We start from the raw sequence: 57,671 nt of genomic DNA, 5'->3' as shown, positions 1-57,671 counted from the left end.
AATGCAACTTTAAAATACAAACCAAAATCAGATAAAGATTTGGCAGGAATTGTTTGCTATCAGAATGAGAAATTCCATTATGTTTTCGGGGTAACCAAAAAAGCAAACGATTTTTATATCGTATTGGAAAGAACAGAAAGTGACCATTCAAAAGTTATCGCAAGCGAAAAAATTAGCCTAGGAAAGGACGTTCAGTTTAAAGTGGAAGCCAAAGGAGATGCCTATTCTTTCAGCTATTCGCTTGACGGAAAAAGTTTTAAAAATCTTGGCGGAACAGTTTCTGGAGATATCCTTTCTACCGATGTTGCAAAAGGTTTTACAGGAAGCATGATTGGCTTGTACAGCACATCTGGAAATGATATTCAGCCATAATTTTGATTAGACTTTCGTCAAAAAGAATCCAAAAAAGATAAAAATGATAAGAAAAATTGCTTTTCTGTATGCTGTAGTAGCTTTTTTCAACTGCGGAAATAATTTTCAGTTGAAGGCTCAATCTGTGTCAAATGAAACTACACCCTACACCAATCCTGTGATTTGGGCAGATCTTCCCGATTTGTCCATCACACGATCGGGAAGCGATTTTTATCTCATCAGTACCACCATGCATTTGATGCCTGGAGCTCCCGTCATGAAGTCGAAAGATTTGGTGCATTGGGAAACTGTAAGTTATGTTTTCGACCGTTTGACAGACAATTCAAAATATGATTTGCTCGACGGAACGGTTTACGGTCGTGGCCAATGGGCTTCGTCTATCCGATATCATAACGGGAAATATTACGTATTGTTTTCGCCAAATGATGAGCCTTTCAAATCCTATATTTTTTCTACAGATGATCCTTCTGGAAAATGGAAATTGGTTTCAAGAACCGATCATTTTCATGATGCATCACTTTTTTTTGATGATGATGGAAAAGTATATGTTTTCTATGAATCAGGTATGATTAGAGAATTGAAAAGCGATTTATCAGGTCCAAAAGAAGGTGGAATAGCCATGAAATTATTCGAACGAGATGCCGAAGAAACGGGTTTGCTCGAAGGAAGTCAAGTCGTAAAACACAACGGAGAATATTATTTGTTGATGATTTCTTGGCCCAAAAACGGTAGACGAAGACAATTGTGTTACAGGGCCGACAACATAACCGGACCTTATGAAAAGAAAGTGATTCTGGACGATAATTTTGCTGGATTTTCAAACGTTGCCCAAGGTTGCATTATCGATGATGAAAACGGAAATTGGTACGGATTGGTTTTTCAAGATAGAGGAGGAGTGGGTCGTGTTCCAACACTAATGCCTTGTCGATGGGTTGACGGTTGGCCAATGCTTGGCGATGAAAATGGTCGCGTTCCAGCCGAAGGCAAAATTCCGCTTAAAGCGTATGACAACCAAAACGGAATTATCTCAAGCGATGATTTTTCAAACGAAAAATTAAATATCAATTGGCAATGGAACCATAATCCTGTTAATGAAGCTTGGTCTTTAACAAATAGAAAAGGTTATTTACGACTAAAAACAAGCCGGGTTGTGGATAATATTTATTTGGCTCCAAACACAATCACGCAAAGGATGTATGGTCCAAAATGTTCAGGAACCGTAAGTTTGGATGTTTCGGGAATGAAAGATGGCGATGTTTCAGGTTTTAGTGCTTTTAATGGCGATTCAGGACTTCTTTCTGTGATGGCAATTGGAGATAAAAAATACATCACGATGTCTACAAATGTTGTTCAATTACACGAAAAGACAAAAGCTGTTTTGTCGGTTGAGGTAAAAGAAATGGCTCGAATTCCTTTAAAAGGCGATAAGGTTTTTTTCAGAATTACTGCTGATTTTAATCTTAAGAAAGATATAGCACAATTTTATTACAGCACCGATAATGTGACTTGGAAACCAATTGGACAAGAATTCAAGATGATTTTCGATTACAGAAGATTTTTTATGGGAACTAAGTTTGCCATTTTTAATTATGCTACAAAAAATATTGGGGGTTTTGTAGATGTTGATTTTTTCGAAATTAACGACACTTCAAAAGAAAAATATTAAGGAGCTATAAATTCTCAAACAAAAAAATAATATGAAAAATTCAATTGTATTTGTTCTATGTTTTTTTTCTATACTATTTGTTGGTGCCCAAACTATTGAAAAGCAAGCTCCACAAGGTTTTGATGTGGAAAAAAAAGAAATTTCACACGGCAAGATTGACACGATTCAATATAATTCATCAACAGTCGGAACTAACAGAAAAGCTTTGGTTTACACACCTCCAGGTTTCAAAAAGAGCGAAAAATATCCCGTTTTGTACCTGCTTCACGGCATTGGCGGAGATGAAAAAGAATGGTTTAAAAACGGAACACCTCATATCATTTTAGACAATCTTTATGCTCAAGGAAAGCTCAAGCCAATGATTGTCGTCTTGCCGAACGGAAGAGCTATGAAAGATGATCGGGCAACCGGAGATATTTGGGAAAAAGATAAGGTGGAAGCTTTTACAACTTTCGAAAAAGATTTATTGAATGACCTTATTCCTTTTATCGAAAAAAAATATCCGGCTAAAAAAGATAGAGAAAACCGAGCGATTGCCGGACTGTCAATGGGTGGCGGACAAACCCTGAATTTCGGATTAGGAAATATCGACAAATTCGCATGGGTTGGCGGTTTCTCTTCCGCTCCAAATACCAAAGAACCTCAAGAATTGCTTCCAAATCCTGCCAAAGCAAAAGAATTAAAACTGCTGTGGATTTCGTGTGGAGATCAGGATCGATTGATGCCTTTCAGCAAAAGAACAAGCGATTATCTCACAGAAAATAACATCCCACATATTTTTTATGTCGAGCCGGGCGGTCACGATTTCAAAGTATGGAAAAATGATTTATACCTGTTTTCCCAACTACTTTTCAAGCCTATAAATCAACAGGAAGTCAATGATTCATTACAATCAGAATAATTATGATTCTAAACATCCATCAAATAAAAATATCCGTTCTGTTGTGTTTATTTACTAGCGGAATTGCATTTGCCCAGCAAACATCTGGAATTACAGAAAATATCATTTCAAATGATAGCGGTTTTCCTATTGTTTCATCAGATGGAAATGCTACAAACATATTTTACGACCCATCAGAAAATATTGCCGTTATTCGAGCTGTAAAAGATTTGCAGTCGGATATTCAAAAAGTGACAGGGAAATTACCCAATCTTTCAACCACAGAAAATTCAAGCGATTTTGAAATCATCATCGGAACTTTAGGCATAAATAAATTTATTGACAAACTTATTTCATCCAAAAAAATCAATGCTAAAGATTTAAAAGGAAAATGGGAAAGTTTCGTGATTACCACGGTTGAAAATCCAAAATCCAAAACCAAAAAACAGCTCATCATCGCTGGAAGCGACAGAAGAGGAACCATCTACGGAATCTATGAATTATCAAAACAATTAGGCGTTTCTCCGTGGTATTACTGGAATGATGTTCCTGTAAAAAAACGTTCTTCGGCATACGTAATTCCGGGATATTTTGCTTCTGGCGAGCCAAAAGTAAAATACCGTGGGATTTTCATTAATGATGAAGAACCGGCTTTTGGAACTTGGGCAAGAACCAAATTCGGTGGCATCAACAGCAAAATGTATTCGCATATGTTTGAGCTTCTGCTTCGTCTCAGAGCCAATTATTTTTGGCCTGCAATGTGGGGAAAAGCCTTCAACGAAGATGATCCGCTCAATCCGAAAGTAGCAGATGAATACGGAATTGTGATGGGAACTTCGCACCACGAACCGATGATGAGAGCCCAGAAAGAATGGGGAAATCATCGGAAAGAATATGGAAACGGAGAATGGAATTACCACACCAACAAAGAAGGTCTTCTAAAATTTTGGGAAGATGGCTTTAGCCGAAATAAAAATTACGACAATCTCGTAACGATGGGAATGCGTGGCGACGGCGACGAACCGATGAGCGATTTGGGAAGTGCCGAAGCCAATTTTAAATTGTTGGAGAAAATTATGCAGGATCAGCGAAAAATAATTGAGAAAGTTACCAAAAAACCTGCAAAGGAAACACCTCAGCTTTGGGCTTTGTACAGTGAAGTTTTGGATTATTACGACCAGGGAATGAAAGTTCCGGATGATATGACGATTCTGTTGTGTGACGACAATTGGGGAAATGTCCGCCGATTGCCTTACCTCGATGGCAAAAAACATCCGGGCGGTTACGGAATGTATTACCACGTAGATTTGCACGGTGCACCGAGAGCCTATCAATGGCTGAACATGACGCAGATTCCGCATATGTGGGAACAGTTGCAGTTGACGTATAGTTACGGAGTTGATAAAATCTGGATTCTCAACGTTGGCGACTTGAAACCCAACGAATATCCAATGGATTTCTTCCTGAATATGGCTTGGAATCCAACTTCTTTTACCCAAGATAATCTTGAAAATTACACTGTAAAATTTGCGGAAGAACATTTTGGAAATCACAACGCGAAGGAAATTGCAGAAATCATCAATCTGTATTGTAAATATAACTCAAGGGTTTCTGCAGAAATGATGAATCATAAGACTTACAATCTTCAAAGCGGAGAATTTCTGCAAGTGAGAGATTCGTATTTAGCTTTGGAAACAAGAGCTTTGAGACAGTTTTTGACTTTAGATGAAACTTACAAAGACACTTATAAGCAAATTGTTTTGCATCCCGTTCGTGCAATGGCAAATCTGTATGATCTGTATTATGCAGTTGCAATGAACCACACATTGGCTGAAGAAAAAGATCCGAAAGCCAATTATTGGGCAGATTATGCCGATGAATGTTTCGCCAGAGATGCCGAATACACCAAAGATTACAACCTGAATATCTCCGGTGGAAAATGGAATCATATGATGGACCAAACACACATCGGTTACAAATCCTGGGACGAACCGAAAGAAGGGAATATCAAACCAATGGTTTACAGGATCACTTCTGAAGAAGCAAAAACAGGCGGTTATATTTTCGAAGAAAAGAATGGCGTGGTTGCTATGGAAGCCGAACATTTCTTTGAAACTAAAAATCAAAAAAATACAAAATGGACGGTCATTCCTGATTTGGGAAGAACGCTTTCTGGAATTGCCCTGATGCCTTACACCGAGAAAACGGACGGAGCTTCAATAGCTTATCAATTCAAATTAAAAAATAATCCTTCTACTGTAAAAGTCCATTTTTTCTTTGATTCTACGCTTCCGTTCAAAAAAGATGGTCACAGTGTAAAAGCTTTTTTTGATGAGAATAATCCTAAAACCATCGGGATCAATCAAGAATTGACTTGGGCAAATAATTATACCAAAATGTATCCGACATCTGCATCAAGATTGATTGAAAAAACGGAAACATTTACCCTTCCTGCAAATCAAAACGGATTGTATAATTTGATAATTGAACCATTAGATCCGGGAATTGTCTTGTATAAAATTGTAATTGATAACGGAGGTTACGAAGAAACCTATCTGAAAATGCCCGAAAGTCCTAAAAACCGATAAAACCAAATCCTATGAATATTTCTAAATTATTTTTAACGTTATTTTTACTCATTTCTGCAACGAATTTGAGTTTTTCACAGAATAAAAAAGACAAGGTTTCTGCCCAGAAAGAATTTCGCTATACCAACCCAATTACACGTGATTCTACTATTTCTATGCGGGATCATTTCATCATCAAAGTAGATGATTTGTGGTATTGTGTAGGAACCTCCAACCCGGTTTGGACAGGTCCGAATCCAGGAGTTCGAATGTTGGTTTCTAAAGATATGATCAATTGGAAACAGCATTCTTTTATCATCGATGCCAAAAAACTTCCTAAAGATACCCCTTACAACGGAAGATTCTGGGCTCCCGAAATTCATTTTATTCAAGGAAAATATTGGCTTACCGTAAACAGCGGAAAAGTTACCAAAGAGGATCCGAAAGGAATGAGCACCCATAGCATTTGGTTGTTTTCAGCAGATAAAGTGACAGGTCCGTATAAATTGGTCAATGGGCCTTTGACGCCACAATATAATAATGATTCAACTTTGTTTGAAGACGAAGACGGACAGGTTTATTTGTATTGCAGTGGCAACGGACTTTTTCAGGCGAAAATCGATTTGAAGACCGGAAAATTAACGACTCCAATAGAAAAATTTCTCGATAAAAAACAACCCGGCTGGCCCGAATGGATGGTTGGCGGAATCGAAGGACCTTTCGTGATTAAAAAAGAAGGAACCTATTTTATGTTTTTCTCCACTTGGACAAGAGGTTACGAAGTAGGTTTATTAAAATCAAAATCGCCTTTGGGACCTTGGGAATTGGCTTCTCCTGAACCGATTTTTGGAACTCGAAAAAAAGGATACAGAACAGAAATGGCAAAAGAAAACGGCTACGATAAACTGTTTTTTACCGATACCGAAGATCCTTATCAGGAAACCGGTCACAACGCTTTGTTCATCGGTCCGGACGGAAATCTCTGGAATTCCTGCCATTATTTTATGTATGAAAAAAGACCGTATCCGTACAGCCAGACCTTTGAACCTTGGGAATCAGGTCCGCAAATGGGAATCGAGCCGGTACATTACAAAGACGGAATGTTTTACATCATAGGACCTACTTGGACAGAGCAAATCATTAAATATTAATTCAAAAAAATTAATTATGATTAAAATAACAGTTTTAAAATATACTTTACATATAGGTTTGATGCTGACAGGTTTATCGCTGTCTGCTCAAAATCCAATCATTCAGACCAAATTCACGGCTGATCCTGCACCAATGGTTTACAAGGACACGGTTTTTTTGTACACCAGTCACGACGAAGATGATGCGTTCGGATTTAAAATGAAAGACTGGCTTTTGTACACTTCAACCGATATGGTCAATTGGACAGATCATGGCGTTGTGGCTTCCTTAAAGGATTTCAAATGGACAGACCCGGAAAACGGAGCGTGGGCTCCTCAGGTTATCGAAAGAGATGGTAAATTTTATATGTATTGCCCGATGCCCGGACAAAGAGGAATCGGTGTTTTGGTGGCAGACAGTCCGTATGGACCTTTTAAAGACCCTATCGGCAAACCACTTGTGAAAAATTCGAGTGATGATATTGATCCTACTGTTCTCATTGATGATGACGGACAAGCTTATTTATATTGGGGAAATCCCAATTTATGGTATGTAAAGCTGAATAAAGATATGATTTCTGTGGATGGACCAGTCGTAAAAGACCCTTCGATTGCCAAAGTGAAAGGTTCGCCAGACCCATTTCATTATCAGGAAGGACCTTGGGCGTGGAAACGCAATGGGAATTATTATATGGCGTATGCCTCAACGTGCTGTCCGGAAGGAATTGGCTATGCAATGGGCAAATCGGCAACCGGTCCGTGGGAATATAAAGGAATGATTATGGACAGCGACAAACGTTCGAACGGAAATCATCCCGGAATCATTGATTATAAAGGAAAATCTTATGTTTTCGGTTTCAATTACAATCTCGGAAAACAAACGATAAGCAAGCATTACGAACGCCGTTCAATCTGTGTGAGCGAGCTGAATTATAATGCTGATGGCACCATTCAAAAGTTACCTTTTTGGAATCCTGAAGGCGTGAAAAGAATAGCAACGCTCAATCCCTATGAAAAAGTAGAAGCGGAAACTATTGCTTATAGTGAAGGCTTAAAAACAGAAAAAATGACCGAGTGGGAAAGAAATAATCCGTATGACACCGGCAAAAAAATTACCGATCGTCTTGTGGTTTCATCAATTAACAATGGCGATTACCTCAAAGTTCAGGGCGTTGATTTTTCCAGAGGAACAAAATTTATCGAATTATCAGTTGCCTCGATGAACGGCGGAACTATAGAAATCCATACCGATGCGGTTGACGGACCGATATTAGGAACTGTTCAGGTAACCGGAAAAGGGGAAGGAGATATTTTTAAAACCATCAAAACTCCCGTGAAAAATAGTAAAGGTGTTCACGATTTATATTTTGTATTTAAAGGAAGTAAAGATCTTTTCTACTTTGATTGGTGGAAATTTAGTTCAAATTAAAAATTGAATTCAAACTAAAGATAATTTAATATCACTGAAAATTTTGTAATAAATTTTGGTTTACCCTTCTGAAATTGATGACAACCTAAACAATTAAAATTATGGTCAGTTCAAAGTTAAAATATATCATCGTTTCCCTGCTGTTCATCTGTGTTGAGAATTTAGTAGCACAGAATCCTATTATCCAAACCGCCTACACCGCCGATCCCGCTCCAATGGTTTTCAATGACCGTTTGTACGTTTACACCAGCCACGACGAAGACGATTCTACGTGGTTTACAATGAACGACTGGAAATTGTTTTCTACAAACGATATGGTCAACTGGACAGATCACGGTGTTGTTTTATCGTATAATGATTTTGATTGGGCAAAACGTGATGCTTGGGCTCCACAATGTATAGAACGGAACGGTAAATTTTTTATGTATGTTCCAATGTGGTCTAAGACCAATAACAAAGGAGCAATTGGCGTTGCGGTTGCCGATAGTCCGTTCGGGCCATTTCACGACCCGTTGGGAAAACCGCTTGTTCAAAGCGAATGGGGCGATATCGACCCGACGGTTTTCATTGATGATGACGGTCAAGCTCACATGTATTGGGGAAATCCAAAGCTTAAATATGTAAAGTTGAATGAAGATATGATTTCCTATTCCGGCGATATTGTTGAAGTTCCAATGACCGAAGAATCTTTCGGAAAGCGGGAAGGCAATCCCGAAAGACCGACAAAATACGAAGAAGGCCCGTGGCTCTACAAACGTAAAGAACTGTATTATTTGTTTTGGCCAGGAGGTCCGCTTCCTGAGTTTATCGGCTATTCGACAAGCAAAAATGCTCAAGGACCATGGAAATACGGTGGAATTATTATGCCTGCCGAAGGAAAATCCTTTACCAATCATCCCGGCGTGATTGATTTCAGAGGGAAAACCTACTTTTTCTATCACAATGGTGCTTTGCCGGGAGGAAGTGGATTCACACGTTCGGTAAGTGTGCAGGAATTAGAATTTAATAAAGATGGCTCTATTTCCCCTTTCAAAATGACCAGTGGTATTACGAAAGCCATTGCAACCGTTAATCCTTACGCATTCAACCAGGCGGAGATGATTTCTTGGTCGGAAAATGTAAAATCTTATCAAAACAAAGTCGCCGGAGTTTTCATCAAAGCAAAGAAAAGTGGAGCGTATTCAAGTGTGAAAAATGTTGATTTTGGAAAAGAAGGAGCTCAATCGTTTTCCACAAGGATAGGAACAACCCATAACGGCGATGTGACGATGGATGTGCGTTTAGATAGCTTAGACGGACCAATCGTTGGAACAATTAAAGTTCCATTGACTGGTGGAGACGACCGTTTTGAAACAGTTAAAATCAATTTATCAAATAAAATCACAGGAGTCCACAATCTTTATTTCGTGTTTAATGGCAAAGCAGAAAAAGATATTATGTTTTTCGATTATTGGATGTTTTCAAAATAATTTAAAATGAAAAAAATTACGCTCATATTTTTTGTGTTAATAAGCTTCTGTCTTTTATCGGAAGTGAAAGCACAGGTTGCCGAAATTTCAAGTCCGGACGGAAAACTGAAACTGAATGTATTTTCAGAAGATGGAAAAGCATTGTATTCCGTGACTTTTCAGGGGAAAATAATGCTTGAAAAATCTCCATTAGGTTTAATTACTAATGAATCTGATTTTTCTAAAAATTTAGAATTCATCAACAGCAAAAAAGATGTTGTTTCTAAAAAATACAGCAACGAGAAAATCAAAAAATCTGAAGTTGAGTACAAAGCCAACACTTTGACGGTCAATTTTATCAATGTAAATGAACATAGTATTGGGATTGAATTTCAGGTAAGTGATAACAATATTGCATTTAGATATGAAATTTTGCCAATGAAAGACCGTTTTAGTTGTTTGGTTTTGTCGGAAGTAACAGGTTTTAAGTTTCCATCGCAAACAACCACTTTTCTATCGCCCATGATGAAGCCGATGACAGGATTTGCACGAACAGCACCAAGCTACGAAAGTGGCTACAAAGCCGATGCAGAATTAGGAACAAAAGCCGATTATGGTTACGTTTTTCCAGGACTTTTTCATATCGGAAATGAAGGCTGGGTTTTGCTTTCAGAAACTGGAGTCAGCAGTTTGTATTGTGCTTCACACCTCAATACGACTAAAGAAAATAATCTTTATCAAATTGCTTATCCGAATATGGAAGAGAACAATGGTTTCGGAAGTTCGGGATCAGCACTTTCCCTTCCAGGAAAAACACCTTGGAGAACAATCACCATAGGAAACTCTTTAAAACCAATTGTAGAAACCACCATTCCTTTTGATGTCGTAGAGCCACTTTACGAGCCTTCACAAAAATATCAGTTCGGAAAATCTACCTGGAGCTGGATTCTCTGGCAGGACAACAGTATGAATTATGATGACCAAACTCTCTTTATTGATTTGGCATCAAAACTCGGTTATGAATTCATTTTGATGGATGCTCTTTGGGATAAAAATATCGGAAAAGAGAGAATGAAAGAACTCGTTCAATACGCAAAATCTAAAAATGTTGGAGTGGTGCTTTGGTACAATTCAAACGGAACTGCTAACGACGCTCCAATGGGACCGAGAAACAAAATGAGCAGTTCTGTAGAACGAAAAAAAGAAATGAAATGGCTGAAAGAAGTCGGAGTAAAAGGTCTTAAAGTCGATTTCTTCGGAGGAGATAAACAAGAAACGATGCGTTTGTATGAAGATATTTTGTCCGATGCCAATGATTTTGGTCTGATGATTATTTTCCACGGAGCCACTTTGCCAAGAGGTTGGGAAATAATGTATCCAAATTTTGCTGGAAGCGAAGCCGTTTTGGCTTCTGAAATGCTTTATTTTTCTGAAGATGTCCGTAAGCAGGAAGCCTTTTTTGCGACTTTACATCCTTTCATCAGAAATACGGTGGGAAGTATGGAATTTGGTGGAACTTTTCTCAATAAATTTTTAACGAAATCCAATAAAGACAAAAATAAAAGACATACCACAGATGGTTTTCAGTTGGCGACAGCTGTTTTGTTTCAAAATCCAATTCAGATGTTTGCGGTAATGCCAAATAACCTGACAGATGCTCCAAAATTCCAATTGGATTTTATGAAAGAAGTTCCAACCCTTTGGGACGAAACGGTTTTCATCGATGGCTATCCCGGGAAATATTCGGTTATTGCGAGAAGACATCATGATAAATGGTATGTAGTAGGCGTGAATGCTGAAAAAACTTCTAAAAAACTTACACTTAATCTCCCGATGTTTGTCGGAAAAAATGTGCAATTCATCAATGATGATAAAAACGGAAACACTTTTACAAAACCAGTTTCCATCAATAAAAAAGGAGAGTTCGAAATTGAAATTCAGCCGAATGGAGGATTTGTGTTGAGGAATTAATTGATATAAAAAAAAGATTTTACTTGACACCCATAAATTTAAACGTAAAACCTTCGGCTACTTTTGCCTTATATTTTACTTCGTCAAAGGTGTAAAGGAATGATCCTTTTCTCGACGAACTTCTGTCTTTTTCTTCAATTTTAATTAAGATGTCCAAAGCATTTATTTTATTGATGAAATTTCGCTTGTCGAGTTCTTCACCTAGAATAACTTCATAAACCGATTGAAGTTGTTTCATCGTAAACTTTTCAGGCAATAATTCAAAGCCAATGGGTTTTGTAGAAACACTGTATCGAAGCCAGCTGATTGCATCCAAAACCATTTGGTTATGATCAAAAATCAGCGAAGGAGCTTCATTTATAGTAAACCATTTAGCCGAAAAATCTTCATTGATTTTTGTCTTTTCCGTAAGATTAATTAAAGCAAAATAGGAAACCGAAACCGTTCTTTCAACAGGATCACGGTCCAAAGCACTATAGGTTTGCAATTGTTCCAAATACACATTTTCCAAGCCTGTTAGGTGATGTAAAACGCGATTGGCCGCTTCGTCCAGATTTTCATTTTTCTTTAAAAAACCGCCCATCAACGACCAATTGCCTCTTTCAGGTTCAAAATCTCTTTTGATGAGTAATATTTTCAAATCTTGTTTGTCAAATCCAAAAATAATACAGTCAACTGCTAATAAAAATTTATCCTGTTCTGTGTAGTTTTCCATAATTGCAAAAAAGCAAATATACTAAAGTAGTTTGTAAATGAAAGGCAATTTGAATACGGAATTAAGTTGTATTAAATATTTAAGTGTATAAAATACATTTATTAAAAAAGTACCTTATATTTGTTGTATTAACATCGATTTCTCAACAGAAATCTTTTTAGAAATTAAAGATTAAAAACGATAGCACATGAAAAAATACGTAATAGGGTTGGATTATGGAACCGATTCTGTCAGGGCCGTTTTGATTGATACCGATAACGGCTCGGAAATAGCATCGGAAGTACATTTTTATAAAAGATGGAAAGTCAATCTGTTTTGCAATCCATCAAAAAACCAATTCAGGCAGCATCCTTTGGATCACATCGAAGGATTGGAACATACCATAAAAACGGTAGTTTCAAGTAGCGGAGTAGCTCCCGAAAGTGTAGTTGGAATCTGTATTGATACGACAGGTTCATCCCCAATTCCGATGACAGAAAACGGAATTCCATTGGCTTTGGCCAAAGGATTTGAAGAAAATCCAAACGCGATGATGGTACTTTGGAAAGATCATACGGCGATAAAAGAAGCAACGGAAATCAACAACTTGGCTTTAAATTGGGGAGGAGAAGATTTTACCAAATTTGAAGGAGGCATTTATTCTTCCGAATGGTTTTGGGCGAAAATACTGCATATTATAAGAGAAGACGAAGCGGTTAAAAAAGCCACCCACACTTGGATGGAACATTGCGATTGGATGACCTTCTTGCTGATTGAAAACAAGGATTTAAAAACATTCAAACGAAGCCGTTGTGCAGCTGGTCATAAAGCCATGTGGCACGAAAACTGGAACGGACTTCCGCCCGAAGAATTTCTTTCAAAACTTGATCTTTATTTGGCAGATTTGAGACAAAATTTATATCAAGAAACTTTTACTTCTGATACTGTAGCGGGAAATTTAAGTGCAGAATGGGCTGAAAAGTTAGGTTTGACAACGAATACAGTTGTGGCTGTTGGAACTTTCGATGCCCATGCAGGAGCGGTTGGAGCCAAAATCGACGAGCATGTTTTGGTTCGGATTATGGGAACTTCAACGTGTGATATCATGATTTCTTCACCTGATGCTATTGGCTCCCATACCGTAAAAGGAATTTGTGGTCAAGTTGACGGTTCAGTTGTTCCTGGATTGATTGGTTTGGAAGCCGGACAATCAGCTTTTGGCGATGTCTTGGCGTGGTTCAAGGATTTGCTTTCTTGGCCAATAGATCATTTGGTGATGCAATCTGACGTTATTTCGGATGAACAAAAACTGTTGCTTCAAGCAGAAATCGAAGCCAATTTTATAAAAACCTTGACTGCTCAAGCTGAAAATATTCCTTTGACAGAAGCCATTCCGATTGCCTTGGATTGGATCAACGGCAGGAGGACTCCAGATGCCAATCAGGAATTGAAAAGTGCCATTTCAGGTTTGTCATTGGGAACAAAAGCACCACATATTTTCAAGGCTTTGGTCAATGCGATTTGTTTTGGCTCCAAAATGATTGTTGAACGTTTTGAATCTGAAGGAATCAAAATCGATACTGTCATCGGAATTGGAGGTGTTGCTAGAAAATCGCCCTTTATTATGCAAACCCTTGCCAATGTTTTAAATAAACCCATAAAAGTGGCACAATCGGATCAGGCTCCAGCTTTGGGAGCTGCCATTTATGCCGCTGTTGCCGCTGGAGTTTATGAAAACGTAATCCAAGCGAGTCAAAAAATGGGAAGCGATTTTGAAGCCATTTATTATCCTCAAAAAGAGCAAGTCGAACTTTACGAAGCATCATTAGAATCCTATAAAGTTCTTGGTGGTTTTATCGAAACACTAACCAAATCCGAAAATTATGAACTCCATTTATAAAGATTTAAAACAGGAATGTTATGAGGCCAATATGCAATTGGATGCCTTGAAACTCGTAATTTACACCTTCGGAAATGTAAGTGCCGTTGACCGTTCGAAAGGTCTTTTTGCAATAAAGCCAAGCGGTGTTCCGTATGAAATTCTCCAGCCTGAAGATATAGTGATTGTTGATTTTGACAACACTATTGTCGAAGGGACGATGAGACCATCATCCGATACAAAAACGCATGCCTATCTCTATAAACATTGGGAAAATATTGGAGGAATCGCCCACACTCATGCTACTTTTTCGGTGGCTTGGGCTCAAGCACAACGCGATATTCCGATTTTTGGAACCACTCATGCCGATCATCTCACGACCGATATTCCATGTGCTCCACCAATGTCGGACGAACTGATTCAAGGAAATTATGAACACAATACGGGAATTCAAATCTTGGATTGTTTCAAGGAAAAAAAACTTTCCTATGAAGAAGTGGAGATGGTTTTAATTGGCAACCATGGACCCTTCACTTGGGGGAAAAATGCCGCAAAAGCCGTTTACAACAGCAAAGTTTTGGAAGCTGTCGCCGAAATGGCTCATCTGACGTTGCAAATCAACCCGAATGCCCCAAGATTAAAAGACGCATTAATTCAAAAACACTACGATCGTAAGCATGGAAAAGATGCCTATTATGGTCAATAATTCAATATAAAATGATAGATATTACCGCAAAAGAAGTTTGGTTTGTAACGGGAAGCCAACATTTATATGGCGAAGAAACCTTAAAACAGGTAGCCATAAATTCAGAAGAAATAGTAAAAAACCTTGATGCTTCAAGCCATATTCCAGTGAAAATGGTTTACAAAGGTGTTTTAAAAAGTTCAGACGAAGTGGAACAATTGATGCAGGAAGCCAATTTCGAAAAAAACTGCATTGGAATTGTAGCTTGGATGCATACTTTTTCGCCTGCCAAAATGTGGATCCGAGGTTTAAGCTTATTGAAGAAACCTTTGTGCCATTTGCATACACAATTCAACGCCGAAATTCCGTGGCAAACCATCAATATGGATTTTATGAACCTGAACCAATCGGCTCATGGCGATAGGGAATTTGGCTTTATGATGAGTAGGATGCGAAAAAAACGCAAGGTAGTTGTCGGACATTGGAAGGCTGACAAAGTGCAGCAAAAACTCGGAATCTGGACGCGTGTGGCTTTGGCTTGGGACGATCTGCAAGGAGCAAAATTTGCCCGAATTGGCGATAATATGCGTGAAGTTGCCGTAACCGAAGGCGATAAGGTAGAAGCCCAAATGCGTTTTGGATTTTCCGTAAACGGTTATGATTCTTCGGATGTTGTAAAACACATCAAGCAAGTTTCGGACCAGCAGGTTCAGGATTTGATGGCGGTTTATGAAGCGTCTTACAACTTAACTTCTTCGCTGAAAGAAGGAGGTTCGATGCGAGAGTCTTTGGCGGAAGCCGCAAAAATTGAATTGGGATTGAGGGCCTTTTTAGAAGAAGGAAATTTTAAAGGATTTACAGATACATTCGAAAATCTTGGCGAGTTGAGACAGTTGCCAGGAATTGCAACCCAACGTTTGATGGCTGATGGATATGGTTTTGGAGGCGAAGGCGATTGGAAAACCGCGGCATTGTTGAGAGCCGTGAAAGTAATGAATGTAGGTCTTGAAGGCGGAACTTCATTCATGGAAGATTATACCTATCATTTCACAGACGACAAATCCTATGTTTTGGGTTCCCATATGTTGGAAATTTGTCCTTCGATTGCGGCAGGAAAACCTTCCTGCGAAGTTCATCCGCTTGGAATAGGTGGTAAGGAAGATCCTGTTCGTTTGGTGTTCAATTCCCCAGCCGGAAATGCCATCAATGCTTCTTTGATTGATATGGGAAATCGTTTCAGGCTGTTGGTCAACGAAGTAGAAGCCGTCGAGCCGATGCAGGATTTGCCAAACCTTCCCGTTGCACGAGTACTTTGGGATGCAAAACCTGATCTTGAAACGGCTGCAACAGCATGGATTTTGGCAGGTGGAGCTCATCATACTATATATAGTCAGGCCATAACTACCGAATATATGGAAGATTTTGCCGATATTGCAGGCATAGAATTACTGGTGATGGACGACAAAACCAACATCAGGGATTTCAAGGATAAAATCAATGCCAATGAAGTATATTATCATTTGTTTCAGCATAAAATGTAATTCAAAATAAATAATATCATGGGTAGAAAATATAAATATGGTTTTTGTCTTATGCTAAGCTGTATGCTGTTTTTCAGTTGCAAAGACGATAAAAAAGTAGAAAAAATGACAACAGAGAACACGACTCAAAAAGGGTCTATCGAAAAAGCAGAATATGCCACAACTCCTGAAGGGGTGAAAATTGAGAAATATACGTTAGAAAACACTAACGGAATGAAAGTAGAAGTCATCACTTTTGGCGGAATCATCACTTCGCTGACAGCTCCAGATAAAAATGGAAAGTATGAAGACGTGGTGTTGAGTTATACCACCCCAGAAGATTATTTTGAAGGAAATCCATACTTTTTTGGTGCAATAATCGGAAGATTTGGCAACCGAATTGCGAAAGGACAATTTTCGCTTGACGGAAAAAAACACCAATTAACAATTAACGATGGTCCGAACCAGTTGCATGGCGGAAAAGGTTTTGATAAGGTTGTTTGGACAGCTACTCCAGTTGAAGATGCTGAACATCCAACCCTGAAACTTTCTTACACCAGCAAAGATGGGGAAGAAGGCTATCCTGGAACGCTGACCACTATTGTCACTTACACTTTGACAGCAGATAATGCTCTCGAAATTGCTTACGAAGCCACAACCGATCAAAAAACGATTGTGAACTTGACACAGCATTCTTATTTTAATCTTTCGGCAAATTTCAGCAACACAATTCTAGACCATGAATTGATGATGAAAGCTGGAAAAATGCTTCCTGTTGATGCAACTTTAATTCCAACTGGAGAATTAAAATCAGTCGCTGGAACGCCATTCGATTTTACGAAAGCAAAAGAAATAGGGAAAGATATCAATGCAAAAGATGATCAGTTGGAAAAAGGTTTGGGATATGATCATTGCTGGGTTTTTGAAGACCAAAGTAAAAGATTGAAAGAAGTGGCGACGTTATACCATAAAACTTCTGGACGTTTTATGCAGGTTTATACCGATCAGCCTGGAATTCAGTTCTACAGTGGTAATTTCCTTGACGGAAAAAAAGCTAGTAAAACAGGCGGAAATTATGAAAAACGTACCGGTTTATGCCTGGAAACACAGCATTTTCCTGATGCTCCAAACCATCCTGAATTTCCTTCGGTTGTGTTGAATCCCGGAGAAAAATATACGACGAAAACTACTTATAAATTTTCTGTGAAATAATTTATAAAAGAGATAAAAGACAAAAGCCGGTTCACTTTGAAAGTGCAACCGGCTTTTTATTTGGGGCAAAATTTTTATATGTAATTTCGAACAAATTACACTAATTTTCACGAATGGATTGGTAAAAAAATTGTGCTGTATTAGCTTTTATTTGGTCATTTGAATGTGTCGCCTTTTCAGGGCTGAAACTAACGTGATCTATATTTATATTCATAGGGTTTCGCCCTATGCTAAAGATATTTAGCCCTTTCAGGGCTGAATTGAGTTAACTCTTTTGTCTCATAATTTTGACACGAATTGCACAAATTTCCACGAATTGATTGGTGGAAATTCGTGAAATTCGTGTCGATTACCTTACCAGAATTTCACATACAAAGCCATTACCAAAAGTACAGTGATCACAATCAAAACCATAGTGGAAGGCTCAACTTTGAACATACTTTTATCGAGTTCAAACGCTTTAGGGTTGATTTTTGGTCCAGCCAAACTCATCAAGATCATAACCAACATCGTGAAGGCGAAAGCCAGTCCCATACAAATCAGAAACGGAATTTCGAAGCCACCTTTTCCGTTTGGAAATGCGGTATAAATCCAAGTCTCGTTTCCGAAAACCGCTGGAGCATAATTATTGAAGAATACCGAAAGCAAGAAACCTGTCAGCATTCCGACGATTGCTGCAGCACCAGTCGTACGCTTCCAAAACATTCCCAGAATAAACATTGCAAAAACGCCCGGACTAATGAAACCAGTGTATTTTTGGATGAAAGTAAAACCACCTTCACCACCAATTCCCAGTAAATCTTTCCAAGTCAATAAAACGGAAAGTGCCATAGCCACCAAGATGGTCAAACGGCCAATGTTGACCATTTTCTTTTCGCTTGCACCTTTGTTGATGTATTTTTTATAAATATCTAATGTAAAAATTGTCGAGATACTATTCGCTTTTCCAGCAAGTGATGCCACAATTGCAGCCGTCAAAGCCGCCAAGGAAAGTCCTTTTAAACCTGATGGAAGAAATCCTAAAATAGCGGAATAAGCATTATCAGCATTGAAACTTCCTCCTGGAGCCATTTCGGCTTGCAAAGCACCATCTTGATACAAAACATAAGCGGCAATTCCGGGAAGCATCACGATAATTGGCATTCCTAATTTGATGAATCCAGCAAAAAGAATTCCGGTTCTGGCGGTTTTTAAATCAGCACCAAGGGCTCTTTGGGTGATGTATTGGTTGCAACCCCAATAGTTTAAGTTCACAATCCATTGGCCTGCAAAATACATCGCAATTCCCGGAAGCATCAAATATTTATTGATATCGGCTTGAGAAGCTCCAGGTCCCGGCTTGTCCAATATCATCTTGAAATGATCAGGTGCTTGTTTCATCATTGTGGTAAACCCGGCTAGAACGTCGTGTCCTAAACCAAAGCGTTCGCTAACCATCGTCAAGGCGATGTAGGTGGTTGCCAAACCTCCAATAATTAAAACCACAACCTGAATAACATCTGTAAAACCAATCACTTTCATACCGCCAAGTGTAATTACCAAAGCAAAAATGGCCATCAAAACGATGATGATATGAAAATAACCTCCACCGGCAATATTGTCGATTGCCAAAGCCCCAAGAAATAGGATAGAAGTAAGGTTTACAAAAACATATAAAAACAACCAAAAAATGGCCATAATCAAACTCACGGTTTCGTTGTATCGCGTTTGAAGGAACTGTGGCATCGTGAAAATTTTGTTTTTTAAATACACAGGTATAAACCAAACGGCAATAATAATTAAAGCTATTGCAGCTATCCATTCATAAGCAGCAACTGCAATACCAACCACAAAACCATTACCACTCATTCCAATAAACTGCTCTGCAGATATGTTTGAAGCGATCAAAGAGGCTCCAATGGCCCACCAAGTCAAAGAACCTTCTGCAAGGAAGAAATCTTTGGTTTCCGATTCTCCTTTATTCTTTTTCCGACTATAGATCCAATAACCATAACCGGCTACCAGAAAAAAGTAAACAATAAAAATAATGTAATCAATGCTTGAAAATTTGCTCATGATGTTAAAATGGTTAGTTTTAATAGATAGTTAAAAGATTTTTTTCTCTGCAAATATTTGATGACTATATCGATTTCTTAATAAGTGTCAAAATAACACTAATTATTTTTTAAAAACAAAAAAGTATAGAATTTAATTAATTTGAATCATTTTGGTAATCAAGTTTCCATTGGTTTTGTTGGCTTCGTCGGGCTGATTTCCTCCAATGGCAATTTTGATGTTTCCACTAAACTGTTCGTATTTTCCTTCGGATGTAGTGTAGGAAAGATCTTGAGGCGTTAACTTGAAAGTTACTGTCTTGGTTTCGCCTGCCTTCAAATGAATTCTTTCAAAACCTTTTAAAGCTTTTAGTGGAGCTTTTATCGAATTATCTTGATTGATGATATACAATTGGGCAACTTCATCTCCTGCCATTTTTCCTGTATTGGTAATTTTTACTTCAACCAAAACATCTTTTCCTTTTGTAATTTTAGAAGGAATTTTTACTTCTTCGTATTTGAAAGTAGAATAGCTTAAGCCATAACCAAACCCGTAAAGCGGTTTTCCATTGAAATAGCGATAGGTTCGGTTGTCCATTTTGTAGTCTTCAAAAGGAGGAAGATCGGCATCGCTTTTATAGAACGTTACAGGAAGTCGTCCCGCAGGATTGTAATCGCCAAATAAAATATCGGCTACAGCCGTACCAGCCGATTGGCCACCATACCAAGAATTTAGAATGGCATCAACATTCTCGGCTTCCCACGGGGTTGCAATTGCACTACCAGTCATCATTACAAAAACGACTGGTTTTCCGGTACTTTTCAATTTTTTCATTAATTCGGTTTGAACAGCAGGAAGTAGGATTGAAGTTCGGTCGCCACCTTCAAACCCTGGAAAATTCACAGGCATTTCTTCGCCTTCTAATTGTGGAGAAATTCCGCCTACGAAAACAAACGCATCAACATCTTTTAGTCTGGAAATCATTGTATTGAAATCGGTTTTTACAAAATTTCCAGCATTCAAGGCAACATTGGCTTTTCCTTCGCCTTGCCAATATTCCACTACCAAGTTGTATTTTTTTCCTTTCTGAGTTTCGAGCAAATAGGTTTTTTCGCCCCAACGGTTTTTCGACCAAGCATCCAAAACTTGCTTTCCGTCGATGAAAAAGCGATATCCATCATCGGCATTTAACTCGAAAGTAATGGAACCGTTTTCAGCAGCTGTAAAATTGGTAGTGTATCTTGCCGAAAAATTATTGGCTTTTATATTTCCAATTACAACTTCGCCTTCTTGCCAAAGGTTATTTATTTTATTTTCAATTCGAACGGCTTCGGGTTTTCCTTCAAGATTTTTGTTATTGAAATATTCGGCTTTAAAGCCAAATTTTCCTTCGTAAGCATATTGATTTTTTAGATTAGCATATACCAAAAGTGTATCGTTCGTGAAATTGATTGCTTTTTCATAAACCACTTCCGTATCGTTACCCACTTTATCCTTGATTCCTTTTAAAACTGTACTTAATTCAGAGGGAATACCATTGTAGTTTCCTAAAATCGAGATAGCATTATCTGCATTTGGTCCTAAAACAGCAATCTTTTTCAACTTTTTATTTAAAGGTAAAATGTTGTTTTCGTTCTTGAGCAAAACCATCGATTGTTGAGCCATTTTCAAGGCGTGTTCCTTGTGAGGTGCACTTTCTAAAACCGATTCAGGAGTTTGAGCATATTTTACGATGGAAACAGGATCAAACATTCCCAATCGGAAACGGATCATAAAAAGGCGTTTTACAGAAACATCGATTTGCTTTTCTGTAATTAGTCCTTTTTTTACGGCTTCAACCAAGGATTTGTAGGCATCCGTTCCGCAATCAATGTCAGTTCCATGATGAACGGCATCTGCGGAAGCGGAAGCCGCATCAGGATGCGTCTTGTGGTTTTTAAAGAAGTCGTCAATGGCCCAACAATCGGAAGTTACATAGCCAGTAAATCCCCATTGTTTTCGCAGAATATCGTTCATCAAGATGTCGCTTGCACAACAAGGTTCGGTTCGGAAAGCGTTATAGGCACACATCACACCGGCAACATCCGACTTGGTAATTAATTTTTCGAAAGCTGGAAGATAGGTATCCCATAGTTCATAAGGCGTTGCATCTGCATCAAAAGTGTGACGCAAAGGTTCTGGACCGCTGTGAACGGCATAATGTTTTGCACAAGCTGCCGCTTTTAGGTATTTAGGATCATCGCCTTGAAGACCTCTAACGAAAAAATCCCCCAATTCTGCCGTCAGAAAAGGATCTTCTCCATATGTTTCCTGACCACGACCCCAACGAGGATCACGAAAAATATTGATATTTGGCGTCCAATAAGTCAAACCAAGATAACGTTCGTTTGTTCTTCCTAAAGCAACTGCTTTGTTATAAATTGCTCTTCCTTCTAAAGAGGAATAATCGGCCATTTTAAAAAGTGAATTCTTGTCGAAAGTGGCAGCCATTGCTATTGCCTGAGGGAAAACGGTTGTCTTGAATGGTGTTCTTGCTACACCGTGAAGGGTTTCATTCCACCAATCATAGGCAGGAATTCCAAGTCTTGTGATAGCTGGAGAAGAGTTAAGCATTTGAGCTACTTTTTCCTCCAGTGTGAGTTGAGCAACAAGATTATCTACACGTTCTTCGAAAGTAAGGTTGTAATCTTGGAAAGGATATTTTTTATTGTCTTTTTGGGCAATACATTGAAAGCAAATTAAGATTATGATAACGATTTTCCATAAGATATTTGTAGAATTCATATATATACTTTTTTCAGGATTTATATTTTATTTGTAGTGTTTATAAACTGCAGATAGCGATATTTTAAGTTTATTTAAAAATATAATGCAACCGATTGTGTAAAGAAATAAAAAATAATTTAATTTTAATGAATTAAATAAAAAAATGAGTGTTAAAAATAGCAGATCAGCAAAAATAATTTGTAATAGTTTATAATCAAAAAATGTATATTTGTTAAATATTAATAGATTCATGCAAGAAAAAAAGGACGTTACTATATATGATATTGCAGAGCGATTGAGTTTGGCCACTTCAACTATTTCCAGAGCTTTGAAAGATCATCCGAGTATAAGTGATAAAACGATTAAAAAGGTAAAAAAGGCGGCTGAAGAAATGGGTTTTCGTCCCAATACTTTGGCGGCTGGTTTAAGAGGAAATCAAACCAAAATTATTGGGGTTTTGGTTACTCGAATCAACCGACCTTTTATTTCTTCCTTGATTAGCGGAATTGAGGAAACGGCTCAAAAAGCGGGTTATAGCGTTATGATTACCCAAAGCCATGATTCCTATACGGACGAAGTGAATTTGTCTAAAGCCTTGTATGATAGTAGAGTATGTGGTATAATTTGCTCTTTAGCCATGGAAACTCGTGATACTTCTCATTTTCAAAAATTTATTGAAAAGAATATTCCATTGGTTTTTGTAGATAGGGTTCCGAAGGATTTCAATACCTATCGTGTCATGATCGATAATTATTCGGCAGGATACAAAGCAACCAAGCACTTGATTGAACAAGGTTGCAAACGAATCGCTCATATCACGGGATCTTTGCATCGAAATACATACAGCGAACGAAAAAGAGGTTATGTTGATGCTTTGTTAGAATCAAATTTACCCGTAGATGAAAGTTTAATTGTTGATTCCAGCGGATTGACTTTTGAAGAAGGCGAAATGATTAGTAATACCTTTTTTGATTTTCCGAATCCGCCCGATGGCATTTTTGCTTCGAATGATACTGCTGCAGTTGGAGCCATTCAAGCTGCCAAAAAAAGAGGCTTAAAAATTCCACAAGACATTGCCATAATTGGTTTTAACGACGATCCTATTGCTTCAATTATAGATCCGGGACTTTCGACCATTTCGCATCCTGCTGTAAAAATGGGACAGACATCTGCCAAGAAAATCATCAACCATTTGAAATCGTTACGCAACAACGCCAATGCATCCAACAAGGATAATATTACAGAAGTTACGTTTTTGAATACAGAAGTTGTGGCACGAGAATCATCTAAAAAAGAGCTTTAAATTTATACACTATAAAAAAAGACACAAATTGCACTAATTAATTTGTAAAAATTAGTGCAATTTGTGTTTAGTCTTTTTGAAATACTCGTGTCCTAGACCCTATTATAGGCATTAAGTTAGGATATAAACAGTCAGTTTTGTCTTTCCGAGGAACGAGGAATCCCATTTCAAAATCCACAATATGGAGCTACTTATGAGATTCCTCGTTCCTCGGAAGGACAACAAAACGGACAAGCTTAAAGTTCAATTTTTTTCATTTTTGGAACCAAGAAATGCATTACCAGCCAAGCCACAACGTAGGCTCCACCACAAATACAGAACATAATGAAATAGCCCGTTTCTATTTTTCCTATTTTGGTATAATAGACGAACATATTTTTTTGTACCAACCAAGTCAATAAAACCCCTCCAAAAGTTCCGAACATTCCGCCAATTCCGGTTACAGACGCTGTGGCTTTCTTCGGAAACATATCCGAAACGGTTGTAAAAATATTGGCACTCCAGGCTTGATGAGCTGCAGCTGCAAGTCCGATGACAGATATTGCCAACCACATATTGATTGTTCCTAAATATTGCGAGAAAACAACCGGTAAAACCAAAGTGGCAAAAAACAGCATGCTCATTTTTCGTGCTTTATAGGCAGGCCAGTTTCTATTGATTAAATTCATTGGCAACCAACCACCAAAAACGCTTCCAACACTTGCCATGGTGTAAACCAAAGCCGATGGCCAAATGACTTGGGTAACTGGTAAATTATATTCTTTCATTAAAAAATCGGGCAACCAGAAAAGATAAAACCACCAAACGGGATCGGTTAAAAATTTCCCGATGGCAAAAGCCCAAGTTTGGGGAAACGACAATAATTTCATCCATGAAACCTTTTCCTGATTGGTTTCTACTTCGGCATCTGCATTGATGTATTCGAGTTCTGCAATGGAAAGTTTCTTTTGTTTTTCGGGAGTTTCAAAGAAATAAAACCAAAAAATAAGCCATACAAAACCAATAGCACCAGTTAGGATAAAAGCCCATTGCCAACCCCAGGTTATGGCAATAAACGGAACGGTTAGCGGCACAAGTATCGACCCGATATTACTTCCAGAATTGAAAACACCTGTTGCCAAAGCACGTTCTTTCTGCGGAAACCATTCGGCTGTAGCCTTTATTGCTGCAGGAAAATTTCCGGCTTCAGTAATTCCTAAAAATATTCTAGCAAAAATAAAACCCAAAGTTCCAGTAGCAAAAGCATGCAGCATTGCGGCAAGACTCCAAAGTCCGGTTGCAATTGCATAGCCAATTTTGGTTCCGAATTTATCGATGAATCCACCTGCAAAAAGCATCCCGATTGCATAAGATAATTTGAAAGCAATTTCAATATTGGAGTAATCCCGAACTTCTTGTTCTGCAGACCAATTGAAAGCTTCGGCTAAAAACGGCTTTAAGTAGCTGATCACATTTCGGTCTAGATAATTAATCGTTGTGGCAAAGAAAACCAAGCTGCAAATGGTCCACCTGTAATTTCCAATTTTGGGATTGCTCATAATATTACTTTATTTTTTGAATGATTTCGATAACTTCCTTTACTTTCTGTGTAAGTGTTTCGTATTTACTATTGGCGATGATGTCATTGCTTATTAATTTTGAGCCAATTCCAACACAAGTAGCACCGGCATCAAACCACGATTTTAAACTTTCTTCGGTAGTGTCAACACCACCTGTTGGCATAATTTTCGTCCACGGTTGTGGTGCTTTTGCCGCTTTGATGAAGTTGGGGCCATAGATTTCTCCGGGAAATAATTTTACAATTTCACAGCCCATTTCTTCAGCTTTCGCAATTTCTGTTAATGAACCACATCCTGGCGACCAAAGTACTTTTTTACGATTGCAAACGATCGCGATATCTTCCCTGAAAACAGGTGTCACAATGAATTGAGCTCCAATATTCAAATAATTGGAGGCAGTTCCAGCATCTGTTATTGAGCCAACTCCAAGTATCATTTCTGGACATTCCTTACTGCAATATTTACTTAATTCGGCAAAAACTTCTTGAGCAAATAAACCTCTGTGGGTAAATTCCAGGAGTCGTGCTCCACCGTCATAGCAAGCTTTTATTACTTTTTTGGCAACTTCTGCATCCGGATGGTAAAAAAGTGGCACAAGTCCTGTTTTTTCCATCGTTAAAGCCACTTCAATTCTTGAAAATGTTTTCATTTATATTTTTTTATAAAAGGTGTAAAATCTATTAATTATCGAACAACACGTCCTGAACCGTCGCCATTCATCAGTTTTTCGACTTCGGCAACTGTCGCTAAATTCGCATCGCCATAAATGGTGTGCTTCAAGCACGATGCAGCAACGGCAAATTCCAAGGTTTTTTGATCGTCAAAATGGTGTAAACCGTAAATCAAAGCTCCCATAAAACTATCTCCAGCTCCAATTCGATCTACTATATAATTGATTTCGTATGTTTTTGAGGTTAGGATATTTTTCCCATCATATAAAATTGCCGACCACGTATTTTGAGAAGCACTGCTGTCAACCCTATTGGTTATGGCTATTTTTTTTGCTTTCGGAAATCTTTCTGATAGTTTTTTACAAAGCGACAAATGGAAATCAGCTTCAGAATTTCCTTCAGGAACAATATTGAAATATTGTTGAGAAGCATAATCTCCAGCCAGAACTACATCACAAAGAGCGACCATTTTTTCCATTATTTCGCCAGGCGATTTGCCGTAATTCCAAAGATTTTGGCGGTAATTGAAGTCGGTTGAAATAGTTAAACCTAATTCATTAGCTTTTTCAATTGCTTCCAGACACACATCAGCAGTATCTTGCGAAATTCCAGCCGTAATGCCTGACCAATGGAACCATCCCGCATCTTCAAAAACCTCTTCCCAATTGATCATTCCTTTTTTTAATGTAGAAAAAGACGAAAAAGCACGATCATAAACTACTTTACTACCCCGCATTGCAGCTCCTTTTTCAAGAAAATAAATCGCCAATCGGTCGCCACCTTTAACGATGAAATCAGTTCCAACATCTAGTTTCTTTATTTGGCTCAAGACCGAAAGTCCAATGTCATTATCTGGAATTCGTGTCACAAATTCGGCTTGCATTCCAAATTGAACGAGTGAAGTCGCCACATTGAGCTCGCTTCCGCCATAATCTGCATTGAAGTTTGAGCTTTGTGAAAACCTTAAATACTCTGGTGTTGAAAGTCGTAGAAGGACTTCGCCAAATGTGATAACTTTTTTCAATTTTGCTTTTTTATTTTCCATTAAAAATTAAAATAGGCTTTTGCATTGTTGTAGCAAATATCTTGAACTATTTTTCCAATCCACTCCATATCATTTGGTAATTCGCTGTTTTTTATGTCATTACCTAGAATATTACATAAGACTCTACGGTAATATTCATGTCTCGGAAACGACAGAAAACTTCGACTATCCGTTAGCATTCCGAGTGACGTACTCAAAAGTCCCATATTCGAAAGCGAGTTGATTTGTTTGGTAATGCCATCTTTTTGATCCAAAAACCACCAAGCGGCACCAAATTGTACTTTTCCTTTGATTCCGTCTTCGCTGAAATTTCCCGCCATTGTAGCAAAGACATCATTGTCTGCCGGATTTGAATTGTAAATTATAGTTTTAGGAAGCAATCCTTTTTCATTTAATCTATTCAGAAAACCTGCTAATTGTTCGGCTTGTTTGAAATCGCCAATGCTGTCAACACCTGCATTTACACCAACGGTTTTCAACAACAATTTATTGGTATCCCTGATTGGCCCCAAATGCAACTGCATTGTCCAGTTTTTTTCGGCATAAAATGTTCCTAAATAAACCAAAATTGCAGATTTGAACTTTATAATGTCATCTTTAGATAAAGAATCATTCTGTAATCTTTTCTTCAGAATTCCATTGATTTCAATTTCTGTAAAATCAACATCATAAAGATGAGAAAGTCCGTGATCGGATAATTTACAGCCGATTGATGCAAAATAATCAATCCTATTTTGAATGGCATTTAAAAAGGATTCCAAATCATTTATTTGATAACCAATTACTTCCGAAAGACTTCGAAGGTAATCATTAAAGGTTTCACTATCAATATTTATGAGTTTGTCAGGTCTGAAAGTAGGTAAGACTTTCGTTTGAAAATCAGATTTTGCAAGTTGAGAATGGTGTTTCAAATCATCCAACGGATCATCTGTCGTGCAAAGTAATTCTACATTTTGTTTTTTTAATAAACCTTGGGTAGAAAATTCAGGCTGTTGCAAAAGCTCATTACACTTATTATAAATGGTTGAAGCAGTATCAGCATTAAGCAACGTCTCAATATTGAAATAACGCTTGAGTTCCAGATGAGACCAATGAAATAAAGGATTTCTCAAAGTATAAGGAACAGTTTCAGCCCATTTTTGAAACTTTTCAGCATCCGAGCTTTTTCCTGTAATATAATGTTCGGCAATTCCCAAATTCCGCATCGCTCTCCATTTGTAATGATCGCCATCTAGCCAAAGTTTCGTAATATTTTTGAAGCTTTTGTTTTCGGCAATTTCATTTGGAGGCAAATGATTATGATAATCTATAATAGGAAGCTCTTTAGCAAATTGATGGTAAAGTTCTTTAGCATATTCAGTTTCTAACAAGAAGTTTTGGTCAATAAAACTGTTCATTAATTTATTGGATATTTCGTTTATATTTTTTTAAGGTTGATTGCAGAGTTTTATTGAAAAACATTTTTTTTCTGATGAAAAAGTAAAGATTTAATTTTCAAATTAGCTAAAAAATAAAAAAAATCTACATTTAATTTTTTTCTTAAAACACAATGCTATACTTTTACGCAACCGATTGCAAATATAAAATAAAAAATATTCTGTACTTGATAAAATGCAATGTTTTTACTTTAAAATTATTAAATGTGCTTTTTATATCGGGAATTAATAACGTATCAAAAAAAATAAACCATAATTTCATCATCTTATGATTTCTCCAAAAAAACTTTTTATACTACCTATAGTTGCTTTGCTGATGATTCCTTTTGATTCATTTTCTCAAAGAGATTACAAATTATGGTTGCAATATGAAAAGAAAAATAATCCAGAACTGGTTAGAGAATATTCTTCAAAAATTTCAGGAATTGTTTCGTTGGAAAATTCAGAATCATCAAAGGTTGCATTAAAGGAATTGGAAGTTGGATTGAATGACATGCTTGGAAAAAAAATACCCGTTCAATCAAAAATAGAAGGGGAGAATTTGCTGGTTTTTGGTTCAAAATTGTCTTTAGATGCTGAAATTCAGAAAAAACTATCAAAAGATTTTGAAGCAATCAACAAGGATGGATTTATCATCAAAACTATTTCCCATAAAAATAAAAAACACATTGTAATTACAGGAAAAAATGATATTGCTGTTTTATATGGCGTTTTCAGTTTCCTACGATTGGTGCAAACCAACAAATCAATTGATAATTTAAATATTGTTGATTCTCCAAAAACAAACATCCGAATCTTGAACCATTGGGACAACTTGGATGGAACTGTTGAGCGAGGTTATGCTGGTGCATCGCTTTGGAATTGGCAGAAATTGCCTGAATTTATCGATCAACGTTATATCGATTATGCAAGAGCAAATGCTTCAATTGGCATCAACGGAACGGTTTTGACCAATGTAAATGCCAATGCTTTAATCCTAACGCCACTTTATCTTGAAAAAGTAGAGGCTTTAGCCAATGTTTTCAGGCCCTACGGAATTAAAGTTTATTTGACCGCTCGTTTTTCGGCACCAATTGAAATTGGAGGATTAAAAACTGCCGATCCGAAAGATGCAACCGTAATCAATTGGTGGAAAGAGAAATCGAAAGAAATCTACAAACGCATTCCAGATTTTGGTGGTTTTTTGGTTAAAGCAAATTCAGAAGGACAACCTGGACCTCAAAATTATGGAAGGGATCACGTTGATGGTGCAAATATGTTGGCCGATGCCGTAGCTCCTTTTGGTGGAGTCGTGATGTGGAGGGCTTTTGTTTATTCAGAACACGATGCAAGTGATAGGGCAAAACAGGCTTATTCAGAATTTGTTCCGTATGACGGAAGATTTAAGGATAACGTAATTGTTCAAGTAAAAAACGGTGCGATTGATTTCCAACCAAGAGAACCTTTCCATCCGATGTTTGGTGCAATGCCGAAAACGCCGTTGATGATGGAGTTTCAAATCACACAGGAATACCTCGGGTTTAGTACACATTTGGTTTTTCTTCCAAAATTATTTCAAGAAGTTTTAGAAGCTGATACGTATCAAAAAGGAAAAGGTTCAACCGTTGCAAAAGTGGTCGATGGAAGTTTGGATAATCATAAACTGACCGGAATTGCTGGTGTTTCTAACATAGGAAGTGACATTAATTGGACAGGTCATCCTTTTGCTCAAGCCAATTGGTACGGCTTCGGAAGACTGGCTTGGGATCCGTATTTAGATGCAGAAACAATTGCCGACGAATGGATCAGATCAACTTTCTCAAACGATGAAAATTTCATCAAACCCGTAAAGGAAATGATGATGGATTCGCGTGAAACGGCTGTAAATTATATGACTCCACTTGGTTTGCACCACATCATGGATACAGGTCATCATTATGGTCCCGGACCTTGGGTTAGCGATTTAGGAAGACCTGATTGGAATCCTGTTTATTATCACAAGGCGGATAAAAACGGAATTGGCTTCGACAGATCCAAAACAGGAAGTAATGCGACTTCACAATATGCTCCAGAAGTTGCCAAAATGTATGACAATCTTGCCACTTGTCCAGAAAAAGATTTGCTGTGGTTCCATCATGTTTCATGGGATTACAAACTAAAAAATGGCAGGACACTTTGGGATGGAATGGCTTTAAAATACCAACAAGGTGTTGATCAAGTAGAAGAAATGGTCAAGACTTGGAATGCAACCGAAAAATATGTTGACACTGAACGTTTTAAAGAAGTTCAGATGCTACTGCAAATACAATTAAAAGAAGCAAAATGGTGGCGCGATGCCTGTTTGCTCTATTTTCAACAGTATTCTGGAAAGCAATTGCCAGAAGGTGTTGAAAAACCTACACAAACGTTGGAACATTTCAAATCGTTGAAGTTTCCATTTGCCCCAGGAAATTAATAAAAACAAAAACAAAGAAGAAGAAAATGAGTACGAAAACTGCAATTGTAACCGGAGGAAATTCTGGTTTAGGTTTTGCAACAGCAAAAAAATTATGCGATAATGGAGTGAAAACCTACATCATCGGAAGATCAAAAGAGAAAACAGAAGACGCTTGTAAGGAAATTGGCGAAAATGCCATTCCTGTTATTTTTGACTTGAATGACCTTGACGGAATTCCAGCAATGATTGCTACAATTACCCAAAACGGTCCTGTTGATATCTTGGTAAACAATGCCGGAATCAACTTGAAGAAGGAGTTTTTGGAAGTTTCCAATGAAGAATTTATGTCAATTGTTCACACCAATGTTTTGAGTGTTTTTGCTGTTAGCAAAGCAGTGGTTCAAAATATGAAAGAGAATAAAGGTGGAAATATCGTGAACATTAGTTCGATGGCTTCACAATACGGATTGCCGAAAGTAATTGCTTATTCTGCAAGTAAAGGTGCGATTGAAGCGATGACAAGAGCTATGGCGGTTGAATTGGCACAATTTGGTATCCGAATCAATTGTGTGGCTCCAGGATTTATCAAAACCAAAATGTCGGCTACGGCTTTGGACAGCGATCCAGAACGAAAAAATAAAGTATTGGGAAGAACTCCGATGGGAATCTTGGGCGATCCGTCTGATATTGCAGATGCCGTTTATTATTTTGCTTCAAGCGAATCTAAATTTACAACTGGAACCATTTTGCCTGTCGATGGCGGAAACAGCATCGGTTTTTAATCTAAAAATTATTTGTTATGATAAAAATGCAACAAACCATGAGGTGGTTTGGACCTCAAGATACAGTTAGTTTACTCGATATTCGACAAGCTGGTGCAACGGGAGTTGTAACGGCTTTGCACCAAATTCCTGTTGGAGAAGTTTGGCCTGTTGAAGCCATCCAAGAAAGACAGCAAATTGTTCGCGAAGCAGGAATGGAGTGGACAGTGGTAGAAAGTCTTCCGGTTCACGAGGAAATCAAACGTGCTACAGGGAATTACAAGCAATATATTGAAAATTACAAGATTAGCTTAAAGAATTTGTCTGATTGTGGCATCAAAGTGATTACGTATAATTTTATGCCAATCCTTGACTGGGTAAGGACGCATCACGATTATGCCAATCAAGATGGAAGCAAAGCTTTGCTATACAATCAGGATGCTTTTACCTATTTTGAATTGCATTTGCTGAAACGACCAAATGCTGAAAATGATTATACAGATGCTCAAAAAACGAGTGCTTTGGAATTTGGAAGTACACTTTCTGAAGACGATAAAAAACTGCTTTTCAAGAATGTATTACTCGGTTTGCCAGGAAGTAAAATCAATTTTACGGCTGAACAAATCCTTTCATTATTAGATGATTATAAACATATTGATAACACCAAATTAAGAGAAAACCTGGTTTATTTCCTTTCAGAAGTGGCTCCAGTTGCCGAAGAATTAGGTTCAAAATTAGCCATTCATCCAGATGATCCGCCGTTTTCGGTTTTGGGACTTCCTAGAATTGTTTCGACGGAGGAAGACATCAAGGTTATTTTTGATGCTGTTCCGCAAAAAGCCAACGGTTTGTGTTATTGCACAGGTTCTTTGGGGGCCAATCCTAAAAATAATTTGGAACGTGTGATCGAGGAACACGGCGACAGAATCCATTTCTTGCATTTGCGAAATGTAATCCGTGAAAACGACAGTGTTTTCAGGGAATCCGAACATTTGAATGGCGATAACAATATGGAAGCCATTATGGAAAAATTGATTCTTTTGATGAAGAAAAGAGACATCAGTTTGCCAATGCGACCGGATCATGGTTTTCTTCACGCCATCGAAGAAGGAATCGAGCAATATCCTGGTTATTCGTTAGTCGGAAGGCTGAAAGGCCTTGCTGAATTGAGAGGATTGGAAATGGGAATAGGGTATAAGTTACAGTAAATTAAGTTTTCTATTAAACCAATAACCAAAATATAATAAGTATGAAGTTAGTAAAATTAAATGTGATGCTTGTGGCTGTTATTCTGATGGCAAGTTGCAACAGCAAGAAAGAAGAAGTGCAAGAAACACCAACTTTGAAAAGCGTCTTTAAAGATGATTTTTATATTGGAGCAGCCATAAATATAGATCAAATTGAAGCAAAAAATGCTCAAGAAGATTCGATAATCGTCAAGGAATTCAATAGTGTTACGGCAGAAAACATTATGAAATCGATGTTTGTTCAACCTGAAAAAGGCAAGTATGATTTCAGCTTGACGGATAAATTCGTGGCCTATGGCGAAAAACACGATATGTTCATTCACGGACACACTTTGATTTGGCACAGCCAATTGGCTCCTTGGATGGAGAAAATCAAGGATAGTTCGGAGATGAAAGCTTTTATGCAGGACCATATCAATACGGTTGTGACCAAATATAAAGGAAGAATTGATTCTTGGGATGTTGTAAACGAAGCTTTGAACGATGATGGAACTTTAAGAGAATCCGTTTTCTTGAAAACTCTTGGTGAAGGTTATCTTACAGATGCTTTCAAATTGGCTGAAAAAGCCGATCCGAATGTTGATTTGTATTACAACGATTATAATATGTGTTTGCCTGCAAAAAGAGATGGAGCGATTAGATTGGTCAAAAAAATCAAGGAAAACGGAGGGAAAGTAGATGGCATCGGAATGCAAGGCCATTGGAAATTGACAACACCAACCCTCGAAGAGATTGAAAAAAGTATCCTGGCTTATTCAGCATTAGGAGTAAAAGTTGCTATTACAGAATTGGATATTACGGTGTTGAAAAATCCATGGGAAGTTCAAGGTGCCGATGTGAATCAAAGCTTTGAAGGAAGTGCCGAAATGAATCCGTATCCAGAAAGCCTTCCGGATTCTATCCAAGATCAATTGGCAAAGCGATATGAATCGATTTTCAAATTGTTTTTGAAGCATAAGGATAAAATCAGCAGGGTAACTTTTTGGGGGTTTCATGATGGACAATCGTGGTTGAATGATTGGCCAATAAAAGGAAGAACCAACTACCCATTACTTTTTGATGATAAATTACAACCTAAAAAAGCCTATTTTGGGTTGATAGAAATTAAGGAAGCGAAATAACACACTAGCTTTTTTCAACCCGTTGAATGTATTGATATTCAACGGGTTTTATTTTTAATATCATTTTCTTAAACATTTGTTTATAAAATTTTAAATAATAAATCCTCAAAATATAACTTGTTTGATATTTTTTTATATTTTTACGCAACCGATTGTTTTTTGAGGTATTCTCAATTGCATAACAGTATTATTGATGATGCTAAAAAAATAATAGGATAAAAAAGCAATAGGAATAATTTCTAAATTGCTAAAAAATATAAATTCAACTCAAATAAACCACAATAGCATAATGAATTCAACTTCACAAAAGTTATCCATCAAAGAAAAAATCGGCTACAGCCTTGGGGATTTAGCGGCAAATTTAGTGTTTCAAACCTTGATGACCTATTTGGCCTATTTCTATACCGATATCTATGGATTGTCACCTACACATTCTTCGATAATCATGTTGACGGTTGGATTGATTGCTGCATTCCTTTTCAACCCAATTGTGGGTGTTTTGGCTGATAGAACAATTTCGAAATGGGGAAAATTTAGACCATGGATTCTCTGGACAGCAATTCCACTTGGGGTTATTGCATTGTTGGCATTTACGACTCCAGATTTTTCATACAAAGGAAAAGTAATTTATGCTGTCATAACCTATACTTTACTATTGTTGTTATATGCCGCTAATAATTTACCATATTCAGCATTAAGTGGTGTTATTACTGGTGATATGAGCGAACGAAACAGTTTGTCTTCTTATCGATTCGTTGCAGTAATGTTTGCCCAGTTTTTTGTACAAGTCTTCATGTTAGGAATCATCAAAAGTGCTGGAGATGGTGACAAGGCAATTGGTATCGAAAAAGTAATGACCGTCTTGGCGATTTTAGGAACCATTATGCTTTTGATTACCTTTTTTACAACAAAAGAAAGAATTGTCCCAAAACCAGAACAAAGATCAAGTATTAAAGAAGATTTAGCAGATCTTAAAAAAAATACACCTTGGCTAATAATGTTGGCACTTACGACATTGGTTTTTATAACCTTAGCGATGAAAGGTGGAGCTTATGTATATTATTTCGAAAATTATGTCGATAAGAATGAAATGGCACTTTTCATAAGTCCGATTTTGGATTTCCTTTCAAGTATTGGATTGAATCAATTTGGCGAAGATCCGATATCAGCTGGATTTGGTTTGTTTAATGCCGGTGGAATCATCTTCATGATTGTTGGCATCACATTGTCGAAAAAATTAGCCGATAAATATGGGAAGCGAAATGTTTTTGGTTTCTTCCTGTTTATTTCTACACTGTTTATCATGGCGTTTTACTTTTTTCCATCAAAAGCCGTAAATCTGATTTTTATGTCGCAGATTTTACATGGTTTTTTCTACGGCATCACTATTCCGCTACTTTGGGCTATGATTGCCGATGTGGCCGATTATTCAGAATGGCTCAACAATCGTCGTGCTACAGCGATTATCTTTTCGGCAATGATGGTCGGATTAAAGGCAGGATTAAGCATTGGAGGAGCAATAACAACATCCATTTTAGGGTTTTATGAATACATTCCTAATTCAATAGTCCAAACAGATGTTGCCATAAACGGTATCAAATTATTGGTCAGCATTTTTCCATCCATTCCTTTTTTAGTTGGAGTAGGACTCTTGTTTTTCTATAAGATCAACAAGGAAATGGAAGTCAAGATTGAAGCCGATTTGAAATTTAGAAGAATTTAATAGTATAAAAATAAATTGATATGCCAGAAGAAAGTATCGAGAAGATTGACTTTAGCACGTTAGATGAAAAAGCGATTTCACAACCCTTGGTGAAACATATTTACACGGCAGATCCATCTGCACATGTGTTCAACGGAAAAATCTACATCTATCCTTCACATGATGTTGATGCTGGAATTCCGTTTGATGATGATGGAGGACATTTTGGAATGGAAGACTACCATGTTTTTTCAATGGATACTATTGAGGATAAAGAGGCCAAGGACAACGGACTAGCTTTGCATGTAAAGGATGTAAAATGGGCCGAAAAGCAAATGTGGGCTCCAGATGCAGCTCATAAAGACGGGAAATATTATTTGTATTTTCCAGCAAAGCGTCCGGATGGAATTTTCCAAATTGGAGTTGCCGTAAGCGATTCTCCGGTTGGACCATTTTTTCCGGAACCAGAAGCCATCAAAGGAAGTTATACAATTGATCCTGCTGTTTTTGAAGACGAAGATGGTAAATATTATATGTATTTTGGCGGAATTTGGGGCGGACAACTTCAAAAATATAGAAAAAATAAATTTGCCAAGGAGAATGAGGAACCTTCAGCAAATGAAGTTGCTTTAGGACCAATTATGGCGTTACTTTCTGATGATATGAAGGAATTTGCCGAAGAACCAAAAGAACTCAAGATTTTGGATGAAAATGGCAACGAACTTTTGGCAGGAGATAACGATCGTCGTTTCTTTGAAGCTTCTTGGATGCACAAGTACAACGGAAAATATTATTTCTCCTATTCAACTGGCGACACGCATTTTATTTGTTATGCAATTGGGGATAATCCTTATGGTCCGTTTATTTATCAAGGCAGGATTTTAAATCCAGTTATTGGATGGACTTCGCATCATTCGATTTGTGAAGTAGAAGGTGAGTGGTACTTGTTTTATCATGATTCGAGCCTTTCAAAAGGGGTGACGCATTTAAGATCTATTAAAGTGGCGAAAATCAACTATCATGAAGATGGTTCAATCGAGACCTTGGATCCTTATAGTGACTACAGAGTTCTTTAATTAAGACTTTAACTATCAAAATTTTAACGAAAATAAATTAACATTGAAATTTTTTAAATAAAATTTTCAAATAAGATAAAAATAACTATTTTAGCATACCAGAACAGAACAGTATGTCGGTTAACACTAATGCAGATTTTAGCTTCAACATCAATCACGAAAGCGATGTCCCAAAATACCAGCAATTGGTAAACGGAATCAATAATGCGATTGCCAAGAAAATCTTGGAAAAAGGAGATCCGCTACCTTCTGTAAATACCATCTGTAAAAACAATCAGTTGTCTAGGGATACGGTTTTCAAAGCCTATTCCATTTTGAAAGACCAACACGTGATTGATTCTGTTCCAAATAAAGGTTATTATGTTGCCGGAGAAACCCGGAAAGTTCTTTTGTTTTTGGATACATTCAAGGCTTATAAAGAAGTATTGTATCATTCGTTTGTGAACAATTTGCCATCGAATATTATTACCGATGTACAATTCCATCATTATAACATCGATAATTTCAAAACCATTATAAACAATAGTGTTGGGAAGTATTACAAATATGTGATCATGAACTTTGACAATAAAGAAATTCCGGCTGCATTGGCAGGTATTGACAAAGATAAATTGTTGTTGATTGACTGGAACATCCATTCGAAAGCCAAGCATAATTTTGTTTGTCAGGATTTTGGAGTAGCCTTTTACAATTGTTTGGTTGAAGCTTTATACGCCTTTAAAAAATACGAAGAAGTAATTTTTATCTACCCGAATTACACGAATCATCCAAAGGAAACATTGGAGTTTTTTAAGAAATTTTGTGCGGATCATCAGGTAAAATATAAGGTTGTGATTAACCCTGCTGATTTTGAAATTCAAAAAGGAAAAGCCTATATCAGTGTGAGTGACAGGATTTTGGGTAATTTCTTGGAGCAATGCCGGGATAAAAACATGGAACCTGGGAAAGACGTTGGTTTTTTATCGTATAACGAAACACCAATGAAAAAATTTATATACAAAGGAATTTCAGTAGTTTCTACTGATTTCAAGGAACTTGGAACAAAAGCAGCATTGTTCGTTTCTCGTGAAGAGCCGGTTCAGAGTTATGTTGCAACAAATTTAATTTTAAGAGAATCTTTATAAATGAACTATTACATCGGATATGATATCGGAAGTTCCTCTGTCAAGGTAGCCTTGGTAGAAGCCGAAACAGGCAAAAAAATAATTGTCTTGCATGAACCGCAAAGCGAAATGGAAATCGTTTCCCTGCATTCGGATTGGGCGGAACAGAATCCTGAAATTTGGTGGGAACATATTTGTGTAGCCACGAAAAGGGCCATTCGCGAAGCCAATATCGACGCTTCAAAAATTGCCGGAATTGGTATATCCTATCAAATGCATGGATTGGTTATTGTTGACGAAAAATGCAACCCATTGCGTAACGCTATCATTTGGTGCGATAGTAGGGCTGTTGAAACAGGTGACAAGGCATTTGAAGAATTGACAAAGGAAAAATGTATGACACACTTGTTGAATTCGCCTGGAAATTTCACCGCTTCAAAACTGAAATGGGTAAAAGAAAACGAGCCAGATGTTTACAATAAGATTTACAAATACATGCTTCCGGGAGATTATATCGCTTATAAATTGACAGGCGATATCAGGACCACAAAAAATGGTTTGTCAGAAGGAATGCTTTGGGATTACAAGGAGAATAAGGTTGCCAATTGGTTGCTGGATTATTACGGAATCGATCAATCGTTGACGCCAACCATTGTTGAGAATTTTACGAATCAGGGTTTGTTAAACGAACAAGCTTCAAAAGAATCTGGGCTTCCTGTGGGAATTCCAGTTGTTTATAGAGCCGGAGATCAACCGAACAACGCATTGTCGTTGAATGTTTTAAATCCGGGCGAAGTTGCAGCAACAGGTGGAACTTCGGGCGTTTTTTATGCGGTAAGCGAAATGTCGGCTGGAAATAACAGTACGAGAGTGAACAATTTCGTACATGTAAATTATGAAGTTGAAAACCCTAGGATTGGAAAGCTTCTAAATATCAACGGAGCCGGAATCCAATACCGATGGTTGCGTAATAATATGGGAAATGAAACCTACGAAACCATGAACCGTAAAGCTTCTAAAATAGCGATTGGTTCGGATGGAGTAGTGGTGTTGCCTTTTGGAAACGGTGCCGAACGTATGTTTAACAATAAAAACATCGGAACCCATTTCTTGAATTTGAACTTGAATATTCACAACAGTTCGCATTTGTTCAGGGCTTCTTTGGAGGGAATTGCCTTTTCATTTGTTTATGGAATGGAATGTTTGAAAGAGGACAATGCTACAATCAATGTGATCCGTGCTGGAAATGACAATTTGTTCAGATCGGAAATTTTTTCAAATACAGTTGCTACATTAATTGGGCACGAAATTGAAATCTATAATACAACAGGAGCGGTTGGAGCTGCAAGAGCGGTTGGTTTAACCGATGGAGATTTTGAAAAATTTGGCTCAAGCATCACGACCAACGATCACGTTATGACCTTTTTACCTTTGAAAAACAAGGAACCTTACGAAAAGGCCTATCAAAAATGGAAATCAGAATTGGAATTAATATTAACACAAAAAAATAATTAAATGATCACTTTGGGAAATAAAGAATACTATAAAGGTATCGGTCAGATTAAATTTGAAGGTAAGGAATCTGACAATCCTTTGGCTTTCAAATACTATAATCCAGAACAAGTTGTGGCTGGAAAAACAATGCGTGAACATTTCCGTTTTGCAATTGCCTATTGGCACACGTTCTGTGGTCAAGGTAGCGATCCGTTCGGACCTGGAACACAAAATTTTGCTTGGGACCAATCTTCGGATCCACTTCAGGCAGCGAAAGATAAGGCCGATGCAGCTTTTGAATTCATTAGCAAAATGGGATTTGATTATTTCTGTTTCCACGATTATGATTTGATTGCCGAAGGGCCAACTTTCGCAGAATCTGAAAAGCGTTTGGCTGCAATCACGGAATATTTGAAGCAGAAAAAAGCGGAATCTGGAATTAAATTGCTTTGGGGGACTTCAAACTGTTTCTCAAATCCAAGATTTATGAACGGTGCTGCAACAAACCCAGATTTCAATGTTGTGGCAAGAGCTGGAGGTCAGGTGAAATTGGCTTTGGATGCAACTATTGCTTTAGACGGTGAAAACTATGTGTTTTGGGGAGGTCGCGAAGGATATATGTCTTTGCTAAACACAGATATGGGAAGAGAATTGGATAATATGGCTAGATTTTTAACGATGTCTAGAGATTATGCAAGAGCTCAAGGTTTTAAAGGAACTTTCTTTATCGAGCCAAAACCAATGGAACCTTCAAAACACCAATATGATTTCGATTCGGCAACTGCAATCGGTTTCTTGAGAGAATATGGTTTGGATAAAGATTTCAAAATCAATATCGAAGTGAACCATGCAACTTTGGCCCAACACACATTCCAACATGAAATTGAAGTTGCTGCAAAAGCAGGAATGTTAGGAAGTATTGATGCTAACAGAGGTGATTATCAGAATGGTTGGGACACAGATCAGTTTCCAAACAACATTCAGGAAACTACCGAAGCAATGTTGGTTTTCCTAAAAGCTGGCGGTTTACAAGGTGGTGGAGTGAATTTTGATGCAAAAATCAGAAGAAACTCAACCGATTTGGAAGACGTTTTCTTGGCACACATTGGTGGAGCCGATACTTTCGCAAGAGCATTGTTGATTGCTGATAAAATCATCACATCTTCTCCTTATGAAAGATTGAGAAAAGAAAGATACAGCTCTTTTGATTCTGGAAAAGGAAAGGATTTCGCCGATGGTAAATTAGATCTTTCAGACTTGTACAACATTGCACATGAAAATGGAGAATTGAAATTGCAAAGTGGCAAACAGGAATTGTTCGAAAACATCATCAACCAATATATATAATTGGTTTTGATTTATAAAAATTAGTTGTTTTTGTGAATTTTGTTCTTAGTTTATTGATTCATTTTTTCTAAGAATAATTTAAAACTATAGCCGTTGGAAAAGGTTAGTTTCTAACGGCTATTTTTAATCGAAATTCGATTTTAGCGGTGCATTTTTACAGCTAAATTTTTAATCCGATTATTTAAGCAAACGATTGTATAATTTTCTAATGCAATCTAACATTGTTTACTAACCAAAGAAGATAAAGCTATTTTTTTTTTGTAAGTCTATTAGTAAAATTTCAATCGATTTCGGAGTATTTCAAACCATCAAAACGATTAATTATCAGCTAAATAGAAATATTTTTAAAAAATTGATTTTTGCTAATCCTCTAATGTTTTTGAGGTATCATTAAGTATTTTTCTGTCACATTTCAATTATCATATTCATAATTATATAATGTGCATTTTTAATCCATATAAATTAAGTATAGTATAGAATATTTTTATAAATTTTTCACTAATCGTAAAAAATATATCTCGCAATCGGTTGCGTATAATTTTATTTTATTTATATTTGTTAAATAAAACACAACAAAAGTATTCCTTCAATATTCAAAAAATATTGATCCCAAGGGTGCTTGATTTTCAAACCAAACTAACCAATGTATTAATTATTTAAATTAATTTTTATGACTAAATTTTTTACAATTAAAAGCAGGTCAAAGTATTTAAAACATCTCGGATTTCTACTCCTGATGTTTGCTTTTTCTTTGAATGCTAATGCTCAATCAAGTGTTTCCGGAAACGTCTCGGATGCGAATGGTCCGATACCAGGTGCCAATGTAGTTGTTAAAGGAACTACCAACGGTGTTGGTACAGATGCTGATGGTAATTATACCATTACCAATGTGCCTGCAAATGGAGTTTTGGTGATTAGCTTCATAGGTTATAATGACAAGGAAATGCCGGTTCAGGGCAAAAGCAGAATAGATGTGGTACTCGAAGAAAGCACGAGTACACTAGAAGAAGTGGTAGTAATTGGGTATGGTACTCAAAGAAAAGAAGCTGTAACAGGATCTGTTGCTTCGATTTCGGGAGCTGCCATGCGAGACATTCCTTCGGGAAACATCACTCAGGCTTTGCAAGGTAGGCTTGCAGGTATCGAATTTGCTCAAACATCTTCAAAACCGGGTGCCGCAATGCAGATTCGTGTTCGTGGAACGCGTTCCTTGACAGGAAGCAACGATCCTCTAATTGTGTTGGACGGAATCCCTTTTGCTGGTTCCATCAGCGACATCAATCCGGTAGACATTAAAAGTATCGATGTTTTGAAAGATGCTTCTGCAACAGCTATCTATGGTTCAAGAGGAGCAAATGGTGTTGTTTTGGTGACAACTAATAAAGGACAAAAAGGTGAGAAGGCAACTTTCACCTACAACAGCTACTATTCAATTAAAGAAGTTTTTGCTGAATTCCCTATGATGAATGGTCCTCAATTGGTTGAACTCCGAAAAGCTTCCGGCCTATATCCAGTTAATGGATTAGATGAATCGGATGACGTTGATACTGATTGGCAAGGTAATTTCTACCGAACAGCAATTATGACCAGTCATGATGTGGCAATTGCAGGTGGTACAAAAAATGGTTCTTATAATTTTGGAATTGGTTATTTCCTTGACGAAGCCGTTATTCCAGGACAAAATTACGATCGTTTTTCACTTAGATCCGCATTAGACCAGGAGATTGGTGCTTTTAAATTTGGATTGAATTCAAATAATAATTATTCGGTAGCTCGTGGTGGTAACATGGGAATGTTCGGAGTACTAAGTGCTTCACCTATTGCTAATCCTTTCAATGAGGATGGTTCAACAAAACGAGTGATAGAATCTGCAGCAGATCAGCAATGGGTTTACACTAGAAATACGGTAGAAAATCTTGGTAGTGCTTGGGTGGATGAAAGCAGGTCTTTTGCATCTTACAACAATTTATTTGCCGAAGTAAAGATTCCTGGAATTGAGGGATTGAAATACCGTACTAATGTAGGTTTGAATTTCCGTATGAATAATTCCGGTAGTTATACAGGTGAAGGCGTTTTTAGTCCTACACCAGATAATGTATCTAGAGCAGCCATCAGTAATTCTCTTACTACGCAATGGGTAATTGAAAACTTATTGACTTATGATCGTACTTTTGCAGATAAGCACAAGATTAATTTAATAGGTATGTTTTCTGCAGAAGATAACTCTTTCAACAGATCGGTGGTTTCTGCAACAGATATTGCAAGAGATGAATTTCGATTCTATAATTTAGGACAAACTACCGAGCCTATTGTTGTTGATCCAGCTCAACAAATTTATCAAAAGTCGGGTTTACGTTCCTATATGGCTAGAGCAATGTACTCTTATGATGACCGCTACATGCTTACCGCTACTTTACGTAGGGATGGCTCTTCAAGATTGGCTGATGGAAACAAATGGCATACTTATCCGGCTTTATCAGCAGGATGGAACATCACAAACGAATCCTTTCTAGAAAATAATAAATCTATAAATCTTTTGAAATTACGTGTTGGTTATGGAGAGACTTCAAATCAGGCTGTAAATCCTTACGCAACACTTGGTAGTTTAGGATTAAGACCGTATAACTTTGGTGATCAAAATGCCATGGGTTATTATGTTCAGGAATTGCCTGGTCCTGATTTAGGATGGGAATACTCTCAAACAAAAAATTACGGATTGGATTTTGCTTTTTTCAACAATCGTTTGTCTGGAACTGCTGAATATTATGTTACAAAAACTACAGATCTTTTAATGAGAATTGGGCTTCCTCCTACATCTGGTGCAAGTGGATACATTGCTAATGCTGGAAATTCAATGAATAAAGGTATAGAATTCTCTTTAAACGGTGTTATACTTGATAATCCTAATGGCTTGAGCTGGGAAATGGGAGTTAATATTTATTCAAATAAAAACGAGCTAACAAGTCTTGCTTCTGGACAAGATAGAGACGAAGCAAATTGGTGGTTTGTTGGACAGCCTATCAACGTAATCTATGATTATCAAAAAGAAGGACTTTGGCAAGAAGGTGATCCGTATTTGGATATATTAGAGCCAGGTGGAAATCCTGGTATGATTAAAGTAAAATATACAGGTGAATATAATGCAGATGGAACTCCAGTTAGACAAATTGGACCGGATGACCGTCAGGTTATCAAAATGGATCCAGATTTTCAAGGAGGTTTCAACACTCGTTTCACCTATAAAGGTTTTGATTTAGGAATTGTCGGTTCGTTTCAAAGTGGTGGAGTACTAATCAGTACGCTTCACTCTGCTAATGGATATTTAAATTTATTAAACGGACGTAGAGGAAACGTAGATGTAGATTACTGGACTCCAGAAAATACAGATGCTAAATATCCAAAACCAGGAGGTTTGACAAGTGGTGATAATCCTAAATACGGAACTACAATGGGATATTTTGACGCTTCTTATATGAAAGTTCGTACAATCACATTGGGATATGATTTTAAACAATCCTTTATTCAGGATTTAGGACTTGAAAGATTCCGTCTTTATGCAACTGTAACAAATCCGTTGGTATTGTTCTCTCCTTTCCATAAAGAAACTGGAATGGATCCGGAAACCAACTCTTATGGAAATGAAAATGCGGCAGTTACTGAAACATACAGACCACGATTATTAACTATCGGAACCAATACTCCTGCAACAAGCAGTTTCTTGGTAGGCTTTAATTTAACATTTTAATAAAAAAGACTATGAAATTTATAAAATCAAAAATTTTAATATTAACAAGCTGTATCGCCTTGTCTTTAGCAGCATGTTCTGACGATATTTTAGAAGAACAACCTCGTAGTATTTTAGAACCAGGCTTCTTTCAAACAGAAAAAGGAGTTCTTGGTGGACTGACTTCTATGTATGCACATTTACGCTACATTTATGGACCGGCTTATTACTACAATACTTTAGTTACAGGTACAGATGAAGCAACTTATGCCCAAAGTGCCGATAATAACTTTAAAGATATGGACATGACGGGTGTTGGATCTATTACATCATCAAGCAGTAGAAGTGATGCTTTATGGGGAACAGCTTTCTCCAACATCAATACTGCAAATGGTGTAATTGAATATGCTGGTGCTGTGGGAATATCAGAATCACTCATTGCAGAAGCTAAATTCTTTCGTGCATTCGATTATTTCTTGCTTGCTCAAACTTTTGGTGGCGTGCCATTGGATTTAGGTTCAGGAGAATTAAGGTTTAATGTGTCACCGTCAAGAACTTCTGTAAGAAACACTGTGCCAGAGGTTTATACAAGATGCGTTTTTCCTGATTTGCTTCAAGCTATTGAAGAATTGCCAGCTGGAGAACGTATAAAGGGAAGTGTAACTAAAACAGTTGCCAGATTATACTTGTCTAAAGCATATCTTACTTATGGTTGGTGGTTAGAAAATCCAAACAATGTGCCAACCTACCCTGAAACAACAAGAGTTGATCCTGACGGACATGATGCTCAGTGGTACTATCAGCAAGCTTATAATGTTGCACTTGAAGGAATAGACAATCCAGGACCATACAGTTTACAAGAAACTTTTTATGATGTTAACCTTGGATCTAATGATAGAAACTCAGAATTGATGTTGTATGCAGATCATACTGAAAAGAGTGAATTTTACAATGCAAGTAGCCTTAGTTATGCAAATGGTGCGGCTCCCGATAATTTTGCAGGATGGATGATGACTTGGAATTATACCAACATCAGAAGCTCAGGGGTTAGTTCAGTTCAACGTGCCGCAACACAACCACTAGGACGTCCTTGGACTCGTATGTGTCCTACAATCGGAGTACTAAAAAATACATTTGCAGATAAAACAAACGATTCCCGTTATGATGGAACTTTTGTAACCACCTACAGAGGTAACTGGAATAAAGGGGGCAATACTTCTCCAACATTGGTAAATGCTAATGGTTTGTCAATAAGCCCTGGAGATGCTGTTTTAACGTTCTTAAACGAAGATAATCCAGCCGTTGTTTATGATGCAGCAACAGGAGGAATAGGAGCAGGACTTTTGCCAGGTAGAGCGGATTATGTTATTGAGCCAGGTGCAATCAGCAGAATTGTATATCCAGGTCTTTGGAAACTAGGGCCTTTCAGAACGGATAACGGAGATGGTTTAGGTCAGCCAAATGCCGCAAGTACACGTCCGTATAACATCGCAAAATTCTCTGAGTTTTACTTTATTGCAGCTGAAGCAGCCGTTAAAGGTGCAGCAACAACTGGAGGTAGAGATGCAAGAGCGTTAATCAATGTGATCCGTGCTCGTGCAGGAAAATGGAGATTCGACAATAATGGAAACGTAGTTAAAAATGAGGACAATAGTGCAGCAATGATTGCCGCAACTCCTGGAGTAATCGACATTAATTATATTTTGGCAGAACGTTCAAGAGAATATTATGCCGAAGGATACCGTTGGTTCGATTTGGTTCGTACTCAGAAATGGGAAGAATTGGCAGGAACTTATCAAATTTGCGGACCTACTTATGGAGATCATACGCCTCAAACGTTTACAAGAACAATCGAGAAGTATTTCTATCTTCGTCCAATTCCAATCGGTCAGCTTGATGCAATGATGGGAACTCCACAAGACAAAGCCACTTATCAAAACCCTGGTTACCTATAATCAGTTGAACTTAAAAAACAGATAGTTTTTTCAATATAAGTTTGAGTTAGTTAGTTTTCACAAAAAGCCGAGAGTTAAATACTTTCGGCTTTTTAATATATTCGAATAGGTAATTGATATTTGCACTAAAAATTAGCTACAGAAGCATAGCCAAAAAATTTAAATGCCAAAAAGAAATTGTATTTAGAAATTTAAAAGAAAGTAAAGATGAAAAAAATAATAACAATCATAATCCTTTTTCTAGGAACATTGCTCAATGCTCAAATTAAGCTTCCAAGGCTAATTAGCGATGGAATGGTTTTGCAACGCGATGCCAAAATAAAATTATGGGGCTGGGCTTCCCCAAACGAAAAGATCCAAATAGATTTCAATAATAAAAAATATACTGCTACAACTTCTAAAAATGGAGAATGGACAGTCATTTTACCTTCACAAAAAGCAGGTGGACCTTATCAGATGACTTTATCGTCATCCAATAAAATTGTCCTAAACGACATTCTTTTCGGCGACGTTTGGATTTTAAGCGGACAATCCAATATGGAACTCCCAATGCAACGCGTCAAGGATAAATATACAACTGAAATCTCCAAAGCAAATAACCCAAACATCCGTCACTTTTTGGTTCCCGACAAATATGATTTTGAAAAGGAAAATACCGATGTAGATTCAGGAGAATGGAAAACGGCAACACCCGAAAATGTACTGGAATTTTCAGCCGTAGGATACTTTTTTGCCAATGAAATCTATACCAAATACAAGGTGCCAATCGGTTTGATCAACAGTGCATTGGGAGGTTCCCCTGCCGAAGCTTGGCTAAGTGAAACCACTGTTAAAAAATTTCCAGAATACGCAAAAGAACATCAAAAATTTAAAGACGGTAAACTCATCACCCAAATCGAGGAAAACGATAAAAAAGTCAGTAAAGATTGGTATGAGTTGGCCAATAAAAACGACGAAGGTTTAAAAAACAATTGGAAAAATACAGAATTGAATGATTTAAATTGGCAACAAATGAATATTCCCGGCTATTGGGCAAGCGAAGAACTAGGCTATTTGCATGGAGTTGTTTGGTTCAGAAAAGAATTTAATCTTTCCAAAATCGATCAAAAAACGGCTCATATCGAATTGGGAAGAATCGTAGATGCCGATTCAGTTTTTGTAAACGGAAATTTCATCGGGACAACTTCCTACCAGTATCCTCCAAGAAAATATACGTTTGATACTAAATTTTTGAAAGAAGGAAAAAATGAAATCGTAGTCAGAGTCATCAACAATTCAGGAAAAGGTGGTTTTGTTACCGATAAACCTTATGAACTTGTTGTGGGAAATCAAACCCTAGATTTAAAAGGAAAATGGAAATATAAGCTTGGTGCAAAAATGGAAGCCTTGCCTTCGCAAACGTTTATCAGATGGAAACCTGTCGGACTTTACAACGCCATGATTGCTCCATTGACCAATTATTCCATCAAAGGTGTTCTTTGGTACCAAGGTGAATCCAGTACAAAAAATCCAGCCGAATATGGCGATTTGATGGAAACCTTAATCACCAGTTGGAGAGCAAAATGGAACCAAGGCAATTTTCCCTTTTTATATGTTCAATTGGCAAATTATATGGCTCCAACACCTGAACCAACCGAAAGTAATTGGGCAGCTTTAAGACAACAGCAAAAAAATACTTTGGCTGTAGCAAATACCGGAATGGCTACTATCATTGATATTGGCGAATGGAACGACATCCATCCCTTAAATAAATTTGATGTCGGGAAAAGATTGGCTTTGCAAGCTCAAAAAGTTGCCTACGGCGAAAAAAAGATAGTTGCTTCTGGACCTCTTTTTGAAAGCATAAAAAAGCAAGAAAATAAATTAATTTTATCGTTTTCAGACATTGGTTCTGGATTGATTTCTAAAGACGGAAAACCGTTGCAGGAATTTGCAATTGCTGGAAAAGACGAGAAATTTGTTTGGGCAAATGCCAAAATCGAAGGCGATAAGGTAGTGGTTTGGAGTGATGCTGTTTTAAATCCAGAAAAGGTGAGATATGCTTGGGCAGATAATCCTGATAAAGCTAATTTATTCAACAAAGAAAATCTTCCAGCATCTCCATTTGAAGCAAGTTTAAGCACTAAATAATAAATACAATGAATTTTAATTTTTCAAAAATCATCCAGAAAAAAACTCGATTTTGGTGCAATTTCATTTTGCTATTGTCATTTGCAACAGTATTTGCCCAAGATGAAAGTGCTTACGTATCTAATACAAAAAACAAATCATTTTTTAAATTATCAGATGATGGAAAATCAACGAATTTATTTATCGATTCAAAAGATTTTCCGGGAGTTATCCGAGCTTTGAAAGATTTAAAATCAGATATAGGAAAGGTTACCAACCACGAACCAACCATCATTTTCGACAAATTGCCAACCCAAAAAGAGCTTGTAATCGTTGGGACGTATGGCAAAAGTCCAGTTATCGACCAATTGGTGAAAAGCGGAAAACTCGATGTAAAGGAAGTTACCGGAAAATGGGAAGCCTATTCTATTCAAACGATCGAAAAACCCTTTCCAGGAATTGATAAAGCGTTGGTAATCGTAGGAAACGACAAGCGAGGAACCATCTACGGAATATATGATGTTTCACAAAAAATTGGCGTTTCGCCTTGGTATTTTTGGGCAGATGTTCCCGTAGAACATAAAAATGCTTTGTATGTAAAACCCGTAAAACACAACCAATCGCCAAGTGTGAAATACCGAGGTATTTTCATCAACGATGAAGCTCCAGCTTTGACGAATTGGGTTAAGGAAAATTACGGATTGGTTTCGCCAAGCAAAAATCCTCCGATTGGGAATAATGTTGCCAATTATGGGAGTGAATTTTATGCAAAAGTATTTGAATTGATGCTTCGAATTAAAGCCAATTATCTTTGGCCGGCCATGTGGAGCAACGCTTTTAACGAAGATGATCCCGAAAATCCGCGTCTTGCAGATGAATACGGAATTGTTATGGGTAATTCACATCAAGAACCGATGATGCGATCCCAACAAGAGTGGGACAGACGATACAATAAAACCCTCGGACATTGGAATTATTACAAACATCCCGACACGCTTCAAAAATTTTGGAGGGATGGCATACGAAGAAATAAAAACTACGAAAACATGATTTCAATGGGACTTCGTGGTGCAAATGATTCGGAAATTGAAGGAGGTTTGAAGGACAATATCGCCATGATTGAAGGAATCGTGCATACTCAACAGCAAATCATTAAGGAAGAAACGGGACAGAATTTAGACGAAATTCCACAAACTTGGTGTCTTTACAAAGAAATTTTAGATTATTACAACGAAGGAATGGTTGTTCCGGAAAATATCACACTTTTGTGGGCCGATGACAATTGGGGAAATGTTCGAAGATTGCCAACTCCCGAAGAACGAAAAAGAAGCGGAGGTTCGGGTGTCTATTATCATTTTGATTATCACGGAGGTCCGAGAAGTTATGAATGGATCAACACTAATCCCATTTCCAAGATTTGGGACCAGATGGCGTTGTCTAAACAATATGAAGCCGATAGGATTTGGATTGTAAACGTAGGTCATTTCAAAGGGTATGAATTGCCGATGGAATATTTCATGGATTTGGCCTGGGATACAAAAAAATGGACGAATTCCAACATCAATGTTTATACAAAAGCGTGGGTCATCAAGCAATTTGGTACCGAATATGCCGATGAAATTACCAACATTCTTGCAAAATACACCAAATTCAACGGAAGAAGAAAACCAGAATCTTTATCGCCAGAAACCTACAGTTTGGTACATTACAATGAAGCCGAAAATGTTGTGGCCGATTACAATAAAATAACCGCTGATGCTGAGGCCATCTACAAAAAATTACCAAAAGAAAAACGAGATGCTTTCTATCAAATCGTGTTGTTTCCAACGAAAGCAAGTGCTTTGGTAAACGAACTTTATGTAACGGCATCAAAGAATAAATTATATGCCAAGCAAAAAAGAGCCAGTACGAATGATATGGCAAAACTGACGCAAGATTTGTTTGTGAAGGATACGACTTTGATGCATCATTACAATAAAATTTATGCCGATGGAAAATGGGATCACTTTATGGATCAAACTCATTTAGGTTATACAAGTTGGAATCCGCCACAGAAAAACAGTCTGGATGCAATCAAGCTTTCCGAGCTAGAAATTCCAGAAACGGCTTCGATGGGAATTGCCTTGGAAGGAAGCGAAAACAGTTTCCCGGACCGATCTGAAAAAGCGATTTTGCCAGAGTTTGATGTTTTCAATAACAGCAAGCATTATCTCGAAATCTTTAATACAGGAAAAGGTTCGTTTGATTATGAGATAACTTCTGATGTTCCGTGGATTAGTATTGATGCACCAAAAGGAACGATCAAAGATGAAGATAAACGTGTTTATTTAAGTGTAAACGAAGCGAATCTTCCAAAAGGAAAAACCAATGGAACAGTAACCATTTCCGGTTCAGGAAAAAAAGTTATTGTAAGAATTTCGGCTTTTAATCCTAAAGAAATTAATAAAAAAAATGCAAAAGGTTTTGTAGAAAGTGGAGGAGTGGTTTCGATTGAAGCCGAACATTTTGCAAAGAACACCAACCAAGGCGAACGAGAATGGATCAAGATTGAAGATTATGGCTTGACATTATCAGGAATGAGAGCGACAGCACCTGTTGACGCAGTTTCAGCAATTCCAGGAAAGGATGCACCTTGCATGGAATATCCGATGTATTTATTTACTGAAGGCGAAATCGAAATCAACCTAATAACTTCGCCAATATTGAATTTCATTCCAGGTCGCGATAACAGAATTGCCGTTTCTTTTGATGATGAAACGCCACAATACATCACGAATGTTCCGGATGATTACAAGATTGAATACACGAATAGAGATTGGTCGGAATCGGTTGTAAATCAGGTACGAAAGATTAAAACGAAATTAAAAATCAACAAAGCAGGTTATCATACCTTAAAAGTTTGGATGATTGATCCCGGAGTTGTGGTGCAAAAAATCATCGTTAATACTGGTGGATTGAAGGAAAGCTATCTTGGTCCTCAAGAGAGTTTTAGGACAATCAAGCATTAATTTTTTCACAACTATCGATATTTGCCAATTGTTGGGTAAAAGTTTTGAAAATAGGCGAAAATATTGGTCAAAATTGGATGGTTTTAATTAGGTTTTTCTTTCTTAATTCGGAGGCTGCTTTGTATAAATGAGAAATAACTTGATTTTTATTTGTATAAAAAAAATATTTGGTAAAAATAGAGAGAACAATAATAAATGCATTTTTTATAAACGGCAGATAGCAATGGGCATTATATTCTTGGCAAAAGATCTATGCTTATGATATCGTGTTGAATTGCAAATACCACAAGTCCGGCTATATTTTTTGCACCTGTCTTGATGAAAAGGTTGTTTTTATGCCCTTCTACCGTCCTGCCAGTGATATGAAGTATTTCACCGATTTCGTTGGCTGTTTTTTGCATGCTTATAAGTTTCAGTATCTCAATTTCGCGTTCGGATAGGTCTCTATCGTCGTTTAAAATAAATCTGGAGGTCTTTGTAGCAGGTTTTCCTATCATAGACGCTATTTGATCTTCCATGAAATAGACTGATTTTGTATGGACTGTTTCTATTATTTGTTTCAACAAAATAGGGGAGATCCCTTTGGGAACAAAAGCAGAGGCACCAGTTTTGAACATGAAATTTAAAAAACTATGCTTATAATGGGAGGATATAACTATAATCTTTATCGTTGGAAAATGAATCTTGAGATGACGTGTTGCTTCTATGCCATCCATTCCCTCCATTTTTAAATCAAGAAGTACAATATCAGGGAGTTGCTCACTTTCATTAAGCTTTGCTATGAGTTCGTTGCCGTCTGAGGCGCTAAACAACACTTCATACCCTTGGCTATTATTTAAAAAGTCCTGAAGTAGTACAGCTATCAGGCTATCATCGTCCGTTATGGCTATGGAAATATTTTTCATTGGTTACCGAATTGTAAGTGGTTCAATGTTATGATGGCTGTACTGCCTTTCGAGCTTGATTTTATTTTATGACTGCCTCGAAGGTAAACCATTCTCAGTTCTATATTTTGAAGACCTATACCTTTTTTGGCTTCCTCATAGTCGAAACCTTTTCCATTATCTCTTACAACAAGTGCGAGGTTTGTCTTTGTAGTTTTTAATTGTATGCAAACGTCTGACGCTCCTGAATGTTTGTAGATATTGGTGACAAGTTCCTGTGTGATCCGTGCTATCTGTATCTTGAGGTTTTGGTTTATAGTTGCTGTGGTGTCAATGTTCGTATAAAAATGGATCGTCAGGAATTTTTTCCAAGGCGTTATCATATCTTCGAGAAGCTCATTTAATTCAATAAATTCGAGCATCGGAGGGCTTAAATCATGGGATATTCGCCGTGCTTCATCAATTGTCTCCCCCAGTAGTAGATCAATCTGTTCCCGATTGTATTCCGTTTGGTTCTTCAGCCGTAATATGGTTAATTTACCAATTAGGGAATCATGCAGATCCGCAGCAATACGTTTTCTCTCTTGTTCCTGTACTACAATGCCGCTTTCCAAAAGATTTTTTTGGTATTCGAGTTTCATGCGGGACTCTTTCAGTCTGTTTTCTACCATGCGTTTGAAATTTATCCGCACGAGCTTTACAAATGAAACTGCCAATATCGCTATAACGGCCAGAACAACTAAAATCCAGATTGCAACCGTTTTTGGGTCGAGCCATTTTTCCATATTTCCTTACTTAAAAAAGTATAAAATGAAAATGTTAATAAAAGATTTGCAAACCAAAAATAGAACTTTACAGAGGAGGTAACATTGATAAGAAAATTTACCGGCAGAAAGAAAATCAAGTTTAAAGAAAAATAAATTACAAAAACAGAACTTAACTTTACAATCATGCTATCCTGTTGTTCTTTATTTATGTTTTCAAAAAGATTATTGATTGACATAATGATGATGATGAAAGAACAAATTACTTTAGAATAAGGCTGAAAATCAATTGGTTCTACATCTTTAAGTGTGAACATTTCATAAATCATGTAAACTGAAGCAATGGAAGTAGCTACAGTGTAGAGCGTTATGTTCTTTTTGAAAAAGCAAACCCGGTAGTATATATAAAAAAAGACCAACTCCAATAAGCTAAAAATGACAATAAAGATTAAGTTATTGTTGTAAATCTCTCCTGCAATCCGGCTTAAAATATCGATAGTAAGGCAAACAGAAAGATATACCACCAAGAATTTATTTTTTTTATCCAAGTATCGATAATAGCAAGCACCCGCTATTATGCCAAAAAGCAGTAATAGCGGAACCAGCAGTGTACTGATACTAAGTAACCTGTTAAAGGTCATATCTCTATACTATAGTAAATCTAATAAATAAAAGTTACTTCTTGGAGTAACATCAAAGGGAGGTACGGGTCTTACCGTATCATAAAAAGCTATTGAAGATTTTGAGCGATCTACTGTAACCAGATCTGCACTGTAGCTTCCTAAACCTTCTTGTTTTAAGGCAAAGAAGGTAGAATATTCAACATCTTTTTGCATATAAGAGGAGGGAACATTAAAGGCCTGAAAGATACCTTGTGTTTGTTGCCTATTGTTTATTTGTTCGGTAGCCCATGCTGAACAATCCCTTTTCCATGTATCAATTCTTTTTAGAGCTTCGGCTTCAGGGATTTCATCGGAGTTGCCCATATTTCTCTTTACTTTGCAGATCGTAATGGCGTTGAACAAGTCTGATTCACTACTTTTTTGATCTGCTTCGGCATCAATCAAAAACATATAAAATTCTTTATCAGCTGCACAAATTCCAGGGTAGGCATGAATAGCAGAAGTTTCAGGCTTATTTCTTGTGAAGGAAAAATAATTTCCCAAATTAAGAAACTCTGTCACTTCAAATGAATTGTCTCTAATAGTGTCCCATTCTTTTAAGCAACTTACGATGCTGGCTAAATTGTTAAATTCCATAAATTTTTTGTATTAGTAGTTAATTATTGGTTTTTAGATTTTCTGGGGTGTTTGTCTTTTCAAAGATATAGTTTTAATTATTATTACACAATTTAGTATTCTGATTTTTTTTGTTTTTATTAACAAGTATATAATTGTTATAAATTTTTATAAAACCGTACTGTAGTTTTAAAAAAAACTACAGTACGGTTTTATTTAATCATGCTTCAGCAAATGTAATTATGATTGTATTATTGAAAACAGGTAATTCTACCTGTTGTTGTAATTTTCTACTGTTTTAAATTTGTGCTATTAACCAATTAACACACAAAATCATGGATGAATTTATCGGAGTTATCAAAATTTTTGCAGGAACATTTGCCCCAAGAGGATGGATGTTATGCCAAGGTCAAATGTTGCCAATTTCTAATAATCAAGCATTGTTTTCTATCCTGGGAACAAATTACGGTGGTGATGGAATTACAACTTTTGCATTGCCTAATTTGAGTGGGATAGTGCCTATTGGTACAGGTAATAATCCCAAATCAGGAACTAGGTATGATTTGGCAGAAGTTGGAGGTAGCGAAACCACCAACCTAGGGATTGCAAACATACCAGCACACAAGCACAATGTGACGATACATGCAAGCTCGACTAATGCATCATACAGTCAGCCTATAGCTACTTCAGTATTGGCTGCAGTTGGGAAGCCACAAGGTCGTGATTTTGAGGCCTTTTTTGGCTATACTGATGCTACTCCAGATGTGCAAATGAGTGCAGCTATGGCTACTGAATCCCCAGTTGGAGGTGGTCTGCCTGTTGCAAACATGCAGCCTTTTATGGCAATGAATTATATTATTTGCATGCAAGGGATATATCCTTCTCGTCCTTAAATTACTATTTAAAGCTATAGGCCCACTTTGGTGTTGCGCTAAAATCATAGATCAGTTGGAATTCCTTGTGGGCTTTTAAATGAAATAATGAAGAAAGGCAGTAGGGATTTGTCAGTACGGATTCAGCAGTCTTTAGGCTTAAATCTTCGAAAATCTCTACTTCAGTGAATAATGTGAGGTCTGGATAGGAGTGAAGGTCTTGCGGAACAGGGTAGAATTTAGTAGTAATTTGGTCGCTATTCAATAAAAAAGCATCACCTTTACCAATTGAAAATAGTCTGTCTATATATTTTCGTGTGGGTTCAGATTGCATCTTTGTAGTTTCTAAAGGATTCTGGTTGAATTTTATAAAAGGCTCTTTGCTGAAGGAGGTATATACAAGATCAATATGAATCTGTTGGGGAATGAAGATAGTATGCGGGAGTAATTGAGGGATAAAGTTTTTGGTAATAGCTACCTGTGGTTCGGCGGTAAGCCCATAATGCATGGTTTCGCTAATAAAAAGGTCAATTTCCCATTCAGTGGGTTTTTGATAGGTAGTAGCGTCCGTTTCCACCATCGTAAGACTATAATCGTCAAAGTTTAAAATAGAGATAAGCTTTTTTACAGACTCGATTGAGGATGAATTGATGTCTAAAATGATTGCTTCAACAGCATTTTTCTCGAATAAGGGTAATAAAGGCAATAGTAATGTTGCAAATGGACCACAGCCAGCATAAAGGACTTTTATCTTTCTAGAAGGAAAATCAGATTGCAAATTAATAATAGCCCTGTAAACACCTTTTAGAAAATAACAAGTACGTAAATAATCATCAGTACAAACCGCTGCATGATAAGTAGAAAGAGCCTGACCTCCAGCAATATATTTTTCATTATCGGGGGTTATGTCAAAATGCTTGCCATCTGCAGTAATCTGATTATAAAAAGTTGAAAGCTTTTTTACAGCATTTACCTGCTCCATTATGGTTTGTGAAGAGATAATTTCCTTTGTAATCGTACCCAATTCAGTCATTTGCTTAAAAGTATTATTAATGAGTTTAGAGGTAAGCAATATAGTTTAAAATACAATCAATTAACATAAATAACAAATTAAAATGAAAAAAAAGTTACTTCTAGTATTAATTTTCTTTCTGGCTTTAAGTGAGTCAAGAGCACAGTCAACAGAGACTTTTGAAACCGAGAGTGTCGGATCAGCCAGCTTTACTGATAATGGTCAGGTATTCAATATTACCAGTCAGGCACCCGCCATTTTTGATGTCTTCCTATACTCTGGAGGAGGATGGAATGGTACCTCGATCGATAATAGATTTATAGACAATAGTGGTACAACCTACTTTAATACCCCAGTGCAATTTACGATTTCTGCTGCAGGAGGATCTGCTTTTACGTTAAAGAGTTTTTATCTGTTTTTGGCGAAATCGGATCTTGGGCTTAATGTTACCGGAACGTTGAATGTAACTGGAAAGCTAGGGGGTGTTCAGCAATTTACCGCCACAGCAAACTCTCCTTTTAACACCAGTATGGGAGTCAATAATGGTTATACTTTAATCAATATGGCGAATTTTGGAGGAGCCAACAATTCCAATACTTCCATAGATCAATTTGTAATTACAACTACAGGGAATATAGCCTATGTGGCATTAGATGCGATGACATGGCATTGTCCCTCGGTTACCGTAACCCCAGTTGCTCAAACAAATATTGCCTGTAACGGTGGTGCCACTGGTTCTGCCACGGTAAGTGCTTCTGGCGGAAATGGCTTTTCATACAACTGGACACCAGGTAACCCAGCCGGTGACGGAACGGCTACAGCAACAGGGCTTACTGCTGGTACTTGGACTTGTACAGTTACCAATTCCTGTGGTTTGTCAAGTTCTACATCTTTTACTATCACAGCACCTACTACTGCCTTGACGGCCACCCAGTCTCAGACTGACGTAAGCTGCAACGGTGGTTCCAACGGTACGGCAAGCGTTGTTGCTTCTGGCGGTACAGGTTCATATACCTATTTATGGTCGCCTTCGGGAGGTACGGCTGCAACTACTACAGGTCGTTCGGCTGGTTCCTATACAGTGACCATCACCGATGCCAACGGTTGCTCGATCCAAAAAAACTTTACCATCAATGCACCGTCTGCCTTGACGGCCACCCAGTCTCAGACTGATGTGACCTGCAACGGTGGTTCCAACGGTACGGCAAGCGTTGTTGCTTCTGGCGGTACTGGTTCATATACCTATTCATGGTCGCCTTCGGGAGGCACGGGTGCAACTACTACAGGTCGTTCGGCAGGTTCCTATACAGTGACCATCACCGATGCCAACGGTTGCTCGATCCAAAAAAACTTTACCATCAACGCCCCGGCTGCCTTGACGGCCACCCAGTCTCAGACTGATGTGACCTGCAACGGTGGTTCCAACGGTACGGCAAGCGTTGTTGCTTCTGGTGGTACAGGTTCATATACCTATTTATGGTCGCCTTCGGGAGGCACGGGTGCAACTACTACAGGTCGTTCGGCTGGTTCCTATACAGTGACCATCACCGATGCCAACGGTTGCTCGATCC

39 protein-coding genes and 1 pseudogene (1 of these 40 running past the window's edge) are annotated in these 57,671 nt (G+C 37.5%); 28 read left to right on the top strand and 12 right to left on the bottom strand.

Features of this window, described 5'->3' with window-relative positions:
• From J2X31_RS12560 to J2X31_RS12525, 8 genes are all read left to right on the top strand, one after another.
• A protein-coding gene (locus tag J2X31_RS12560; protein WP_310027150.1) for a glycoside hydrolase family 43 protein crosses the window boundary here: on the top strand, positions 1-372 show its 3' portion. 1,344 nt of this gene lie to the left of the window's left edge; the window shows 372 of its 1,716 coding nt (coding positions 1,345-1,716); the start codon falls outside the window, past its left edge; its stop codon occupies positions 370-372.
• A gap of 43 nt (positions 373-415) precedes the next feature.
• Positions 416-2,038 carry a glycoside hydrolase family 43 protein gene (locus tag J2X31_RS12555; protein ID WP_310027149.1) on the top strand — a complete coding sequence of 541 codons (1,623 nt, stop codon included), beginning with the start codon at positions 416-418 and terminating at the stop codon, positions 2,036-2,038.
• Between the two features lie 31 nt (positions 2,039-2,069).
• Positions 2,070-2,939: an alpha/beta hydrolase gene (locus J2X31_RS12550; protein ID WP_310027148.1), complete on the top strand. Its 870-nt coding sequence runs from the start codon at positions 2,070-2,072 to the stop codon at positions 2,937-2,939.
• 2 nt (positions 2,940-2,941) lie between these two features.
• Positions 2,942-5,506 (top strand): glycosyl hydrolase 115 family protein, encoded by a 2,565-nt coding sequence (locus tag J2X31_RS12545; RefSeq protein ID WP_310027147.1) that lies wholly within the window; start codon positions 2,942-2,944, stop codon positions 5,504-5,506.
• An 11-nt stretch (positions 5,507-5,517) separates the two neighbouring features.
• Entirely contained in the window at positions 5,518-6,636 is a 1,119-nt protein-coding gene (locus J2X31_RS12540; RefSeq protein ID WP_310027146.1) for a glycoside hydrolase family 43 protein, read from the top strand.
• A 16-nt stretch (positions 6,637-6,652) separates the two neighbouring features.
• Positions 6,653-8,044 (top strand): glycoside hydrolase family 43 protein, encoded by a 1,392-nt coding sequence (locus J2X31_RS12535; RefSeq protein ID WP_310027145.1) that lies wholly within the window; start codon positions 6,653-6,655, stop codon positions 8,042-8,044.
• A 101-nt stretch (positions 8,045-8,145) separates the two neighbouring features.
• Positions 8,146-9,513 (top strand): glycoside hydrolase family 43 protein, encoded by a 1,368-nt coding sequence (locus J2X31_RS12530; RefSeq protein WP_310027144.1) that lies wholly within the window; start codon positions 8,146-8,148, stop codon positions 9,511-9,513.
• Between the two features lie 6 nt (positions 9,514-9,519).
• Positions 9,520-11,463, top strand: a complete 1,944-nt coding sequence (locus tag J2X31_RS12525) for a glycoside hydrolase family 97 protein (protein ID WP_310027143.1) — start codon at positions 9,520-9,522, stop codon at positions 11,461-11,463.
• Positions 11,464-11,482: 19 nt separating this feature from the next.
• Here the strand turns inward: J2X31_RS12525 and J2X31_RS12520 are convergent, their stop codons facing one another.
• Positions 11,483-12,178 (bottom strand): NUDIX hydrolase, encoded by a 696-nt coding sequence (locus J2X31_RS12520; RefSeq protein WP_374725224.1) that lies wholly within the window; start codon positions 12,176-12,178, stop codon positions 11,483-11,485.
• Positions 12,179-12,365: 187 nt separating this feature from the next.
• Here J2X31_RS12520 and J2X31_RS12515 point away from each other — a divergent pair, with 187 nt between their 5' ends.
• The 4 genes from J2X31_RS12515 (at position 12,366) to J2X31_RS12500 (ending at position 17,453) form a co-directional block, all read left to right on the top strand.
• On the top strand, positions 12,366-14,057 hold the full coding sequence (locus tag J2X31_RS12515) for a ribulokinase (RefSeq protein WP_310027142.1): 1,692 nt from the start codon (positions 12,366-12,368) through the stop codon (positions 14,055-14,057).
• Positions 14,041-14,742, top strand: coding sequence for an L-ribulose-5-phosphate 4-epimerase (locus tag J2X31_RS12510; RefSeq protein WP_310027140.1), 702 nt, complete (start codon positions 14,041-14,043; stop codon positions 14,740-14,742). Before J2X31_RS12515 ends, J2X31_RS12510 begins: the two co-directional genes overlap by 17 nt.
• A gap of 11 nt (positions 14,743-14,753) precedes the next feature.
• Positions 14,754-16,262, top strand: a complete 1,509-nt coding sequence (araA, locus tag J2X31_RS12505) for an L-arabinose isomerase (protein ID WP_310027138.1) — start codon at positions 14,754-14,756, stop codon at positions 16,260-16,262.
• 105 nt (positions 16,263-16,367) lie between these two features.
• Positions 16,368-17,453, top strand: a complete 1,086-nt coding sequence (locus tag J2X31_RS12500; protein ID WP_310027136.1) for an aldose epimerase family protein — start codon at positions 16,368-16,370, stop codon at positions 17,451-17,453.
• 354 nt (positions 17,454-17,807) lie between these two features.
• Here J2X31_RS12500 and J2X31_RS12495 read toward each other — a convergent pair whose 3' ends face one another.
• Both J2X31_RS12495 and J2X31_RS12490 read right to left on the bottom strand, forming a co-directional pair.
• A complete protein-coding gene (locus tag J2X31_RS12495; RefSeq protein ID WP_310027134.1) occupies positions 17,808-19,508 on the bottom strand; it encodes a sodium:solute symporter family transporter in 1,701 nt (566 codons plus the stop codon).
• 132 nt (positions 19,509-19,640) lie between these two features.
• Positions 19,641-22,271 carry a beta-glucosidase gene (locus J2X31_RS12490; protein ID WP_310027133.1) on the bottom strand — a complete coding sequence of 877 codons (2,631 nt, stop codon included), beginning with the start codon at positions 22,269-22,271 and terminating at the stop codon, positions 19,641-19,643.
• A 232-nt stretch (positions 22,272-22,503) separates the two neighbouring features.
• Here J2X31_RS12490 and J2X31_RS12485 point away from each other — a divergent pair, with 232 nt between their 5' ends.
• Positions 22,504-23,556 carry a LacI family DNA-binding transcriptional regulator gene (locus tag J2X31_RS12485; RefSeq protein WP_310027132.1) on the top strand — a complete coding sequence of 351 codons (1,053 nt, stop codon included), beginning with the start codon at positions 22,504-22,506 and terminating at the stop codon, positions 23,554-23,556.
• A gap of 236 nt (positions 23,557-23,792) precedes the next feature.
• Here the strand turns inward: J2X31_RS12485 and J2X31_RS12480 are convergent, their stop codons facing one another.
• From J2X31_RS12480 to uxaC, 4 genes are read right to left on the bottom strand one after another with little or no spacing between them, the layout of a single operon-like run.
• Positions 23,793-25,094: an MFS transporter gene (locus tag J2X31_RS12480; protein ID WP_310027131.1), complete on the bottom strand. Its 1,302-nt coding sequence runs from the start codon at positions 25,092-25,094 to the stop codon at positions 23,793-23,795.
• 4 nt (positions 25,095-25,098) lie between these two features.
• Positions 25,099-25,764, bottom strand: coding sequence for a bifunctional 4-hydroxy-2-oxoglutarate aldolase/2-dehydro-3-deoxy-phosphogluconate aldolase (locus tag J2X31_RS12475; RefSeq protein ID WP_310027129.1), 666 nt, complete (start codon positions 25,762-25,764; stop codon positions 25,099-25,101).
• Positions 25,765-25,799: 35 nt separating this feature from the next.
• Positions 25,800-26,810 carry a PfkB family carbohydrate kinase gene (locus tag J2X31_RS12470; protein ID WP_310027128.1) on the bottom strand — a complete coding sequence of 337 codons (1,011 nt, stop codon included), beginning with the start codon at positions 26,808-26,810 and terminating at the stop codon, positions 25,800-25,802.
• Between the two features lie 20 nt (positions 26,811-26,830).
• Entirely contained in the window at positions 26,831-28,228 is a 1,398-nt protein-coding gene (gene uxaC / locus J2X31_RS12465; protein ID WP_310027127.1) for a glucuronate isomerase, read from the bottom strand.
• A 355-nt stretch (positions 28,229-28,583) separates the two neighbouring features.
• On the opposite strand from uxaC, the gene J2X31_RS12460 reads away from it, so the two are divergent.
• From J2X31_RS12460 to J2X31_RS12400, 13 genes are all read left to right on the top strand, one after another.
• Positions 28,584-30,701 carry an alpha-glucuronidase family glycosyl hydrolase gene (locus J2X31_RS12460; protein WP_374725225.1) on the top strand — a complete coding sequence of 706 codons (2,118 nt, stop codon included), beginning with the start codon at positions 28,584-28,586 and terminating at the stop codon, positions 30,699-30,701.
• 26 nt (positions 30,702-30,727) lie between these two features.
• Positions 30,728-31,465: an SDR family NAD(P)-dependent oxidoreductase gene (locus J2X31_RS12455; RefSeq protein ID WP_310027125.1), complete on the top strand. Its 738-nt coding sequence runs from the start codon at positions 30,728-30,730 to the stop codon at positions 31,463-31,465.
• Between the two features lie 26 nt (positions 31,466-31,491).
• Positions 31,492-32,652, top strand: coding sequence for a mannonate dehydratase (gene uxuA / locus J2X31_RS12450; RefSeq protein ID WP_310027243.1), 1,161 nt, complete (start codon positions 31,492-31,494; stop codon positions 32,650-32,652).
• A gap of 41 nt (positions 32,653-32,693) precedes the next feature.
• Positions 32,694-33,812, top strand: a complete 1,119-nt coding sequence (locus J2X31_RS12445) for an endo-1,4-beta-xylanase (protein ID WP_310027124.1) — start codon at positions 32,694-32,696, stop codon at positions 33,810-33,812.
• Between the two features lie 289 nt (positions 33,813-34,101).
• A complete protein-coding gene (locus tag J2X31_RS12440) occupies positions 34,102-35,535 on the top strand; it encodes an MFS transporter (protein WP_310027123.1) in 1,434 nt (477 codons plus the stop codon).
• Positions 35,536-35,555: 20 nt separating this feature from the next.
• On the top strand, positions 35,556-36,590 hold the full coding sequence (locus tag J2X31_RS12435) for a glycoside hydrolase family 43 protein (RefSeq protein ID WP_310027122.1): 1,035 nt from the start codon (positions 35,556-35,558) through the stop codon (positions 36,588-36,590).
• 113 nt (positions 36,591-36,703) lie between these two features.
• The gene (locus J2X31_RS12430) at positions 36,704-37,714 is read left to right on the top strand and encodes a GntR family transcriptional regulator (RefSeq protein WP_310027121.1); all 1,011 of its coding nucleotides are present in this window, start codon (positions 36,704-36,706) and stop codon (positions 37,712-37,714) included.
• Positions 37,715-39,208: a xylulokinase gene (locus tag J2X31_RS12425; protein WP_310027120.1), complete on the top strand. Its 1,494-nt coding sequence runs from the start codon at positions 37,715-37,717 to the stop codon at positions 39,206-39,208.
• The gene (gene xylA / locus J2X31_RS12420) at positions 39,209-40,534 is read left to right on the top strand and encodes a xylose isomerase (RefSeq protein WP_310027119.1); all 1,326 of its coding nucleotides are present in this window, start codon (positions 39,209-39,211) and stop codon (positions 40,532-40,534) included.
• Between the two features lie 670 nt (positions 40,535-41,204).
• Positions 41,205-44,279: a SusC/RagA family TonB-linked outer membrane protein gene (locus J2X31_RS12415; RefSeq protein ID WP_310027118.1), complete on the top strand. Its 3,075-nt coding sequence runs from the start codon at positions 41,205-41,207 to the stop codon at positions 44,277-44,279.
• An 11-nt stretch (positions 44,280-44,290) separates the two neighbouring features.
• Complete coding sequence (locus J2X31_RS12410) at positions 44,291-46,213, top strand: RagB/SusD family nutrient uptake outer membrane protein (RefSeq protein WP_310027117.1); 1,923 nt, start codon at positions 44,291-44,293, stop codon at positions 46,211-46,213.
• Positions 46,214-46,420: 207 nt separating this feature from the next.
• Positions 46,421-48,343: a sialate O-acetylesterase gene (locus tag J2X31_RS12405; RefSeq protein WP_310027116.1), complete on the top strand. Its 1,923-nt coding sequence runs from the start codon at positions 46,421-46,423 to the stop codon at positions 48,341-48,343.
• 8 nt (positions 48,344-48,351) lie between these two features.
• Positions 48,352-51,330 carry a glycosyl hydrolase 115 family protein gene (locus J2X31_RS12400; RefSeq protein WP_310027115.1) on the top strand — a complete coding sequence of 993 codons (2,979 nt, stop codon included), beginning with the start codon at positions 48,352-48,354 and terminating at the stop codon, positions 51,328-51,330.
• A gap of 230 nt (positions 51,331-51,560) precedes the next feature.
• Here the strand turns inward: J2X31_RS12400 and J2X31_RS12395 are convergent, their stop codons facing one another.
• Genes J2X31_RS12395 through J2X31_RS12380 form a run of 4 tightly spaced genes read right to left on the bottom strand, consistent with a single transcriptional unit; the run spans position 51,561 to position 54,237 of the window.
• Positions 51,561-52,235 (bottom strand): response regulator transcription factor, encoded by a 675-nt coding sequence (locus tag J2X31_RS12395; protein ID WP_310027114.1) that lies wholly within the window; start codon positions 52,233-52,235, stop codon positions 51,561-51,563.
• A complete protein-coding gene (locus J2X31_RS12390; protein ID WP_310027112.1) occupies positions 52,232-52,999 on the bottom strand; it encodes a sensor histidine kinase in 768 nt (255 codons plus the stop codon). The genes J2X31_RS12395 and J2X31_RS12390 overlap by 4 nt, the downstream gene beginning before the upstream one ends.
• Positions 52,954-53,619, bottom strand: a complete 666-nt coding sequence (locus tag J2X31_RS12385; RefSeq protein ID WP_310027111.1) for a hypothetical protein — start codon at positions 53,617-53,619, stop codon at positions 52,954-52,956. Before J2X31_RS12385 ends, J2X31_RS12390 begins: the two co-directional genes overlap by 46 nt.
• 9 nt (positions 53,620-53,628) lie before the next feature.
• Entirely contained in the window at positions 53,629-54,237 is a 609-nt protein-coding gene (locus tag J2X31_RS12380; protein WP_310027110.1) for a hypothetical protein, read from the bottom strand.
• Between the two features lie 314 nt (positions 54,238-54,551).
• Between J2X31_RS12380 and J2X31_RS12375 the strand changes: the two genes are divergently transcribed.
• Positions 54,552-55,109 carry a phage tail protein gene (locus J2X31_RS12375; RefSeq protein WP_310027109.1) on the top strand — a complete coding sequence of 186 codons (558 nt, stop codon included), beginning with the start codon at positions 54,552-54,554 and terminating at the stop codon, positions 55,107-55,109.
• A gap of 4 nt (positions 55,110-55,113) precedes the next feature.
• Here J2X31_RS12375 and J2X31_RS12370 read toward each other — a convergent pair whose 3' ends face one another.
• Positions 55,114-56,121, bottom strand: coding sequence for an SAM-dependent methyltransferase (locus tag J2X31_RS12370; RefSeq protein WP_310027108.1), 1,008 nt, complete (start codon positions 56,119-56,121; stop codon positions 55,114-55,116).
• Between the two features lie 82 nt (positions 56,122-56,203).
• Between J2X31_RS12370 and J2X31_RS12365 the strand changes: the two are divergent.
• Positions 56,204-57,671, top strand: a pseudogene (locus J2X31_RS12365) (SprB repeat-containing protein); the annotation flags it as partial.

It is taken from the genome of Flavobacterium arsenatis (assembly GCF_031456785.1).
Lineage (GTDB): Bacteria > Bacteroidota > Bacteroidia > Flavobacteriales > Flavobacteriaceae > Flavobacterium > Flavobacterium arsenatis.
The sequence above is the reverse complement of the archived record's forward strand: the minus strand, read 5'-3'. Positions and strand labels throughout refer to the sequence as shown.

Coding starts and splice junctions, on each gene's coding strand:
- J2X31_RS12555 (WP_310027149.1), top strand. CDS start 416: ATGATAAGAAAAATTGCTTTTCTGTATGCTGTAGTAGCTTTTTTCAAC.
- J2X31_RS12550 (WP_310027148.1), top strand. CDS start 2,070: ATGAAAAATTCAATTGTATTTGTTCTATGTTTTTTTTCTATACTATTT.
- J2X31_RS12545 (WP_310027147.1), top strand. CDS start 2,942: ATGATTCTAAACATCCATCAAATAAAAATATCCGTTCTGTTGTGTTTA.
- J2X31_RS12540 (WP_310027146.1), top strand. CDS start 5,518: ATGAATATTTCTAAATTATTTTTAACGTTATTTTTACTCATTTCTGCA.
- J2X31_RS12535 (WP_310027145.1), top strand. CDS start 6,653: ATGATTAAAATAACAGTTTTAAAATATACTTTACATATAGGTTTGATG.
- J2X31_RS12530 (WP_310027144.1), top strand. CDS start 8,146: ATGGTCAGTTCAAAGTTAAAATATATCATCGTTTCCCTGCTGTTCATC.
- J2X31_RS12525 (WP_310027143.1), top strand. CDS start 9,520: ATGAAAAAAATTACGCTCATATTTTTTGTGTTAATAAGCTTCTGTCTT.
- J2X31_RS12520 (WP_374725224.1), bottom strand. CDS start 12,178: ATGGAAAACTACACAGAACAGGATAAATTTTTATTAGCAGTTGACTGT.
- J2X31_RS12515 (WP_310027142.1), top strand. CDS start 12,366: ATGAAAAAATACGTAATAGGGTTGGATTATGGAACCGATTCTGTCAGG.
- J2X31_RS12510 (WP_310027140.1), top strand. CDS start 14,041: ATGAACTCCATTTATAAAGATTTAAAACAGGAATGTTATGAGGCCAAT.
- araA (WP_310027138.1), top strand. CDS start 14,754: ATGATAGATATTACCGCAAAAGAAGTTTGGTTTGTAACGGGAAGCCAA.
- J2X31_RS12500 (WP_310027136.1), top strand. CDS start 16,368: ATGACAACAGAGAACACGACTCAAAAAGGGTCTATCGAAAAAGCAGAA.
- J2X31_RS12495 (WP_310027134.1), bottom strand. CDS start 19,508: ATGAGCAAATTTTCAAGCATTGATTACATTATTTTTATTGTTTACTTT.
- J2X31_RS12490 (WP_310027133.1), bottom strand. CDS start 22,271: ATGAATTCTACAAATATCTTATGGAAAATCGTTATCATAATCTTAATT.
- J2X31_RS12485 (WP_310027132.1), top strand. CDS start 22,504: ATGCAAGAAAAAAAGGACGTTACTATATATGATATTGCAGAGCGATTG.
- J2X31_RS12480 (WP_310027131.1), bottom strand. CDS start 25,094: ATGAGCAATCCCAAAATTGGAAATTACAGGTGGACCATTTGCAGCTTG.
- J2X31_RS12475 (WP_310027129.1), bottom strand. CDS start 25,764: ATGAAAACATTTTCAAGAATTGAAGTGGCTTTAACGATGGAAAAAACA.
- uxaC (WP_310027127.1), bottom strand. CDS start 28,228: ATGAACAGTTTTATTGACCAAAACTTCTTGTTAGAAACTGAATATGCT.
- J2X31_RS12460 (WP_374725225.1), top strand. CDS start 28,584: ATGATTCCTTTTGATTCATTTTCTCAAAGAGATTACAAATTATGGTTG.
- J2X31_RS12455 (WP_310027125.1), top strand. CDS start 30,728: ATGAGTACGAAAACTGCAATTGTAACCGGAGGAAATTCTGGTTTAGGT.
- uxuA (WP_310027243.1), top strand. CDS start 31,492: ATGCAACAAACCATGAGGTGGTTTGGACCTCAAGATACAGTTAGTTTA.
- J2X31_RS12445 (WP_310027124.1), top strand. CDS start 32,694: ATGAAGTTAGTAAAATTAAATGTGATGCTTGTGGCTGTTATTCTGATG.
- J2X31_RS12440 (WP_310027123.1), top strand. CDS start 34,102: ATGAATTCAACTTCACAAAAGTTATCCATCAAAGAAAAAATCGGCTAC.
- J2X31_RS12435 (WP_310027122.1), top strand. CDS start 35,556: ATGCCAGAAGAAAGTATCGAGAAGATTGACTTTAGCACGTTAGATGAA.
- J2X31_RS12430 (WP_310027121.1), top strand. CDS start 36,704: ATGTCGGTTAACACTAATGCAGATTTTAGCTTCAACATCAATCACGAA.
- J2X31_RS12425 (WP_310027120.1), top strand. CDS start 37,715: ATGAACTATTACATCGGATATGATATCGGAAGTTCCTCTGTCAAGGTA.
- xylA (WP_310027119.1), top strand. CDS start 39,209: ATGATCACTTTGGGAAATAAAGAATACTATAAAGGTATCGGTCAGATT.
- J2X31_RS12415 (WP_310027118.1), top strand. CDS start 41,205: ATGACTAAATTTTTTACAATTAAAAGCAGGTCAAAGTATTTAAAACAT.
- J2X31_RS12410 (WP_310027117.1), top strand. CDS start 44,291: ATGAAATTTATAAAATCAAAAATTTTAATATTAACAAGCTGTATCGCC.
- J2X31_RS12405 (WP_310027116.1), top strand. CDS start 46,421: ATGAAAAAAATAATAACAATCATAATCCTTTTTCTAGGAACATTGCTC.
- J2X31_RS12400 (WP_310027115.1), top strand. CDS start 48,352: ATGAATTTTAATTTTTCAAAAATCATCCAGAAAAAAACTCGATTTTGG.
- J2X31_RS12395 (WP_310027114.1), bottom strand. CDS start 52,235: ATGAAAAATATTTCCATAGCCATAACGGACGATGATAGCCTGATAGCT.
- J2X31_RS12390 (WP_310027112.1), bottom strand. CDS start 52,999: ATGGAAAAATGGCTCGACCCAAAAACGGTTGCAATCTGGATTTTAGTT.
- J2X31_RS12385 (WP_310027111.1), bottom strand. CDS start 53,619: ATGACCTTTAACAGGTTACTTAGTATCAGTACACTGCTGGTTCCGCTA.
- J2X31_RS12380 (WP_310027110.1), bottom strand. CDS start 54,237: ATGGAATTTAACAATTTAGCCAGCATCGTAAGTTGCTTAAAAGAATGG.
- J2X31_RS12375 (WP_310027109.1), top strand. CDS start 54,552: ATGGATGAATTTATCGGAGTTATCAAAATTTTTGCAGGAACATTTGCC.
- J2X31_RS12370 (WP_310027108.1), bottom strand. CDS start 56,121: ATGACTGAATTGGGTACGATTACAAAGGAAATTATCTCTTCACAAACC.